Here is a 56,687-nt window from a genome sequence, read left to right as displayed (position 1 = left end):
AGAAGCTGTCGGCGTCGATGACAGGCTCGTCGTCTTTTTCATCCGACCGATCATCGGACAGCGAGAAGGTTTCCAGACCTTCGATCGCGGTCGGGATTTTCGGCGCAGCGTCCATTTCCAGCGACTGCTCGGTCGAAACCAGCTTGCGACGCTCGTCATCGCTCATCACGCCGCCTTCGGCCGCTTTCTTGGCAGCGGCCTTCTGCACGATCGCATCCAGTTCGGACTGTTTGCACAGGCCCAGCGCTACCGGGTCGATCGGCTGCATGTTCGAGATGTTCCAGTGCGTGCGCTCGCGGATCGACTGGATGGTCGGCTTGGTGGTGCCAACCAGCTTGGCGATTTGGCCGTCGCTGAGTTCGGGGTGGAACTTGACCAGCCACAGGATCGAATTCGGACGGTCCTGACGTTTAGACAGCGGGGTATAACGCGGGCCACGGCGCTTTTCTTCGCCGGATGCCGCCGGGTTGAACTTGAGCTTCAGCTTGTGCAGCGGGTTGTTCTGCGCGGCGTCGATCTCATCCTGGGTCAGCTGGTTGTTTGCGATCGGGTCAAAGCCCTTTACGCCTGCGGCCACATCGCCATCGGCGATGCCCTGCACTTCCAGTTCGTGCATTCCTACGAAATCCGCGATCTGCTTGAAGCTGATCGTGGTGTTGTCCACCAGCCATACGGCGGTTGCCTTGGCCATAAGCGGTTTTGCCATCAGCCCGTCTCCTATACATACATCTTTCCCGTCGCCGGAATTCGGCGGCCCCTTGGTCTTGGGGCAGGTTTCCGTTGTCGGGGAACTTGGCCCGTATATAGTCGCCACGCAGCAAGAAGGGAAGAGGCGAATGCGCTGGGTCGTATTGTGGGTCTTCAGCGCGATGACAGCGCTGGCCGAAGGTGAAAAAGCAGGTGAGTTCGACTATTACGTCCTGTCTCTCAGCTGGTCGCCCAACTGGTGCGCCCTCGAAGGGGACGCGCGCGGGTCACACCAATGTGACGACCGGCACGACCACGGATGGATCCTGCACGGGCTCTGGCCGCAATTTCATCAGGGCTGGCCATCCTTCTGTCGCTCGCCCGAGGCGCCGCCAACACGCCGCATGGCGCGGGAAATGGAAGATATTCAGGGTAGTGCGGGCCTTGCATGGCATCAGTGGAAGAAACACGGCACCTGTTCGGGGCTATCTGCGCCCGACTATTTCGCCCTGTCCCGGCGTGCCTATGATGCTGTCGAACGCCCGCAGGTCTTCCGCAAGCTGGACGCATCCGTCAAACTGCCGGCTTCGGTGGTCGAGGATGCGTTTTTGAAAGCCAATCCAGAGCTGGAGCGCGATATGATCACGGTCACCTGCAAACAGAGCTATATCGAAGAGGTCCGTCTATGCCTGTCGCGCGACCTTGATCCGGTGCCATGCGGCCGCGATGTGATCCGCGACTGCACCGCCAAGGACGCGCTGTTCGATCCGATTCGTTAAAGCTTTTTGTTCTGGCAGTCCCGCGCATAGTCCAGCGCCTTGGCGGTGCCTTTCAGATCAATCGCCATCACCACCTCGCCTGCGGTATTGTAAACCGTCATCGTCTTGTTCTGGGCAATCGCGGTGACGAAATTCCTGTCGGTAAAAAACACCGTCGCACCGGGCACTTTGCGTTCATTGAACCCGATAGCGGTGGCATCAAAGCTCTTGCCGTCCAGTTCGAACCGGATGGGATAGCTCTCACCTTGCTTAATGTCGCCCCAGGCTTTGTTGTACACGGCGAAATACCCGCGATTGCCCAACGCGTCGTAACCCAGCCTGACCACCGAGAGATCCTGATACACCGTCTGGATCAGACACCCGTTCCCAAGCGCGGGGTCCATCATGATGTTCCAGCCTTCGACGAAGCCCTTGTCCACAAGGTCCTGCGACAGGGCAGCGGTTGCGGTGAAGGCGGCGAAAGTAGTGGCGAGAAGGCGGATCAAGTTAAGCACTCCAAACTAAAAGATGCAGTTGGCTGTATCTAACTGTAACTCGGTTTCAGGCAAACAGTATTCTCTGAAACTTAGTCCAGATGCTTCAGCAGTTTCAAAGTACGACAGCTTTGCGCGGCAACTATGCTACAATGATTGCGTTCAAGAAGGTTAGAGACGCTATGATTGCCAACAAAGCGCAGGCGGATTACTGGAGTTCAGCTCCGGGACTTCAGTGGATCAAGTTCGAAGAAGAACTGGACGCTGTTTTTGAAGCGGTGGACCAAGAACTTATCCGGCGAGCGGGTGATATCCATGATGCGGATGTACTTGATGTTGGTTGCGGAACCGGCGCCACGAGCCGTGCTTTTGCGAAAAAGCTGACCTCAAATGGAACACTGACGGCGTTGGATATTTCCAAACCGCTGTTGGAGCACGCTCAAGTGAAAGCTGGTAAACTTCCTGTAAAATCAAGGTATCTTTTGATGGACGCGCAACAAGGTGCGATCCCAAGCGCGCCATTCGATCTTGTGATTTCGCGCTTTGGCGTCATGTTCTTTTCCGATCCGTACGCTGCCTTTGCCAATATACGAAAACACATGCGGGCACAGGGGCGTTTGATTGCAGCGGCTTGGGCTCCTATGGCAATAAACCCTTGGTTCGATGCTCCATGCAAAGCGGCAGTTTCACGTTTGGGGCCACCTGATCCTGCTGATTCCAATGCACCGGGACCTCTGGGTTTTCAGGATATCGGTTACGTTGTCGATGTGTTGAAAAAAGCAGGGTTCAGAAATGTGACAGGAGAGGTTTCGGCGATCACACTAAAACATCAAGGACCGCTCAAGAAAGTTGCTGACTTGGCTTCCAACATAGGACCAGCAGCGCGAATTCTAAAAAAATATTGTGGAACGGATGCGGATATCGCGGCAATACAAGAAGCCGTTATGGAAAAATTCAGAGTTTTCGAGAAGCCGGAGGGCGTGGGTATTCCCGCAAAGTTAAACTTTTTTGAAGCGGTTAACTCTGGATAAGCTTACAAAAGACAGCCAGGAGACAGACACGTACAGCTGGTGTATCACCCTACGTCAGGCTACAATTCCTTCCTCGCCCTGAGCGCGGCCGTGATCGTCCCGTCGTCCAGATAATCCAACTCTCCACCGATGGGCACGCCTTGGGCCAGCGAGGTCAGGCGCACCTGGCCTTCCAGCTGATCCGCGATGTAATGGGCGGTGGTCTGGCCGTCGACGGTGGCGTTCAGGGCAAGGATCACTTCGGTGATCCCTTCGGCCAGGACCCGATCCCTGAGGCGGGGAATGCGCAACTCATCCGGGCCGATGCCGTCCAGTGCGGACAGTGTGCCACCCAGCACGTGATAGCGGCCTTTGAAGACTCCTGACCGTTCCATCGCCCAGAGGTCGGCGACGTCCTCGACCACGCAGAGCTCTCCGGTCGCTCGGACCTCACTATTGCAGATGTCACAGATATCCGTGGTGCCCACATTGCCGCAATTCAGGCATTCGCGGGCGGTGACGGCCACTTGCTGCATGGCGTCTGACAGGGGCGTCAGCAGCAGAGCGCGTTTGCGGATCAGGTGCAGCACCGCGCGGCGGGCCGAGCGCGGGCCCAACCCCGGCAGTTTGGCCATCAGGTCGATCAGATTGTCGATTTCGCTGTTCGTGCCCATGGCCTGTCCTGCTTTGCGCCGGAGGGAGCCTCCGGCGGGAGTGTTTAGGAAAAGATGAAGCTCAGAACGGTAGCTTGATGTCTTTGGGCAGGCCCATGCTTTCGGTCAGCTTGCCCATCTCTTCCTGTGAACGTTCGGCGGCTTTGGCCTGAGCGTCCTTGATTGCGGCCAGGATCAGGTCTTCGACCACTTCCTTGTCGTCGCCGTTGAAGATCGACGGATCAATGTCCAGCCCCTTGAGTTCACCCTTGGCTGTGGCCGTTGCCTTGACCAGCCCTGCACCGGATTCGCCGACAACCATCATGTTGTTCAGCTCTTCCTGCATTTCGGTCATCTTGGTTTGCAGGTCTTGTGCGGATTTCATCATCTTGGCCATGTCGCCCAGTCCGCCAAGCCCGCCGAGTCCTTTCAGCATCAGTCGTCTCCTGTGTTTCTGTTTGGTTCTAAATACGGACCGCAGGCAGGTGGCACAAGAGGTCTCCCGCCTGTCCAGATCAGAGCGTCGCGGACCGATCATTTATGTGCCCGCATTCCCTCCCTCAGGTGCATCGTGGAAGGGGGTGAGTATGCCGGTTTCTTGAAACTTGGACCCGCGGGCTTAGGGCTAGTCCTCTTCGAACGGGTCCCATTCCTCTTCGACTTCGGGAAGGGCTTCGGTCTCAACCTTGGCGGCGCGCTGTTCAGGTGTTTCGATCCTAATGATCTTTGCCTTGGGGAATTGCGTCAGCACGGCCTGAACCAGCGGGTGTTCTTCGGCCTCGGCTTTCAGGGCCAGCTCGGCCCGGTCCCGCACTTCCGTGATGGTCGCGGCATCTCCGTCCGAGACAATGGAGACGGCCCACCGATTGCCGGTCCAGCGTTGCAGGGCAGAGCCCAAACGAGACGCCAGATCCGACGGTGCCTGAGGTGTCGGGGTGAATTCGATCCGGCCGGGCTGGTACGATACAAGGCGCACGCCGCTTTCCACCTCGACAAGCAGTTTCACATCGCGGTTCGTGCGGATCAGTTCCACCACATGCCCGAAGGTTGGATAGCGGGCCAGGGCCGTCTGTGCATCCTGCGCCAGTGCGGCAACCGGTGCGCCACCCGCGCCGCGCGGGGGCGATGTATAGGCAGGCGGCGGGGTCGCGTTGGATTGCGTTGCCACAGTGGCCTGCCGGGACAGTGACATGCCCCCGCCCGGCCCGCCGGGAGGCGAAGGTGGGGCGTCTTGCAGCCGTTTGATCAGCTCTTCGGGGCTGGGCAAATCGGCGACATGCGTCAGTCGGATAACAGCCATTTCGGCGGCCATCATCGCGTTGGGCGCGGCAGAGACTTCCTCCAGCGCCTTCAGCAGCATTTGCCACATGCGAGTCAGAACCCGCATCGGCAAGGCCTCGGCCATGTGCTGGCCCCGTGTGCGTTCGTCGGGGGAAACTGTCGGGTCTTCGGCCGCGTCAGGTGTGATCTTTACGACGGACACCCAATGCGTGATTTCGGCCAGATCGCGCAGCACGGCCAGAGGGTCTGCGCCTTCCGCATATTGACCGCTCAGTTCAGTGAGCGCCCCTGCCGCGTCACCGCGCAGGATCATGTCCATCAGGTCCAGAACCCGACCACGATCGGCCAGACCCAGCATCGCACGGACCTGATCCGCCGTCGTCTCACCGGCCCCGTGCGAGATAGCCTGATCCAGCAGTGAGGTCGCGTCGCGGGCCGATCCTTCTGCGGCGCGGGTGATCAGCGCCAGCGCATCGTCGGCGATCTGCGCGCTCTCCGCCCCGGCGATCTTGCGCAGCAGGCCGATCATGTCTTCGGGCTCGATCCGGCGCAGGTCAAAACGCTGACACCGCGACAGAACCGTGACCGGCACTTTGCGAATCTCGGTGGTCGCGAAGATGAATTTCACGTGTGCGGGCGGTTCCTCGAGCGTCTTGAGCAGCGCGTTGAATGCGCTGGTCGAGAGCATGTGAACCTCGTCGATGATGTAGATCTTGTAGCGCGCGCTGGCGGCGCGATAGCGGACACTGTCGATGATCTCGCGGATATCGTTGACGCCGGTACGGCTGGCCGCATCCATTTCCATCACATCGACATGGCGACCTTCCATGATTGCGACGCAATGCTCGCACTGACCGCAAGGCTCGGTTGTCGGCCCTCCGGTTCCATCCGGCCCGATGCAGTTCATGCCCTTGGCGATGATCCGCGCCGTGGTGGTTTTTCCCGTTCCGCGAATGCCGGTCATGATAAAGGCCTGCGCAATCCGGTCGGCCTCGAAGGCGTTTTTTAGGGTGCGCACCATAGCATCTTGACCCACCAGGTCGGCAAAGGTTTCCGGACGGTATTTGCGGGCGAGAACCTGATAGGCGGGGCTTGGCGTGTCTGTCATGTCTTCTCGCTCGGATTCGGTGTTTCGGCACAGCGTAGTGGCGGCGGCACTCCGCGTCCACTGCGGGGCGCGATGATTTTTTGTTTCAGAAACGGGCTGGTTTCCAACTAAACTGGTCCAGCGGATTTAATGACTCATTTCTTAAAGAGTACCTTGGGGGAGGACGCACTTCATGTCGCAGCTGGTCATTTTTGCTCTGCAGGTCGGAGGCGGAACGCTTGCCCTTACTTCAATGCCCGGGCGTGGCGGGGATTACGTCGGCGATCTGGATATGATTGCGGCGTGGAAACCGGGCCTTGTGATTTCAATGACGACGGATGTTGAAATGCTTCAGGATGGCGCGCAGCACTTTGGCAGCGACATCCAAAGCCGTGCCAGCCGGTGGGTTCACCTGCCGATCGAAGATTTTGGAGCACCGACGCAGGCGGTTCAGAAGGCCTGGCCAGAGGTCAGCGCCACGGCCCGACATGCGCTGTCGGGCGGTGGCCGGGTTCTTGTGCATTGCCGTGGGGGGTGCGGCAGATCCGGGATGATTGTTCTCCGACTGATGGTTGAATGCGGTGAACGCGCCAGCGACGCACTGGACCGCCTGCGGGCCGTGCGCCCCTGCGCCGTCGAAACCGATACGCAGCTGGCCTGGGCGTCCCGGATCACCCCGGCACAGGTGGAAGTGGGATCAAGCTGACAGCTGCTGGGGCGCGTAGCCGGTTTTCCGGGGCCGGATCATTGAAACCTCGATCATGGCGCAAGGCGGGTTCGCGACAGTGCCCGAGGGCAGCGTGCTGAATATAGGTCCGAAGATCAAATCGGCATAGGCATCCAGGTCCCGAATTGCCGTATCAGGGTGCGCCCCACAGAAAACGCGAACGCTGTCGGATCGCGCTCGGATCGTTGCCATGCACCCTTCCGCGCAATGTGACAGCGCGCTTCTGCCTTCAAACTCGAAATCCTCGCTGGTGGCCGAAACCGCCTGCGCCATGGCTTCGGAAGTCGAGCGGGCCAGTCGCGCCAAAGCCGGGCAGGTTTTGCCCGTCCGCTGGCACACTGTTGCGCTGTATTCGTGTGACTTTGTCTTCCAGATCATCCTGCGCCCTCCGCGCGTGGTGGGCTGGATATTGGGGCAGGTGGGACAGCATCTCGCTGTCAGGACCTGCACGGACACCCCGCCCGAGTTTCGGTTTCAGTTCCGATGGCAGGTCTCCTGACTTGCGGGTCATTGCTCTGCCGACCTTCCCAGCCCATGGGCCAGTGGTATTTCGGCATTGCTTACCGCTTACAGTTGCGGGGGCAGTCGCGGACTTGGTTGATATCTGTGTGACCAGACAAACCGCACCGTGTTCCCTTTTCATCCCGACCTCTTGTGGGGGCCGGAAACCATCACACAACCGCTAGCGCCTGATCGCGTTCCGAGTCAAGCCGATCTTTAGGCCGGACGTTTGGTCATGCTGGATGCGGATTATGTTCCGGCCTAGTGTCGTCGGCATCGAAGGCAGGCATACCGATTGTTTCAGCGAAAGCCGGGGATCATGTTGGATACGGAACAGACGGTGTTGATCGAAGATTTCCGCTTTCCGTCCGGGTCTGTGACCTTGTCGGCGCGGGTGCATCGGCCAGTGGGTGAGCCGGAAACCGTTGTCGTACTTAACAGTGCCACGGGTGTGCCGCGTGACTATTATCAACACTTCGCGCGATGGCTGGCCGCCGAGCGGGGGATAGCTTGCCTGACCTATGACTATCGGGACTACGGGCTTTCTTTGGTCGGCCACCTGAAAGATGCAACCGCGACAATGGCGGATTGGGCGTTGATCGATATGCCTGCGGCACGGGCCGAAATGCGCAGGCGGTTTCCAATGGCGCAGCAGTGGACCATCGGCCATTCGGTCGGTGCGATGCTGGGGCCGGTGCAACCGGATATCGACCAGATCGACCGAATGATCGGTGTGTGTTCGGGGCTGGTGACTTTGAAAGATCACCCATGGCCCTATCGGGGGTTGGCTGGGCTGTTCTGGTATGGCCATGCACCGCTGATGGTGCGGGCACTTGGCTATCTGCCTGGCAAAGCAATCGGGTTTGGGTCGGACCTGCCCGCCTCGGTTTACTGGCAATGGCGCAAATGGTGCACAGCCCCCCTGAACTATGTGCCCGAGGTAGGGCAGGAATTGCCTGATGCGCGTTGGAACGGCTCGGGAGTACCAGTGGATCTGTTCACGTTCGAAGATGACCAGATGGTTCCGCCCGAGGCGGTTTGGCGCCTTGCTGATCTGTATGGCCCCGAGGCCAGACGCCACCTTCTGAAGCCTGCTGAATTCGGACTGCCGGAAATAGGCCATATCGGAGCATTTGCCCGTCGCAATGCCGCGGTCTGGCCGCGCCTGATCGCCTGATCAGACGCGACGCAGGTTTTCCTAACACCTTGCAGTTATGGCCGTTTGCGAAGCTTCTTGTCCTGCATGACACCGCGCACCATCTTGCCGAACGCCTTGTCCCGCGCCCGCGATTGGGCAACGGTTTCCGAGTTTCGCTGATCTTCGCGCCGCAGCTTGCGCCAACGGTCCAGCCGGGTCGGGTCAAGTACGCCTTCGCCGATTGCGTTCTGCACGGCACAGCCGGGCTCGGTCTCGTGCTGACAATCCGAAAAGCGACAGCTTTGGCCAAGCTCCGTGATGTCCGAGAACACGTTGTCGATCCCGTCCTGAGCGTCCAGCAAACGCAATGCGCGCATTCCCGGCGTGTCGATCAGCCAGCCACCGTTACCCATCCTGTGCAACGCGCGCACCGTTGTCGTGTGTCTGCCCCGTGCGTCGTCTTCGCGAATTCCAGACGTGGCGAGGTTTTGATCCGTCATGGCGTTACTGAGCGTCGTTTTACCTACGCCCGACGACCCGACCAGCGCGCCGGTCTGGCCTTTGGGGCACCATGCCAGAACCTTTTCGACATCTGCCGGGTCCAGCGCATTGACCGCCAGCACCGACAGAAGAGGGTCCAGAGATTGCACTTGTCCCGAGAAACTGCCGGGGTCATCCGACTGGTCAGCTTTCGTTAGGACAGCGACCGGATAACATCCGGCCTGATGCGCCAGCGCCATATAACGTTCCAGCCGGGGCAGGTTGAAATCGGCGTTGCACGAGCTGACGATGAACAACACATCGACATTAGCGGCAATCAGTTGTGTTGCGGCACCTGTACCGGCAGCCCTGCGTTGCAGCAGGCTGCGCCGGTCCAGAAGGTGACGCACGCGGAATTCGGCGTCCGCAAGAACCCAATCCCCGACGGCATATGAACCGGTCGAATTATCCGGTGTCCGCAAAGGGATTTCACCATTCGGGCTCAGCCCGATCAGACGGTCCCGATGAACGGAGGCGACGCGAAAGGGCGTGTCGGAAGGAAAAGCCGCGTGTTGCGCGGCAAAGTGAGAGGACCATCCCAGGTCCGAAAGCGTATAAGACATTTATCTGCCTGTTTTCAGAAACAGCAATGCCAACGGATGGCAATCGCGCATCCGCAGGTCGTGTGTTCAGGCAGTCCGGTGATTCCGGTGAATCAGAACCAGTCTGCCCGAAGGGTTTTCACTACAATCATAAAGCCCTCCTGCGGCTGTGGTTCACGAAGTGAGAGGTTGGACATCGACCCAAGCGGGGCTCGTTGTGGCTGCTTCCTTCCGGACCTGACCAGGTTGGCGAGGCGCTCGCCCGCGCCAACCTCTCGAGTCCGGATATAGGGAAGGCATCGGGAAAAGACAACCCATCAGAGCGTCAGGCGAATGCGTTCAAATCCCAAGCCATCCGAGCCCAGCGACACGGGATCGAACCTGTGCAACTCATCCAGATATTTCAGGGCGCCTGGACCTGTGCGAAGAATTGTTGTCACGCCCCGTTGCGGCATCAACGAGAACGGGTAGTGCTGCGTGGCGATCGGATCGGGCGGAAGGTGCTGCGCCAGGTAATCCTGCACAAGGTCCTTGATGCTCAGCGGTGGCAGGCTGATCAGCTCAGACGTTGTCGCATGCGGGAAATGCCCGCCTCCGCTGGCGCGGTAATTGTTCAGCGCCATAACGAACATCTGCTCCGGTCGTACGGGACGGCCTGCATATGTCAGATCGCTGATCCGCTTTTGGTCGGGGCGGGTTATTTTCCCCTGCGCATCGTAACGAGGCGGCCGCGTGGGATCGATCTGATAAGACAGTCCAAACACGATGTCGAAATTGTATCCGGCCCGTTCAGGGTTGATCAGCTCGGGTTCGGAACCGGGCTTTAACTGGTTGAATACGCTGGCCGACATCTCCAACCAGTCCAACAGATGCGCACCGCTGATCCGGATTGCACGCAACTCGTTGGGAAACACATGCAGATCCGCGACATGGCGCAAACATATTTCTCCGGCGGGTACCTCGGTATAATGGCGCGGGCCTGAGCGTCCGCCGGATTTGGCAGGCGAAACAACCGACAAAATCGGCAGAGCCGCCAGGTCTGTTCCCTGCAAAAACGGGCGCAGTGCGGCGGCTTGCGCCGCAGCTACAAGGGTCAGCCCGCGATCCGGCGCACAGCAACTGAAATAGCTGTGCAATGTATCCGGGATATGTGCCACCGGTGCGGCAACGGATTGACGGGTCATACGATGTGCCACCTCACACAAACCCGCAATTTCACTGTCTTCCCCGACGGCTGTGCCGTTGCTGATAACCGGTCGCAGTTCGACGCGGTAATCCCGGATTTGCACTTTGCCGTCCGGCCCGGCGGTCACGGCCAAATCGATAACCCCCAGGTAAGAGCCCGCTGATCCCGGCATGACAACGGGTGTTCCGTGTACCAGCCCCGTCAGGTGATCGACCATCGGGGTATTGGCATGGCCCTCTCCTGGAAGTGTCAGGTGAGTGTGCCCGGCCACAATGGCATCGATGCCTTTGATCGCGGCCAAGGGTATCACGGCGTTTTCCATCCCCGCCACCGGTTCGGTGCCCCCAAGGCCGGAATGAGCAAGCGCCACGATGATATCACACCCCTCGTCGCGCAATGTCTGCGTCAGGGACTTTGCCGCAAGTAGGATGTCCTCGACGAGGATATCGTCATCCAGATTATGCGCCTCCCAACAGGCCGTTTGCGGCGGAAGAACCGAGAAGACGCCGATGCGAACGGGAATGTCTTCACCGTTCAAAGACACAGTGCGGTCCAGAACGGTGTGTCGCTGCCAGGGCTGTGGGCCGCGCGTGCGATACAGGTTGCTGCAAACGACCGGACAGGGGGCTTGCGTCAGGATGTTGCCCAATGACGCCAGCCCGAACCCGAAATCATGGTTGCCCAATCCGATTGCGTCATAATCCAGGGCTTGGAACGCTTTCATCATCGGATGGGCGGTGCCACTATTGGCTGCCCAATCGCCCATTGGGGTTCCCTGCAACGAATCCCCGTTGTCAAACATCAGCACCAGCGCGCGTTCGGCCTCTTGTCGGGCAGCGCGGATCAGGCTGGCAGTGCGCGTTAATCCAACCGTCTGGTCTGGCGTGTCGGTGTAATAGTCAAAACCGGTCAAGTTCATATGCAGGTCGGTTGTGGCCAGAATGCGAATTTTCCCACTGTCACCAATGGGCTGTACCTGCGTCGAGGAGGGGATCTTCACTTTGAGTATTCTGCTATTGAATGTGTGTATTGATTAAATCCATCAAAATTCACTCTAGATGATTTTTCCGAGGCCACCATGCGGCTTTTCAGCGGCAGGGTGGTGGATTTTCCGTCCCTGAATAGCCATTGCAACACAGGCCGAGACGTGGCAGCCCTGTGCGCAAGATCAAAAGGAAATCCAATGAAAAACGCAGAGCAGGTAACCTTCGGGGGTTCGGGCCTTGATCGGGCGGCGCAGTATCGCGGAGATGCGGACAAGCTGACCGAGGCGATGCACAACCCGGCCGCCCGCTGTATCTTGCTGTGGCGTGGAAAACTGCTGGTACAGGGTGAGGGGCTGGACCAGCTTGCCATGATCCCAATGACGCATCCGCTGATCAGCAATGGTCCCGGCGGCGTCATTGAATCCCCGGTGTTTTTGGGTCTGAGCGCTGACAGCGCCCCCGTCTTTGCCGTTGATATTTCCGCATGGACAGCCGAGGGGCTGGATCTGACCAGTCTGGGCGCCTTCGTGGACAAGTCCGAACAACAACACCCGGATTTACCGCAAGGCCACGTGTTTGCCGAACTGCGCCGGATCATGACACGGCTGTCGGCGCGCGACGCGGAACTGGCGGCAACGTCAAAGGCAATAATCGGCTGGCATGAAACGCATCGCTACTGTGCCCGATGTGGTGCCGCCAGCGAGGTGTCGCAGGGGGGATGGCAGCGCAGTTGCCTGTCCTGTGGCGGGCAACACTTTCCGCGCACCGATCCGGTTGTGATCATGTTGATCACGCATGGTGACAGCGTGCTGATGGGCCGGTCTCCGGGCTGGCCTGACGGGATGTTCTCCTTGCTGGCGGGATTTGTTGAGCCCGGCGAAACGCTTGAGGCAGCAGTGCGCCGCGAAGTGATGGAAGAGGCGGGCGTGCCGGTAGGTGCGGTTTCGTACCTGTCCAGCCAGCCCTGGCCGTTCCCGGCCTCATTGATGTTTGGATGTGCGGGTGAGGCGCTGTCACGCGACATCGTGATCGACCCGGTCGAGATAGAAGAGGCGATGTGGGTCAGCAAATCCGAAATGATGCAGGCCTTTGCCGGTGATCATCCTAGGCTATTGCCAGCGCGCAAAGGGGCTATCGCTCATTTTCTGCTTCAGAACTGGCTTGCAGATACTCTGGACTGAGGAAACATTGGCTCAGCAATAAAACAGCAAAGGTCATTATGCAGTTTTCAGCGCGAGAAGATATCGAGGCCCCCATCCAATCGGTGTTCGACATGGTGTCGGATTTTGAACGATTCGAGCGTATGGCAATGCGCCGTGGCATCGATGTGCGCCGTTTGGGCGGTGGCGCGGCGGTGACTGCCGGAACCGAATGGAATACGGAGTTCAAACTGCGCGGAAAGCCGCGTCAGATGTCGGTGGTGATGACGGATTTCGACAGGCCTTCGCAAATGCGATTTGACGCTGCCAGCAAGGGTATCACCGGGTTCACGACCGTGGATTTTCTGGCCCTGTCCCCGCGCCGGACGCGCCTGAGCGTTGAAATGTCACTCGCCGCCAAGTCCCTGCCGGCACGGTTGCTGTTGCAATCCATGAAACTGGGACAATCCAGATTTCGCAAGCAGTTCCAGGTGCGTCTCAGCGAATTCGCACGCGAGTTGGAGCAGAGGCACCTGCATGGCGGGTAAGACACAAGATCGCACAGCAGGTGCGAGGGGATCGGACCACCTGAGTTTCAAATCCGCATCCGCCAGCGATGCCGAAGGGATCGCTGGCGTCCTTCACGATCTGGTCTTGGCTGGCAAGCGGCGCAAAGCCCACGATGTCGATTTTGCCTTAAGGCACTATATTCGCCACCCGGATCAATTGCGGTGTACAATCGCCACGGACCCGAATGGTCACGTGCTTGGGTTCCAATCCCTGAAATATGCGGTCGAAAACAACCCCTACGGCGTGTCAGTGGGGTGGGGCGTGATTGGAACCCATATCCGACCATCAGCCGCCCGGCTTGGGATCGGGCGTGCACTTTTCGCGCACACTCTGGACGCGGCCCTTGCGCATGGTCTCCCTGCTATTGATGCAACAATTGGTGCAGGCAATACCGAAGGTCTGGCCTATTACGAAGCCATGGGTTTCCGGACGTACCGCACACAAGATGGGTCTGTGTCAAAGGTCTACCGGATTAACCGCTAGAGAGCGACCATTCCAGGCGTAGCGACGCGAAGAGTGAACGGGCCACCGGCATTGCCAAACAGCTTCGAAAAAACGGGCAACAACGAAACAAACCCAAAGGAATGCCGTCGCGAACCGTGATTATCCACGCGGATGTGCTGCCGGATAGACGCCCAGAACCTCGACATTTGTCGTGAAATGCTCAAGCTCGTCCATGGCCAGCTGCACGTTGCGGTCTTCGGGATGCCCGACAATATCCGCGTAAAACTGCGTCGCGGTGAAGGAGCCGTCGACCATATAGCTTTCGAGCTTGGTCATGTTGATCCCGTTGGTGGCAAACCCGCCCATCGCTTTGTAAAGCGCGGCAGGGATGTTGCGCACCTGAAACACAAAGCTGGTGATCATCCCGTGATCGCCCCGGCGGGACAAATCCGTTTCGCGCGACATGACAAGAAAGCGGGTCGTGTTGTCGTCATTATCCTCGATATGGCGGGCCAGAACGTTCAGGTTATAGATCTCACCGGCCAGCTCGCTGGCCAGCGCGGCTGAATGCGGATTGCCTTCCTCGGCCACTTCGCGGGCGGCGCGGGCGTTATCGGGGCTGACGCGGCCGCGAATGCCGTGTTCCTTCAGGAAACCCGCACATTGCGGCAGCAGTACCAGATGCGAATGCGCCTCGGTTATGTCTTCCAGTTTTGCACCCGGCACGGCAAGAAGGTTGATATGAACCCGGACAAAGGCCTCATCGATGATATGCAGCCCGCTGTGGGGTAGCAGCCGGTGAATATCGGCCACCCGACCATAGGTCGTGTTCTCGACCGGAAGCATTGCCAGATCCGCAGCACCCGAGCGGACCGATTCGATCACATCCTCGAAAGTGCGGCAGGGCAGCGCTTCCATATCTGGCCGAGCGTTGCGGCAGGCCTCATGACTGTAGGCGCCGGGTTCCCCCTGAAAAGCAATGCGATTGGTCATTTGGTCGATTCCATGCAACAAGTTCGTGATTTGGTCGTTTCGTCGCGGTGTCTATACCTTGCCTCTCGCAAGGGGAAGCCTTAGACAGCTGCCCAGACAGCTGAAATGGACTCGCGATCAATGTTCGACACGATGACAGTAACCAAGGCCGCCGCAGGCCTGTTCGGCACATTCCTGGTGCTGCTTCTGGCCAAGTGGGGGGCGGATGTCCTCTATTCTTCCGGTGGCCATGGCTCGGCTGAGGCCGCCTACATTATCGAAACCGAAAGCTCGGGTGAAAGCGCGAACGGCGAAGAAGTGGTCTTTGAAGACCTGCTGGCCGCCGCAGACGTCGAGAGCGGCGCAAAAGTGTTCCGCAAATGCACCGCGTGCCACAAGCTGGAAGACGGTGCAAACGGCACCGGCCCTTACCTGTACGGTGTGGTTAATCGCCCCGTCGCCTCCGCCAACGGCTTCACCGGGTACTCGGCCGGTATGCAGGCGCATGGCGGCAACTGGACACCCGAAGCACTGGATGCTTTCCTGACCAAGCCCGGCAACTATATCTCGGGCACATCGATGAGCTTTGCCGGCCTGAAAAAGCCGCAAGATCGCGCCGACGTGATTGCCTATCTGCAGACAATCGGCAACTGATTGCCTGAGGGATCAGACCCATTCAAAGCCGCTGCCGCAACGCAGCGGCTTTTTTGTCTGAAGAAACCTTCACAAAGTGCTCACGCATTCTAAACTTGAATCTGCACGTGCTGGCACTTTAGCTAGCGGTTACGACATTGACGGTGACAATGACCGAGAGGATGAGCCACATGATTTCCCTGATGCCTGCTGCACGTGATCTTGAGGTAAGGCCATGGGTTGGCATTTTGGGGCTCTGTGCCGCGCTGATTGCTCCGCATACAGCCCAGGCGCTGGATGAGGGGGTCACCCGCAGTCACGGGTATTCGTATTTCGGAAATCTGGATTACCCGGAAGACTATGCGCATCTGAATTATGTGAATCCCGATGCCCCCAAAGGTGGGGAACTTTCGTTGGCAGCGTCGGGAACGTTCGATTCCCTCAACCCCTATTCACGCAAAGGGCGCGCCGGTGCGCTGACCACATTGCAATATGATCGCCTGTTTGAAAGTGCCGAAGACAGTGTCGGGCAGTATTACGGCGTAGTTGCGGAAAGTCTGGAATATGACGAAGGGCGCAATTTCGTCATTTTCCATCTGCGCCCCGAAGCAACTTTTTGGGATGGCACGCCGGTCACGGCGGAAGATGTTGTCTACAGCCACCGTTTGTTCATCGAACAGGGCCTGCCGTCTTATGCGCAGGCCGTTGGCCGTATGGTGACAGGAGCCGAGGAGTTGGATGACCATACCGTAAAATTTACCTTCAATCCCGAAGTCACGCGCCGCAGCCTGATCGAAACCGTCGGCTCAACTCCTGTTTTCTCAAAAGCATGGTTCGAGGCGGATGAGACACGGCGACTGGATGAACCGCGGCTGGAAGTGGCGGTAGGCTCTGGCCCCTACAAGCTCGACAGCTACGACATCAATCGCCGCATCGTTTACAAACGCCGGGACGATTATTGGGGCAAGGACCTGCCTTTCAATGTCGGGCGCAACAACTTTGATACAATCCGGGTTGAGTATTTCGCCGATCAAACGGCAGCGTTCGAGGGTTTCAAGGCGGGTGAATACACATTCCGGATCGAAAGTGATCCCAAGCTTTGGGCGACCGGGTATGATTTCCCAAAGCTGGATGAAGGCACAGTTATTCGGGATGAGATCGCGGATGGCAGCCCGCCGACACCTTCGGGCTTTGTCTTCAACCTTGGAAAGCCGCAATTTGCCGACAAGAATGTCCGCAAGGCCCTGGCCCTGGCCTTCAATTTCGAATGGACGAACGAGTCATTGTTGTTCGGCCTGAACACGCCGCGGAATTCTTTCACGCAAGGAACCCCGATCGAGGCGCAAGGCCTGCCCGAAGGGGCGGAGCTGGCATTCCTGCAGGCGTTGGGCGACGTTGTTCCAGAAGATGTCCTGACGGAACCCGCTGTTGTGGCGCACGAATCAAACCCTGCACGCCTGAATGACCGAAAGAACCTGCGCAAAGCTGCCAGGATATTGGATGAGGCAGGCTGGTCCGTCGGCGAAGGCAATATTCGTCGCAATGCCGAAGGGCAGACTTTGAAGGTGAATATTCCATATCCTTCAAATCTGCCGACCTCGACTGCAACGATGATCGAAACCTATGTCCAGAACCTGCAATCCATCGGGGTTGATGCCTCGACCGAGAAAGTGGATCCGGCGCAATACACGTTGCGCAGCCGCGAGCGGGATTATGACATGGTCTATTCCACGCGCTACGGATCGTTCTTGTCTACCGGGGGCGGTCTGAGCCAGATGTACGGATCGGAAGAAGCGGCCTTTAGCCTGTTCAATCCGGCAGGTCTGGCCAGCCCCTTGGTCGACGCGATCATCGAGGCGTCCTTTGAGACTGACAATCAAGCCGATCAGGACACGGCGTTGATGGCTTTGGATCGCGCCTTGCGGTACGAGTTTTTCGTAATCCCTGTGGGGTACATCGCAGAATTCTGGACAGCATATTACGATATGTACGAATACCCGGAAAACCTGCCGCCCTATTCGCTGGGTTATCTGGATCTGTGGTGGATCAATCCGGAAAAACAGGCTGCGTTGAAAGCGAAAGGCGCGCTGCGATAACATGGGCGCCTATATACTAAGACGCTTATTGCTGATCATTCCGACCCTTCTGGGTATTATGATCGTCAACTTCACGCTGGTCCAGTTCGTACCTGGCGGGCCGGTTGAACAGATCATCGCGCAAATCGAAGGTCAGGGTGACGTATTCGCCGGGTTCGCCGGTGGGGGCGACGCCGGAGCGGGTTCCGAACCGGCGGGCGGTGTCTTCGACGACAAATATGTCGGCGCACGCGGCCTTCCGCCCGAGTTTATTGCTGAGCTGGAAAAAGAATTCGGCTTCGACAAGCCCCCGCTTGAACGGTTCCTGATCATGATGGGCAACTATCTGACATTTGATTTCGGCGAGAGTTATTTCCGCTCGATCAGTGTGATCGATCTGGTGCTTGAAAAGATGCCGGTCTCGATCTCGCTGGGGCTGTGGTCGACCCTGATTGCCTATCTGGTCTCGATCCCGCTGGGTATTCGAAAGGCGGTCAAGGATGGATCGCAATTCGATACCTGGACAAGCGGGGCGATTATTGTGGCCTATGCCATTCCGGGCTTTCTGTTTGCGATCCTGCTGCTGGTGCTTTTTGCTGGCGGGTCATACTGGCAAATCTTCCCGCTGCGCGGCCTGACGTCGGACAATTGGGATAGCCTGAGTTTCTTTGGCAAGATGACGGATTATTTCTGGCACATAGCACTGCCGACGATTGCGCTGACAATCTCGGCCTTTGCGACATTGACCCTGCTGACCAAGAACTCGTTTCTGGATGAGATCAAGAAACAGTATGTCATGACCGCCCGTGCCAAGGGTCTGAGTGAGCGTAAAGTGCTCTATGGCCACGTCTTTCGCAACGCGATGCTGATCGTGATTGCAGGGTTCCCGGCCGTGTTCATCGGGGTGTTTTTCGGCGGGTCGATTATTATCGAGACGATCTTCTCGCTGGATGGTCTGGGCCGATTGGGGTTCGAGGCCGCCGTGGCCCGCGATTACCCGGTGATCTTCGGCACGCTGTTCATCTTCGGTCTGATGGGGCTGGTCGTTGGCATCATCAGCGACCTGATGTATGTGCTGGTCGACCCGCGCATCGATTTCGAAAAGCGGGAGGGGTAAATGGCTTTGTCCCCGCTAAACCAGCGCCGCTGGAGCAACTTCCGCCGCAACAGACGGGCCTTCTGGTCGCTGATCATCTTCGCGGTATTGTTCGGCCTGTCGTTGTTTGCCGAGTTCATCGCCAACGACAAACCCATCCTTGTAAAGTATCGGGGAGAGTACTTTACGCCGGTTTTCAACTTCTATGCCGAAACCGAATTTGGCGGTGATTTCCAGACCGAAGCGATCTATCGCGACCCCGAGGTTCAGTGCCTGATCGACAGCGGTGGATTGGAAGACTGTTTCGATGATCCCGAAGGCATCATCGAACAGATCGACGCCGGTACATTCCAGGCCGAGGGTTTTGAACGCGGCTGGTCGCTCTGGCCGTTGATCCCCTATTCCTTCAATACCTCGGTGGACCGGCCCGGCGCGGCGCCCCTGCCGCCCAACGGCCAGAACCTGCTGGGTACCGATGATACCAAGCGCGACGTGCTGGCCCGCGTGATTTACGGCTTTCGCCTTTCGATCCTGTTCACGCTGCTTGTGACGGGCGCGGCAAGCCTTATCGGGATTTTCGCGGGCGCCATACAAGGGTTCTTTGGTGGGTGGCTGGACCTGATCTTTCAGCGGATCATCGAGATCTGGTCCGCAACCCCGTCGCTTTATGTCATCATCATCATGTTTGCGGTGCTGGGGCGAAGTTTCTGGTTGCTGGTCGCGCTGATGATCCTGTTCAGCTGGACCGGGCTGGTTGGCGTGGTGCGCGCCGAGTTCCTGCGGGCGCGGAACCTTGAATATGTGCGCGCCGCGCGGGCGCTGGGCGTGGGCAACATGACGATCATGTTCCGCCATATGCTGCCCAATGCGATGGTGGCCACGCTGACCTTCATGCCGTTCATCGTCACCGGAACCATCGGCGGGCTGGCTTCGCTGGATTATCTGGGCTTTGGCCTGCCATCCTCGGCCCCCTCGCTGGGAGAGCTGACCTTGCAGGCCAAGCAGAACCTGCAGGCCCCGTGGCTGGCCTTCACCGCCTTCTTCACCTTTGCCATCATGCTGTCGCTGCTGGTCTTCATATTCGAAGGCGTGCGCGATGCGTTTGATCCCAGAAAGACCTTCTCATGAGCTTGCTGGATGTGAAAAACCTCAAGGTCTCGTTCCGTCAGGATGGGCAGATCAACGCGGCGGTCAAAGGCGTGTCCTTCACCGTGGACCGCGGTGAAACCGTCGCGCTGGTGGGTGAATCCGGATCAGGAAAATCCGTGACGGCGTTATCGACCGTTTCCCTGCTGGGCGACAGCGCGTTGGTCGAAGGCTCGGTCACCTATGACGGGCAAGAGATGATTGGCGCCTCGGAACAGCGTCTGATGGATGTGCGGGGCAACGACATCAGCTTTATCTTTCAAGAGCCGATGACGTCGCTGAACCCTTTGCACACGATCCAGAAACAGATGGCTGAATCGCTGGCCCTGCATCAGGGTGTGGCTGGTGATGTGGCACGGGACAGGATTGTCGAATTGCTGACCAAGGTCGGTATCCGCGATCCTCAAGACCGGCTGGACAGCTATCCGCATCAGTTGTCAGGCGGTCAGCGGCAGCGGGTGATGATCGCCATGGCCCTTGCCAACAAACCGGACATCCTGATCGCGGATGAGCCGACAACGGCACTGGATGTGACCATTCAGGCGCAGATCCTCGAGCTGCTGGCTGAATTGCAGAAATCGGAAAACATGGGGATGCTGTTTATCACCCATGATCTGGGCATTGTGCGCCGCATCGCCGATCGGGTCTGTGTGATGAAAGACGGCGAGATTGTCGAAACCGGCGTGACGGCCGAGATATTCGAAAACCCGCAGCACCCCTATACCCGCAAACTTCTGGCAGCAGAGCCGTCGGGTCAGCCTGAACCCGTTGCCACAGATGCGGAAGAGGTCGCACGCACCGACCACCTCAAGGTCTGGTTCCCGATCCAGCGCGGGTTTCTGAAGCGTACGGTTGGATATGTGAAAGCGGTGAACGACGCGACCCTCAGCGTGCGCGCGGGTGAGACGTTGGGGATTGTTGGCGAAAGCGGGTCGGGCAAGACCACACTGGCACTGGCCATGATGCGGCTGATCGCGTCCGAGGGTGGCATTACCTTTCGCGATCAGGATGTGCGCAAATGGTCCACGCGGGAACTGCGCCGGTTGCGCAAGGACATGCAGATCGTGTTTCAGGACCCGTTTGGCAGCCTCAGCCCGCGGATGACCTGCCAGCAGATCATTGCGGAAGGTCTGGCCATTCACAAAGTCGACGCGGACCGCGCGCCACGCGAACTTGTCGCCGAGGTGATGACCGAAGTGGGGCTTGATCCGGCGACGATGGATCGATACCCGCACGAGTTCTCCGGCGGTCAGCGTCAGCGCATCGCCATTGCCCGCGCGATGGTTCTGCGGCCCAAACTGCTGGTCTTGGACGAGCCGACCAGCGCGCTGGATATGACCGTTCAGGTTCAGATCGTCGATCTGCTGCGCAATCTGCAACAGAAATACGGGCTGGCCTATCTGTTCATCAGCCATGACCTGAAAGTGGTCCGGGCCATGTCGCATAACGTGATTGTCATGCGAAACGGCGATGTGGTCGAAATGGGCGCGGCCGAGGATTTGTTCGAAAATGCCCAGACCGACTATACCCGCGAATTGATCGCAGCGGCGGGCTGAGAACAGCCCGCCCGGTGTCGCGCGTCAGGCGCTGGCTTTTTCCCGTGCAGATGACTGGGGCACAGGCCCGCGCAGTTCCTCGTAGTGATCAAAGCTCAGCTTGACCCAACCGGTCCCGCGCGTGGCGCTGGCAAGGGTGCGGTGCAGCTCGTCCTCGGCAACGGCGGGCAACTGGGCGTTGAATATCTCCCAGCCCGTCGCATTCGGGTTGCCCTCAAATCCCAGAACTTGCCCCTGAAGGGTGCTGATCGTTGGTACGAGATCGCCCACAAAAGCCGAGGGCAGGTGTATCTCGGCGCTCAGGATCGGTTGCAGGACGACAGGTTTGGCCTGTGGCAATGCCTCGCGCACCGCGTTCTTGCCTGCGGTCCGGAAGGCATAATCCGAACTGTCCACATTGTGGTGTTTGCCATCGCTCAGGGTCACTTTGACATCAACTACGGGAAAGCCTTCGGGGCCTTGTTCCAATGCGTCCTTGGCTCCGTGTTCCACAGACGGGATGTAGTTCTTGGGAACGGCACCGCCCTTGACCACCTCATCGAACTGGAACCCCGATCCGCGCGGCAAAGGCGCGACCGAAATCACCACATCTGCGAATTGCCCCGCGCCGCCGGACTGTTTGCGATGGCGATGGCGATGCTCAACCGTTGCGCGGATGGTTTCGCGATAGGCGGTTTCCACCTGTTCCGCCTCGATCTCGATCCCGAAATCCTCGGCCAGCTTGGCGGTCACGCGGCGCATATGCTGCGGACCTTGCGAGCCGAGGATCGAATGGCCGCTCATCTCATCCTGTTGCAGGTGCAGGCCCGGATCGATTTCGGCCAGACGGCTCAGGGCGTTTGACAGGCGCACATCGTCCCGCTCATGCGCGGGCGAGACGACCTGACGATGCGCGACCGGATGAGACGACGCCCATTCCGGCAGTTCCGTCGCGGAGGAACTGTCATAAATGTATCCGGGGTTGAGGTGATCGGACTTGACCGCCAGTCCGATCTGCCCGGCCTCCAGCGTGGCGATCTGGGTTTTGGCGTCCAGTGTTGTCAGGTTGCCGACGGTTTCACCGCCCAAAGCCTCATGCGCTTTCACCCCGTCCCCAAGGCCGCGTAGAACGATGATCTTTCCGATATGCTTTTTGACATCCGCAAATCCCGCGATGGCACGGGCGCTTTCGGCGGCCTCGTCCCGTCCGGCGGCGATATCAAACTCGGGGGCCTCATGACGCAGCGCTTTCATCAGGCGAGTCAGCCCGTTGCCGTGGCTTGCGGCGCCCAGACAGGCGGGGATCAACTGATGATTCTGCAGAACTTGCGCGGCCAGCTCATAAACCTCATCGCTTGGGGGCTGTTTGTCTTCGATCAGCTGTTCCAGCAGGTGGTCATCGAAATCGGAAAGTGTTTCAAGCAACTCGGTCCGGGCTTCCTGCTCGCGATCCTCGACAGATTTGGGCAGCTCTATCAGGGCCGACGGCTGACCCTCCTGATACTTCCACGCCCGCTCCGAGATCAGATCGACCGCGCCGATGATCGTGTCCCCCTCGCGGATCGGGACCTGACGCAGGGCGATATGGTGCGTGCAATAGGTTTGCAGCGCAGCGATGATGTCGCGGATGCGGCCATTGGGGTTGTCCATGCGGTTGATGAACAGAAAACAGGGAATGCCCGCCTCTTCCACCAGCCGAAGATAAGGCGCGCACAGCACGGCGGCATTTGGATCGGGCGGTACCACGATAACGGCTGCATCCGAGATTGCCATGGCAGGCCCGACATACGCGAGGGAATCGCCACCCCCATCCACGTCGACCGCGCACCAGGGCTCGTCCAGGTAAGAAAAACCGTGCAAGTGCACGGTTCCGGAAACATCGAATGTGGTCGGGCGCCCGTCGAGGCGGCTGATGGCCTCGACCAGGGTAGATTTGCCCGACTGGCTGGGCCCGAGGACGGTGAATACGCGCATGAGTGTTGTCCCTCTTTCAGGTTGCAGAATGGCTGCTCGAAAAGGGCCGTCCGACGCAGTCGCGTCAGCTAGGACTGTCTGTAATTTGCCCGCCTCAGGCCGCAGGGCGAAACATCACCCCACAGCTTGAGTGTGGAAAAAACCGCAGGCGTGCGTCAAGCCCCCGATGTGTTTTGTGCTTTACGGGCTGATTGTTGCCCGCAAAAAGAGAGGTCAGATCGCCGAACTGTGCCCGGCTTTGCTGAGGTCGTATGCGTCAAAGCTGCGGGCAACCATCCGGGTCAGCGCGCGCGCCTCGGGGGGAATGAACAGCCCTTCCTCGCTGATTTGCAGCAGCCCGTCGAATGAGGCGTTGGCGGCACGATACATCTCGTTCAGCGCTGCGGCCGAGATATCGTGATCGCGCAGGATTTCAGACGAATCGATCCGGAAATCGCACATCAATGCTTCGATCAGACGGGCGCGCAGAATGTCCTGACCTTTGAACAGGTGCCCGCGGGATGTCGAGAACTGCCCGTTGCGAATGGCCTTGGTATGAGCAGACGTAGCCGGGGCATTCTGCGCATAGCCTTGTGGAAAGCGCGAGATCGAGCTGGCCCCGACACCGATCAGAACATCGGCCTGATCGTCGGTATAACCCTGGAAGTTCCGCTTCAGACGACCCGCGCGCAGGGCATGGGTCAGCCCGTCATCCTGCGTGGCAAAATGGTCAATGCCGATCTCGGCGTAGTTGTCCCACAGGAACAGGCGGCGGGCGGTGTCGAACAGTTCCAGCCGTTGTTCGGGCGTTGGCAGTGCGTCCGACGGGATCAGTTGCTGCCGTTTGGCCATCCACGGCACATGGGCATACCCATAAAGCGCCACGCGATCCGGGCTGAGCGACAAAAGCTTCTGCACGCTTTCCGTCATCCGGGCTTTGGTCTGATGCGGCAGCCCGTAAAGGATGTCCGCGTTCAGGCTGGCAATGCCACGTGCGCGGATCATGTCGATAGCGTCACGCGTGGTATCGTAGCTTTGAATGCGGCCAATGGTTTTCTGGATTTCATCGTCGAAATCCTGCACCCCGATCGAGGCACGGTTCATGCCTGCCTCTGCCAGCGCATCCAGACGTGCCTCGTCAATCTCGTTCGGATCGATTTCAACCGAGAATTCGGCATCCGGCCCCATGGGGACGATCCCCAGAATGTGCTGTGCCAGATCGCGCATCAGCTGGGCATTCAGCAACGTTGGCGTACCGCCGCCCCAGTGCAGGCGCGACAGAACCACACCCGCGGGCAGGCGCGCCGCCAGCAGGTCCAGCTCGGCTTTCAGAACATCCACATAGGCAATCACCGGATTGTCGGTTTGTGTGCCTTGCGTTCTGCAGGCGCAAAACCAGCACAGCCTGCGGCAGAACGGGACGTGGATATAAAGGGATATGGCGCTGCCGGGTTTGATTCCCGAAATCCAGTCGCCAAACATGTCTGCCCCCACGTCATTGTTGAAATGGGGCGCTGTGGGATAGCTTGTGTAACGCGGTACTTTCGCGTCAAAAAGTCCAAGCTTTGCCAATTGTGGTTTCACTATCATGACGATACCCTTAGGGGGCAGGCGACTTAGGTGCTTTGACGGAGATCAAGTGGAAACGCAGATGACAATAAAAGCACAGTTCGATCACTCCAATTGCACAGACTGCCCGATACGACATCGCGCGGTCTGTGCCCGCTGTGACGCGGACGAGCTGGAAGCGCTTGACGGCATTAAATATTACCGCAGTTTCGAAGCGGGTCAGACCATCATCTGGTCGGGCGACCAGATGAACTTCGTCGGCTCGGTCGTATCGGGAATCGCATCGCTGACGCAAACCATGGAAGACGGGCGCACCCAGATGGTCGGTCTGCTTCTGCCCAGCGATTTCGTCGGTCGCCCGGGGCGCGACGTTGCGCCTTACGATGTGCAGGCGACAACGGATGTCGTGATGTGCTGTTTCCGCAAGAAACCATTCGAAGAGCTGATGGACGAAACGCCTCACATCGCGCATCGCCTGCTGCAGATGACATTGGACGAGCTTGACGCCGCCCGCGAATGGATGCTGGTTCTGGGTCGCAAGACAGCGCGCGAAAAGATTGCCAGCCTGATTTCGATCATTGCCCGGCGGGATGCGTCGATTGGTCAAAAGGGCCTGTCGGGACCGATCGTGTTCGATCTGCCCCTGACCCGAGAAGCCATGGCGGATTATCTGGGACTTACGCTTGAGACGGTCAGCCGCCAGGTTTCAGCTCTGAAAAAGGACGGTTTGATATTACTGGAAGGCAAACGTCACGTGACCATCCCCGATCTTGGGCGACTCATGGAAGAAGCAGGCGACGATTCCGATGGCGGGTTTCTGGTCTGACCAGTCTTTCGTTCCGCAGAATTCGCTTACCGCGACCATCCGGTCGGTTCACGTACTAACATAGGAGTGTGGCATGGGGTTCAGCAGTCTGTTGGCAATGCTGTTCATTGGCGCAATCGCCGGATGGCTTTCGGGAAAGATCATGGAAGGCCGTGGGTTCGGCCTGATCGGCAACATCATCGTCGGCATCGTAGGCGCGTTCCTGTCGGGCATGATCTTTCCGGCGCTTGGTTTTTCCGTTGGAGGGGGCCTGCTGTCGTCGATCCTTTTCGCGACAATTGGGGCTGTGATCCTGTTGTTCCTGATCGGCCTCATCCGCCGGGGGTAAAAAAAGCCGCCTGTCGAGGCGGCTTTTTAACTTGATTGGATCAGTGCGCCAGGAACACCGGAACCGAGGATTGTTCCAGCATGTTCCGGGTCGCCCCTCCCAGAATGGCTTCGCGAAAGCGGGAATGGCCATAAGCGCCCATCACGATCATGTCCGATTCGGTATCCGTCGCGTGGCGATTAAGGATATCCGAGACTCGGGTCATGGTCTTGCTGAGCACGTCGATCTCGCATTTGACACCATGACGGGCCAGCATCTGGGACAGCATCCCACCCGGGTCTGACCGGTCCGGCCCATGCTGTGGCGGGTCGATAACCACAATACGGACGATCTCGGCCTGTTTGAGGAAGGGCAGGGCCCGCCGGATGGCGCACATGGCCTCGACGCTTTCGTTCCAGGCAATCATGATGTTGCCCGGCGCTTTCAATGGCGCGCCGCTGTCGGGAACCACAAGAACCGGGCAATGTCCTTCGAACATGGCCGCTTCGATAATGGGTTCGGCCTCGGCCCCGCGACCTTCACCATACGGATGCGGCAGGATCACAAGGTCGGAAAACCGGGCCCGGTGCGCGACGTGGCGCCCGATATCGGCAATTTGCGCAACGCCGTGTTCGGCGGACCAACGCACGCCGGATTTGCCGAGATAGTCATTAGCAAAGGCCAGCAAATCCTGTGCCTCGGCATTGGCCCGGTTCAGCGTTTCCTGAACGATCAACGCATTGGCACCTGCATAATAATAACCTGTCTGACTGCGATCGACACCCAGACACAGGACTTCGGCATGGGCATCCTGAGACTCGGCCAGGGCCACAATCTGCGCCAGAGCAGCCTGTGCAGTCTGCGTTTCGGTCATGACTGTGAGAAGAGATTTGTACGCCATTTTGACCTCATGTTTCGGGCAATTGGTCTCATGTGACCTGTTAGCCCTTTTCTACTACCATGCGTGTCATAGAAAACGCTGGACTGTCTTGATACAGATCAAAGCAATGAGGGTGGCCGTGCTTCAGAACGGCAGCCAGTCAAATGGGTTTCGCGCGTCATAAGAATCAAAAGCGCGCGGAGCATGGCAAAGGGACGCAATATGTCGAATTACATCAAGCTGATCGTGCTTGGTCTGATCGCGCTGTTTGCAGCGATCGGAACCAATTATGCACGCGATTTGGCGTATCAGGTACATGCGCTGCTGGTGATGCTCATCGCCGGTGGCCTGTTCATCTGGACGCTTCGAAACACTGACGAGCCAGATATTCAGATCGACCGCTCGGGCGAATACATGGATGGCGTGATCCGCTATGGCGTGATCGCAACTGCCTTCTGGGGCGTGATCGGGTTCCTCGCCGGGACCTTTATCGCGTTTCAGCTGGCGTTTCCGGTACTGAACTTCGAATGGGCGCAGGGTTATCTGAACTTTGGTCGTTTGCGTCCGTTGCACACCTCGGCAGTCATTTTTGCCTTTGGCGGTAACGCATTGATCGCAACCTCGTTCTACGTGGTTCAGCGTACCAGCGCGGCGCGGCTTTGGGGCGGAAACCTCGCGTGGTTCGTGTTCTGGGGCTATCAGCTGTTCATTGTGCTGGCCGCAACCGGTTATGTGCTGGGCGGAACGCAGTCCAAGGAATATGCCGAACCAGAATGGTATGTCGATCTGTGGCTGACCATTGTTTGGGTCGCCTATCTGGCTGTCTACCTGGGTACGATCATCAAGCGGAAAGAACCCCACATCTATGTGGCCAACTGGTTCTATCTGGCCTTTATCGTCACCGTCGCCATGCTGCATCTGGTCAACAACATGACCATCCCGGTCAGCATCTGGGGTTCGAAATCGGTCATCGTCTGGTCGGGTGTGCAGGATGCCATGATCCAGTGGTGGTATGGCCACAACGCTGTGGGCTTCTTCCTGACCGCGGGTTTCCTGGGCATGATGTACTATTTCATCCCGAAACAGGCCGAACGCCCGGTGTTTTCCTACAAGCTGTCGATCATCCACTTCTGGGCGCTGATTTTCTTGTATATCTGGGCCGGTCCACACCACCTGCACTATACCGCGCTGCCTGACTGGGCGTCGACGCTGGGCATGGTGTTCTCGGTGATCCTGTGGATGCCGTCCTGGGGTGGTATGATCAACGGTCTGATGACCCTGTCGGGGGCCTGGGACAAGCTGCGCACCGATCCGATCATCCGCATGATGGTCATCTCGGTCGGCTTCTACGGCATGTCCACCTTTGAAGGTCCGATGATGTCGATCCGTGCTGTGAACAGCCTCAGCCACTACACCGACTGGACCATTGGTCACGTGCATTCGGGCGCGCTGGGCTGGAACGGCATGATTACCTTTGGCGCGCTGTACTTCCTGGTGCCTGTCCTGTGGAAGCGCGAGCGTCTGTACTCGCTGCAAATGGTCAGCTGGCACTTCTGGCTCGCCACGATCGGCATCGTGCTTTATGCCGCGTCGATGTGGGTCACCGGTATCATGGAAGGCCTGATGTGGCGTGAAGTGGATGCAAACGGCTTCCTGGTGAACTCGTTCGCTGACACCGTGGCCGCCAAGTTCCCGATGTATGTGGTGCGTGCTCTGGGTGGCGTGATGTTCGTCGCTGGCGCCGTGATCATGTGCTACAACCTGTGGATGACTGTGCGGAAAGCGCCGGCCAAAGAGGCCAGCCTGACCGTCGCGGTCCCGGCTGAATAGAGGGAGGGCCGGAGCAATGGCAATTCTCGACAAACATAAGATCCTCGAGACCAACGCGACCCTCCTGCTGATCTTCAGCTTTCTGGTCGTGACCATCGGTGGCCTGGTGCAGATCACCCCGCTGTTCTATCTTGAGAACACCATCGAGAAGGTGGAGGGCATGCGCCCTTACACCCCTCTCGAAATGGCAGGGCGTGAGATCTACATCCGCGAAGGCTGCTATGTCTGTCACAGCCAGATGATCCGCCCGATGCGGGACGAGGTCGAGCGCTATGGCCACTACTCGCTGGCGGCTGAATCGATGTATGACCACCCGTTCCAGTGGGGATCAAAGCGTACCGGGCCTGATCTGGCACGTGTGGGTGGCCGCTATTCGGATCAGTGGCAGATGGACCACCTGCGCGACCCGCAGTCTGTGGTGCCTGAATCGGTGATGCCGAAATACGGCTTCCTCGAACATCGCAAGATCGACGGCAAGTATATCGGTGACATCATGGCGACCAATGCGGTTGTCGGCACCCCCTATACCGACGAGATGCTGGAAAACGCGGTTGCCGATTTCAGCGCGCAGGCCGATCCTGACAGTGACTACGACGGTCTGCTCGAGCGGTACGGTGACAAGGTCAACGTGCGCAACTTCGATGGTCAGCCTGAACTGACCGAAGCCGATGCGCTGATCGCCTATCTGCAAATGCTGGGTACGCTGGTCGATTTCTCGACCTTTACCCCGGATGCAAGCCGTTAACAGGAGGGTGTGATGGAAGAATACACACTTCTTCGACAGTTCGCGGATAGCTGGATGCTGCTTGTGTTGTTTGTCTTCTTCGTTGGCATCGTGATCTGGGTTTTCCGCCCCGGTGCCAGCAAGGAATACAAGGACACCGCCAACATCCCCTTCCGGCACCAAGACAAACCCGCCACACCCAAGGAGGCGCGGCAATGAGCAAGACACCTGATAAACAGCCGGGCGATCCTAATACAACCGGGCACAGCTGGGACGGGATCGAGGAATTCGACAACCCCATGCCGCGCTGGTGGCTATGGACTTTTTACGCCACCATCTTCTGGGGCGTGATCTATACGATCATGTTTCCGGCCTGGCCCCTGGTCCATGGCGCGACAGCCGGTGTGCTGGGATGGTCAACCCGAGAAAACGTACAGCAGGACATGGTGGCCTTCGAAGAGGCAAACGCGCCCTGGAACGCCAAGCTGGTGGAAACTTCGCTGGAAGACATCTCTAAGGATGCAGAGCTTCAGCAATATGCCGTGAACTCGGGCGGTGCGGTGTTCCGGACCTGGTGTGCACAATGCCATGGTTCGGGTGCGCAGGGTGCACCGGGTTTCCCGAACCTGCTGGATGATGCCTGGCTGTGGGGCGGAACGCTGGACGACATCGTCTACACCGTCAGCTACGGTGTCCGGAACGAAGAAAGCGACGATGCGCGCTATTCCGAGATGCCGGCATTTGGCGAAATCCTCGAACACGACGAAATCACGCAGGTGGTCCAGTACGTCATGTCGCTGAGCAATGCCCAGACCGACGATGCGGCAGCGCAGGCAGGCAAAGTTGTCTTCGAAGACAACTGCGCGGCCTGTCACGGCGAGGATGGCACAGGTGATATCTTCCAGGGTGCGCCGAACCTGACTGACGCGATCTGGCTTTACGGTGGCAGCGAAGAAACGCTGACGGAAACCGTAACTTACAGCCGCTTTGGCGTCATGCCGAACTGGGATACCCGCCTGACCGAGGCGCAGATTCGCGCCGTATCTGCCTATGTCCACCAGTTGGGCGGCGGTCAGTAAGATCTAAAGAACACCTTCGGGCGGTTCGCCGCCCGATGGCTGGGGCACCGGCTGTTCCATCTGTTCGCGCGTTTCCTGAACAGCCGGTGCTTTTTTCCCACAATAAGGCCACTTAAACCTGTGGTCCAGATTCAGGTTTACTGTTCCTTGCGTCAAAAGCTGTTCGGATCCACCTCGCGCGGGTTTTTCATCCACCAATGACCTTCCGGCAGCCAACGGCGTTTGCGGTGACCCGGTTTTGGCACATCGCGAATATGCGGCGCATTGATCCGGGTTGCGGTCATGAAAGATCTGGCAAAAACAGTCAGCATGGTTGGTCTCCTCTACACGGGTATCTCTGCAATAAAGATTGACCTTTGAGATGCTGAATGCGACTCAAATACCATTCCATGGTGTAAGTCAGGATTACATATGAATTGGTTGTCGCTTCCCCCGTTGGCCGCGCTGAGGGCGTTTGCGGCATTTTCTGAAAAGCGCAATGTGGTCGAAGCTGGTGCTGCGCTAAACGTAAGCCATGCGGCGATTAGTCAGCAGTTGCGCGTACTTGAGAAACATCTGGGTGCTGCCTTGCTGGATCGAACCGGCAAGGCCCTGACCCTGACCGCCGATGGCGAACACCTGGCCCGAGCCCTGCAACTGGGGTTTGGCGCGATCGAGGCGGCAGTAGGGGATTTGGCGCGGTCTGGTCAGGATCGCCCGGTCCACGTGTCGCTGACATCTTCTTTTGCGGCCTCTTGGCTGATGCCGCGCCTGCCGGCCTTTCGCGAAACCCACCCCGAGGTGAACCTGATCCTTGATCCCTCCGCGGAAATTGTCGAACTGCGACCGGGTGGGATCGATATTGCCATTCGGTACGGCCCCGGCGGTTGGACCGGTGTGCAATCTGAAATGCTGTTGCAGTCGCCCGTGGTCATAGTCGCCGCCCCGAAACTGCTGGGGGAAAAGACATCATGGACTCCGACCGAGCTGGCCCAGCTGCCCTGGCTTGAGGAAATCGGCACCACCGAGGCGACGACCTGGCTGGCCGAACACGGTGCCGGTCCTGAACGCGGCGCCGGGCGCACCGAGTTGCCGGGAAACCTGGTACTGGACGGGCTGAGGGCCGGGCAGGGGGTCACTGTCACAGTGCGACATTTCGTCGAGCCGGACATCAAGGCCGGTCGTATTGTCGAGCTTTATGCAGAGCCGGATACGCGCGGTTACCATATTGTGACGCCAAATTCGGCACTTAGACCCGCAGTCAGGACATTTGTGACGTGGTTGAGGCGTCAGGCTCGGGAAATGTGATAAAAGGTGTCTGTACGATGCGCGTTTTGACCCATGTCAAAGTTGCTATGCACGTGATCTGGAAGAACACACACTCAGAAGAGCCAGTACCGGAGCCAGCCTGTGAGCGATTCCAACCCCACCCCCAGCCTATACGCCGCACGAGAACCGATCTTTCCAAGACGCGTTTCTGGGCCATTTCGAAACCTGAAATGGATCATCCTCATCGTGACACTGGGCATTTACTACGTTACGCCCTGGATCAGATGGGATCGTGGCCCCAGCCTGCCGGATCAGGCCGTGCTGCTGGATCTGGCAAACCGGCGCTTCTATTTCTTCTGGATCGAAATCTGGCCGCACGAGTTCTATTTCGTGGCGGGCCTGCTGATCATGGCGGGGCTGGGTCTGTTTCTGTTTACTTCTGCGCTGGGGCGGGTCTGGTGCGGGTATGCCTGCCCGCAAACGGTCTGGACTGACCTTTTCATTCTGGTCGAGCGCTGGATCGAAGGCGACAGGAACGCCCGTCTGCGCCTGCATCGTCAGGAAAAGCTGGATTTCCGCAAGGCACGGCTCCGGGTGACGAAATGGGTAACCTGGTTCCTGATCGGTCTGGCCACCGGTGGTGCCTGGGTGTTCTATTTTGCGGATGCGCCGACGCTGCTCCGCGATCTTGTGACGGGTAACGCGCATCCCGTCGCTTACACGACGATGCTGGTTCTGACCGGCACGACCTTCTTTTTTGGCGGGTTCGCCCGCGAACAGATTTGTATCTACGCGTGTCCTTGGCCGCGCATTCAGGCCGCGATGATGGATGAAGACACGCTGGTCGTGGGATATCGCGAATGGCGCGGCGAGCCGCGCGGCAAAGGCAAGCGAACAGCCGATTCCGAGTTGGGGGATTGCATCGACTGCATGGCCTGCGTGAATGTCTGTCCTGTTGGGATCGATATCCGGGATGGTCAGCAGCTTGAATGTATCACCTGTGCCCTGTGTATCGACGCGTGTGATGACATGATGGCCAAGATCGGCAAACCGCGCGGGCTGATCGACTATATGGCGCTCAGCGACGAGCCACGCGAACGCTCAGGCCAACCGCCCAAGAATGTCTGGAAACACATCTTCCGGCCCCGCACGATCCTGTACACCTCGTTGTGGTCACTGGTGGGGGTTGCGCTGCTGTTCGCCCTGTTCATTCGCTCTGACATCGATCTGACCGTAGCGCCCGTGCGCAACCCGACCTTTGTCACCCTGTCAGACGGCACCATTCGGAACACCTATGATGTCAGACTGCGCAACAAGCACGGCGAGGACCGCCTGTTCAAATTGTCTCTGGCGGGCGATCCGTCGATGCGACTGGAAATTGAGGGAACCAAGATCGATACTGTGAATGTCACGGCGGATACGGCACAATTGACCCGTGTATATATCGTGGCATCCCGTGACAGCGGTCCGGCGGCAGCAGAAGCGACACCAGTGCGGATCTGGGTCGAAGACCTCAGCAGCGGCGAACGCGCTTACAAAGACACCACGTTCAACGGACGGGGGAACTGATCATGGCCGAACGTAAATTCACCGGAAAGCACGCTCTGGCGGTGTTTGTCGGTGCCTTTGGCGTGATCATCGCGGTGAACCTTGTGCTGGCTTATAATGCGGTGAAAACGTTTCCCGGGCTGGAGGTCAAGAATTCCTACGTTGCCAGCCAGGAGTTCAACGATCGCCTGAAAGAGCAGCAGGCATTGGGCTGGACGGTTCGGGCAGAAACCAAAGGTGGCCTTCTGATCCTGCATATTACGGACGCGACTGGCGCGCCGGTTCAGGTCAGCGAATTGCAGGCGGTGGTTGGTCGTGCGACCCATGTGCGGGACGATTTCGCGCCGGATTTCACCTTTGACGGCGCGGCCTATGCCACGCCTGCCACGCTGGGCAAGGGCAACTGGAATATCCGGTTGGTCGCGCGTGACGGCAGTGGCGCCGAGTTTTCGCAGCGGGTTCCGCTGTACGTGAAAGGGTAGCCGATGACGGCGCAGCTTTCATCCGGTACGGCGGCTTGTCCGGGGTGTCTGGCAGCACCAGCAGAACCCGCGCGCCCGATTCCGGAAGATGTGCAGATTGCCCTGTCGCTGCCGGGCATCCACTGCTCGGCCTGTATCGCGACGGTCGAACGTGAACTGAACGCCCATCCCGGTGTTGAAGACGCGCGGGTCAACCTGACTTTGAAACGGGCGATGATCAAAGCCGCGCCGGAAACCCGCGCGGCCGATCTGATCCCGGTGCTTGAACGGGCAGGTTTCGAAGCGCACGAGCTTGACCCCGGCGCTTTGTCGGCAACACAGGCGGACAAGGCGGGGCGTGACCTGCTGATGCGACTGGCCGTCGCCGGGTTCGCATCCATGAACGTGATGCTGTTGTCGGTGTCGGTCTGGTCCGGCGCAACAGACGCGACGCGCGACATGTTCCACTGGATTTCCGCTGCAATCGCGCTGCCTGCCATTGCCTTCTCGGCGCAACCGTTCTTTGCCAACGCCTGGAGCGCCCTGCGGGTGCGGCGGCTGAACATGGATGTGCCGATCACGCTGGCGATCCTGCTGGCGCTGGTCACCTCCCTGTGGGAGACCGCACTGAGCGGAGAGCACGCTTATTTCGATGCCGCACTGACCCTGACATTCTTCCTGCTGGCGGGCCGGTATCTGGACTACCGCACCCGCGCTGCAGCCCGATCCGCCGCAGAAGAGCTCACCGCTTTGGAAGTGCCGCGCGCGATCCGCATCGTGGACGGGGTGGAGGCCGAAGTTGCGGTGGCCGATCTGAAGGTCGGTGATCTGATCCTTGTGCGCCCCGGTGGCCGAATGCCGGTGGACGGTCAGATCGTGTCTGGTCAGTCCGAACTGGACCGTTCGCTGTTGACGGGGGAAACCCTGCCGGTGTTTGCCGAAGCCGGCCAGTTGGTCAGCGCGGGCGAGGTCAACCTGACAGGTCCGCTGACCCTGCGCGCCACAGCAGTGGGTCAGGATACGTCGCTGCACCGGATGGCGGATCTGGTGGCCATCGCTGAATCGGGGCGGTCCCGCTATACCTCGCTGGCCGACAAGGCCGCCAAGCTTTATGCGCCCGGTGTCCACATCCTTTCGGCGCTCAGCTTTGTGGGGTGGTACATCTATTCGGGCGATTTGCGCACCGCTCTGAACATTGCCGCAGCGGTTCTGATCATCACCTGTCCCTGCGCCTTGGGTCTGGCTGTTCCGGCAGTGACCACCGCTGCCTCGGGCCGGTTGTTCCGCAAGGGTATGCTGATCAAGCACGCAACCGCGCTCGAACGGTTGTCCGAGACCGACACCGTGGTTTTCGACAAGACGGGCACACTGACCTCGGGTGCGCCGGAACTGGTCAATCTTGGCGACCACGCCCGCGCACAGGTCGAGGTTGCTCTGGCCCTGGCCGAGGCCTCTGCGCATCCCTTGTCCGTGTCATTGGCAAAGGCCGCGCGACAGGCCGGGATCAAACCTGCAAATGTTCGGGACATAACCGAAGTGCCGGGATACGGCACCCAAGGGGAATACCGCGGTCAACGCGTTCGTTTGGGCCGGGCCGCATGGCTCGGCGCACAGCAGGGCGCGGAAACGTCCGCCTGGCTTGCAATTGGCGACGATGCGCCCTTGGCGTTCCGCTTCTCGGACGCGTTGCGCCCGGGCGCGGACGAGGCGGTGGAAGCGTTGCGCGCGTCGGGCAAGCATGTGCTGTTGATCTCAGGAGATTCGAAAGGTGCCGTGCGCGCATTGGCCGAGAAGCTGGGAATAACGGATTGGGTCGCCGAGGCTTTGCCGCAGGACAAGGCACAGCGCATTCAGGACCTCAGGGACCAGGGCCGCAAAGTTCTGATGGTGGGGGACGGCCTGAACGATACGGCTGCTTTGGCGGCGGCACATGTGTCGATCTCTCCGGCCTCGGCGCTGGATGCGGCGCGGGTTGCCTCGGACATCGTGCTTCTGGGCAATGACCTTCTGCCCATTGCGGATGCCTGCGATACGGCCATCAAGGCCACCCGTCGCATCCGCGAGAACTTCCAGATCGCAACCGTTTACAACGTGATTGCCGTTCCGCTGGCCGTGATCGGACTGGCGACACCGCTGATCGCGGCCTTGGCGATGTCGACCTCGTCGATTACCGTATCGCTGAACGCATTGCGGCTGAGGTAACCCTGATGGAAGTGCTTGCCTATCTGATCCCGATTTCCCTGTTTCTGGGGGGCGTTGGTCTGGTCGCCTTTATCTATACCGTTCGTTCCAATCAGTACGAAGACCCCGATGGCGACGCGCGCCGCATCCTGAATGACGAGTGGGACGACAAACCCAAACCCTGACCAATCGCCCGATAAGCGCTGAGTTCATCCAAGCGCCCTTGAAATTGCCGCAATGCCCGGCTATGTCCGGCCCATCCGCAAGCAGAGAGAACACGCCAAATGGCCACCACCAACCCGATCCAGTTCATTCAGCAAGTCCGTGCCGAAGTTTCCAAGGTCGTCTGGCCGACCCGGCGCGAAGTGCTGTTGACCACAGTCATGGTCTTCATCATGGCGGCGCTGACAGCTGTGTTTTTTGCTTTGGTCGATCTGGGTATCCGGGGCGGCCTTCAGCTGATTCTGGGCGCTTTCGGCTAAGCCGGTTCAGGCGGCGGCAAATACGACTGCCCCTTGCACCTCGCGCGATGTCAGAGTAGGTGACGCATATTCGGAATGGGCGTGTGGCGATTCGGGTCACGCGCCGCTTTTTATTCCGGATGACGTGACAGGATTTAAATGACGGGTGTGTCCGCAAGGTGTGATGCCCCGAAGACAAACAAGGACGACAGGTTCATGGCGAAACGGTGGTACTCGGTCAGCGTTCTTTCGAATTTCGAAAAGAAGATCGCAGAGCAGATCCGCACGTCGGTGGCTGAACAGGGCCTTGAGAACGATATCGACGAAGTTCTGGTGCCCACCGAAGAGGTGATCGAAGTGCGCCGGGGCAAGAAGGTCACCACCGAACGCCGCTTTATGCCGGGTTACGTGCTGGTGCATATGGAAATGTCGGATCAGGGCTATCACCTTATCAACTCGATCAACCGCGTCACCGGTTTTCTGGGTCCGCAGGGCCGCCCGATGCCGATGCGCGACGCCGAGGTGAACCAGATCCTCAACCGCGTACAGGAAGGCGAAGAAGCGCCCAAGCTGATGATCACCTTCGAGATCGGCGAGAAGGTCAAGGTCAACGACGGCCCGTTCGAGGATTTCGACGGCATGGTCGAAGGCGTGGACGACGAGGCGCAGAAGCTGAAAGTATCGGTCTCGATCTTTGGCCGCGAAACCCCGGTCGAGCTGGACTTCACGCAGGTCACCAAGCAAAGCTAAGCGCGCTTCCAGAGAAATTCGAAACGCCGCGATGTGAAAGCATAGCGGCGTTTTCAGTTTCAGCCCTGCACGGGCCTATACAGTTTTCAAATGGGCTTACTGCGACTGAACCATGGCTGCGCGCAAAAGCTGCGGGCGGTCGGTCTGGGACGGCAGGAAGACCGCCTGCGACCCGGCATCCAGCGCCGAAAGGCTTGCATCATACCATTGCATCGCAAGATCGCGGCGCGCCTGAACACCAAAGCCTTCGCGCAGATGGTGACCGACCAGTTCTCCGTATGCGGGTTCACCCATGGCAACCAGCATCAGCGCAGACCCAACTGCGGTATCCATGTTGTCCTGACGATATCCCATCGCAAGGCAGACCTTGCTGGTTGCGGCAAGATCAGCAGGGCTAAGACCCGAATCCAAGGCAAGCTTGCGCACCTGGGTTTCAGCCTCTGATTTCGAGTTGATAGACAGCGCATCAACTTGCGGTGCCAACATGTCGCCAAAGGCGGCGCACTGGTCTGCGACCTGATCGGGTGTAAGACCCTGAATGCCCTGCATCAGCTCTTCGCCCTGTGCCATCGCATAGCTGCGGGCAAGGCAGAATTGTTCGCTAAGTGCAAAGTCAGGATCGGACATGTTAGACAGGGTCGTATAGCCGCCATTGGTCGACGTTTGCAGCATGACCCCGCTGCACCGATTGGCCAGCGACGGGCCTCCGGTTCCGCCGGAAAACAGGCTCGGCAGGCTGGCTGTCGTGGTTTCAGTGGCGCTTGTTGCGGGTTCGGCCTGTTGAGGCGTGATAACCGGGATGGCCGGTGCCTGGGTCTGAGGTGCCGCCGCCAAGGCAGAGCCGGTTTGCACCTGTTGGCGATAGGCCATCAAGAGCGGTTGACCCGAAAGCTGGGTTGCCGCCTGCCCACCGCTTGTCGCCCAGTAATAGGCCTGCATCAGAAAGTCATACTGATAGGGCTGGAAGTCATAGCCATTTACAGGATAGCCCATGGACACCTGGTAGCGTTCGATCGCCGACCGGGTTCCATGCCCGACCTGCCCATCGACACGCCCGGCGTTATAGCCGAAATAGTTGAGCGCGGTCTGCGTTTGCGCCCCTTGCGAGGTCGATGGAATGCCCGACCGGTAGGTCTGGCTCGAAGACCGGGACTTTTTCTTTTGCTGGTCTTTGCCGATCGCGTATCCGACGACCCCGCCAACGACAGCACCGCCGATGAAGTCGCCCGCATCGGCCCGCGCGGTCTGGGGGAGGGACACCGCAAAAGACAGCGCGGCGATTAGCATAGTGAATAAACGAATAATCATGACGAACCTCCGAACAAATTTGTTCTGACCAAGTATAGCACAGCCGCAGCATGGCGCGGTTATTTATGCGGCGCAAGGAACGAAGCCTCGGCAGTCTTTCAATCGGGTGCCGGGTTAGCTCCGGTTTTTTCAAGCAAATAAAACCCTTAATATGGCGCGATACCTTGTGTTTCAGGCCGACTGGTTTTTCCTGGCTTTGACCGGAATGATCAGCACTTTCCCGCCCTGGCGCGTCAACGCCGGTGTTCATCGACTTGAAACTCGATTCGGTGATCCCGAATTGAAAGGCAGGCCACTTGCCAACCGCCATGATCCCCTGTAAACGCCGCCCATCGTCTTCGGGCGAGATTCTCTCGTGGGAGGTAGCCGGGGTCGCGATCCCGGGCCGGACCACGCAACAAAATCCGGGTGAGACGCGTTTCACCCTAGTTGAAAGGAAAACCAAATGGCCAAGAAGCTTGCTGGTACAATGAAACTGCAGGTTCCTGCAGGTCAGGCGAACCCGTCGCCGCCAGTTGGTCCAGCGCTGGGTCAGCGCGGCATCAACATCATGGAATTCTGCAAGGCGTTCAACGCCAAGACCGCAGATATGGAGCCCGGCGCGCCGTGCCCGACCGTGATCACCTACTATCAGGACAAGTCCTTCACCATGGACATCAAGACGCCGCCCGCGTCTTACTACCTGAAAAAAGCTGCTGGTCTTAAGCCGGTCGGTAAGCGTAACCGCCCCCGCGGCGCGGAAAACCCAGGTCGCGAGACCGTGGCAACCGTGACCTCCAAGCAGGTTCGTGAAATCGCTGAAGCCAAAATGAAAGATCTGAACGCCAACGACGTCGAAGGCGCAATGCAGATCATCCTGGGCTCGGCCCGCTCCATGGGCATCGAGGTGAAGTAAGATGGCAAAACTCGGTAAACGTACCCGCACTGCGCGCGAAGCCGTCGCTGGCAAGGAAAACCTGTCGGTGGACGAAGCTGTTGCCCTGGTCAAAGCCAATGCAACTTCGAAATTCGACGAGACCATCGAAATCGCGATGAACCTGGGCGTTGACACCCGTCACGCAGACCAGATGGTGCGCGGCGTTGTCGGACTGCCGAACGGCACAGGCAAAGACATGCGCGTTGCTGTCTTCGCACGTGGCGCGAAGGCTGACGAAGCGAAAGAAGCAGGCGCGGATATCGTTGGTGCAGAAGACCTGATGGAAACCATTCAGGGCGGCACCATCGAATTCGATCGCTGCATTGCAACCCCGGACATGATGCCGATCGTCGGTCGTCTGGGTAAGGTTCTGGGCCCCCGTAACCTGATGCCGAACCCCAAGGTTGGCACTGTGACCATGGACGTGAAAGCAGCCGTGGAAGCAGCCAAAGGCGGTGAAGTTCAGTTCAAGGCGGAAAAAGGCGGCGTTGTACACGCAGGTGTTGGTAAAGCGTCGTTTGACGAAGCCAAGCTGGTCGAAAACATTCGCGCCTTCGTCTCGGCTGTTGCCCGGGCAAAGCCGTCGGGCGCCAAAGGCACCTACATGAAGAAAATCGCGCTGAGCTCGACCATGGGCCCCGGCGTGACCGTTGATGTGGCAGAAGCTTCGGGCGAATAAGCCGGACCTACGCCAAAGCAATGTTGCGGGCGGTCCCTTCGGACCGCCCGTTTTTTTTAGCTGAACTGCAACCCTGTGTGATTGGCTGTATTGCCGGTCAGGGTGAAGAAGCTCCGGTCTTCAATGGGCACCCATTTTCCTGTGCCCTTGTCCAGAGGCTCGGACGCGATGACCTTGCCGCCGTGGTCCAGCCCTTCCCCGAAATACAGGGACGGGCTGCGCTGGTCGCTGGAATACCGAAACGCATACAGGCTCTGTCCATCTGAAAAGGCGACGGCCATGCGATCCGGTTGCGTCCGATGACCGTCAAGCGCATCGATCTGACGCAGAGTTGCGACAACAGCGTCCTGCGGCGCATCATCCAGCCCGTTTGCCAGCAGGAGCAGAAACAGAAGCTCTGAATCCGTCGACCCGCGCCGCGCTGCGTAAAGTTCGTCCGGCAGTGAGGATTCAAGCCGTCTTCGCAAACGCCCGAACTCGCCAATCTGGCCATTATGCATGAAGGACCATTTGCCAAACGTGAAAGGGTGGCAGTTTGCGCGCGACACTTCGCCGAACGTCGACGCGCGGACATGGGCCAGAAACAGCGAGGATTTTATCATCCTGCAAAGATCGACAAGGTTACCATCCGACCACGCGGGCAGGACATCCCTGTACAGGCCAGGGCGATCCTGGTCTGCGTACCAGGCCATACCAAAGCCATCGCCATTGACGGCAAGTTTAGCTTCGGCCGCGTGTTGGCTTTGCTCCAGCAAGGAATGCTGGGGCCGGATGACGATGTTTTCAAGCGGGATACTTGGTCCGCAATAGGCGGCAATTCTACACATTTGTTCTGATTCTTTTTGTTTCTGAGAAAAATTGTCGGGTTATAGTCTTGAGCTTGGAACAATGTCACGAACTATTTTGCCGTCAGCCCTGAAATTCGACCAAATCAATTGCTCGTCACCGCACATAATCTTGTGGTTCTGGTCATCCCTTGTTGCGTCTGATTAATCCCAATTTACCTCTTGGAAACCCCGGCCATCTGTCCTAAGTAGACCTGCGGAATAAAGCGTGCGATTCGTCGTGCGCTTTATTTTGTTTCGTCCAAGACGGTGGGTGGTGCCATATGGCCCCTTAATTCCCTGCCTGAGACGGGTAAGACCAAAGAATTCTGAGGGTCCCACCCTCGGGCGAGTTTTGGCCAATCCCGTAACAACGGACCTGAACGCCGGGGCGCAAGCCGCGGCAAATATGAGCCGGGGTGAGATCTCACCCCTAACTTGGAGAGAACTGTGGATAGAGCCCAGAAAGAGAAAGTGGTCGAGGAACTCGGCCAAATCTTCGAAAGCTCTGGCGTCGTAGTGGTTGCCCACTACGCCGGTCTGACAGTTGCCGAGATGCAGGACCTTCGCGCACGTGCACGTGACGCGGGTGGCTCCGTGCGTGTTGCCAAGAACAGGCTCGCCAAAATCGCCCTCGAGGGTAAGCCGTGTGCAAGCATGGCCGACCTGCTGACAGGGATGACCGTTCTGACCTATTCCGAGGACCCCGTGGCAGCAGCCAAGGTGGCCGAGGACTTCGCCAAGGATAACAAGAAATTTGAAATCCTCGGCGGTGCAATGGGCGAGAACGCTCTGGACCGCAAAGGCGTTGAAGCCGTTTCGAAAATGCCGTCTCGCGAGGAGCTTATTGCTTCGATCGTTGGCTGCATTGGCGCACCTGCTTCGAACATCGCCGGCGCGATTGGCGCACCTGCAAGCAATATCGCAAGCATCCTTTCCACCATCGAAGAGAAGGCGGAAGCTGCGTAAGCGGTTGGCACTGAATGATCTGCGTAGGGTACCTACCCTGACGTTGGAACACACATTGTAAACGGAAAGAGCTGATAAAATGGCTGATCTGAAAGCACTCGCAGAAAGCATCGTGGGTCTGACCCTGCTGGAAGCACAAGAACTGAAAACCATCCTCAAAGACGAATACGGCATCGAGCCCGCAGCTGGCGGCGCCGTAATGGTCGCAGCGGCTGGTGGCGACGCCGGTGGCGCAGCTGAGGAAGAAAAAACCGAATTCGACGTCGTTCTGAAGAACGCCGGCGCTTCGAAAATCAACGTGATCAAAGAAGTTCGCGGCATCACCGGTCTGGGCCTGAAAGAAGCCAAGGAACTGGTCGAAGCCGGCGGCAAGATCAAAGAAGGCGTGTCGAAAGACGAAGCCGAAGACGTCAAAGCCAAGCTGGAAGCAGCTGGCGCCGAAGTCGAGCTGGCCTAAGCCTGGTCTCAGGCGCATCGCTGATGCGCCGAAAATTTTGGCTGGATCCGGAGAAATCCGGGTCCAGCCGAACCTGTCTTAGAAAGGGCCTCACGGAATGGGGCGTTTTCTAAGACACGGTTTTCGGATCGGGAGGCCGCCTTCGGGACGGTGGCCACGAATTGATCCGGACGTGTTGTCTCGATTGTGCAAGATGCCGGGGCCCGACGGTGTCTTTGCCCGCTGAGAACATCGAAAGGTGACATCTGACATGGCTCAAACGTTCCTTGGCCAGAAACGTCTTCGTAAATATTACGGCAAAATCCGCGAAGTACTGGAGATGCCGAACCTCATTGAGGTACAGAAATCTTCTTATGATCTTTTCCTGCGCTCCGGCGATGCAGAACAGCCCACAGACGGCGAAGGCATCAAAGGCGTGTTCCAATCGGTTTTCCCGATCAAGGATTTCAACGAAACCTCTGTTTTGGAGTTCGTGAAATACGATCTGGAGAAACCCAAATACGACGTCGAAGAGTGCATGCAGCGCGACATGACCTACAGCGCACCGCTGAAGGTTACCCTGCGCCTGATCGTGTTTGATGTTGATGAGGACACTGGCGCGAAATCGGTAAAGGACATCAAGGAACAGGATGTCTTCATGGGCGACATGCCCCTGATGACCCCGAACGGCACCTTTGTCGTCAACGGCACCGAGCGCGTGATCGTCTCCCAGATGCACCGCTCGCCCGGTGTGTTCTTTGACCACGACAAGGGTAAAACCCATTCCTCGGGCAAGCTGCTGTTTGCCTGCCGCATCATCCCGTATCGCGGCAGCTGGCTGGACTTCGAGTTCGACGCCAAGGATATCGTGTTCGCCCGTATCGACCGCCGCCGCAAACTGCCTGTGACAACCCTGCTATATGCGCTGGGTCTGGATCAGGAAGCGATCATGGACGCGTATTACAAAACTGTGTCCTACAAGCTGGACAAGAAGAAGGGCTGGGTCACGCCGTTCTTCCCCGAGCGTGTTCGCGGCACCCGTCCGACCTATGACCTGATCGACGCGAAATCAGGTGAGGTGATTGCCGAGGCAGGCAAGAAAGTCACCCCGCGCGCGGTCAAAAAGCTGATCGACGAGGGCACCGTCACAGAACTGCTGGTTCCGTTCGATCACATCGTTGGCAAGTTTGTCGCCAAGGATATCATCAACGAAGAAAACGGCGCGATCTATGTCGAAGCCGGTGACGAACTGACGCTGGAATATGACAAGGATGGCGACCTGATCGGCGGTACCGCGAAGGAACTGATCGACGCGGGCATCACCGATATTCCGGTTCTCGACATCGATAACGTCAATGTCGGACCCTACATGCGCAACACCATGGCGCAGGACAAGAACATGAACCGCGAAAGCGCGCTCATGGATATCTACCGCGTCATGCGTCCGGGTGAACCGCCCACCGTCGAGGCGGCGTCGGCCCTGTTCGACACCCTGTTCTTCGACAGCGAGCGGTATGACCTGTCCGCCGTTGGCCGCGTGAAGATGAACATGCGCCTGGCTCTGGACGCGCCGGATACCCTGCGTACCCTGCGCCGCGAAGACATCGTGGCCTGCGTCAAGGCTCTGGTCGAACTGCGCGACGGCAAAGGCGACGTGGACGATATCGACCACCTCGGCAACCGTCGTGTGCGTTCGGTCGGTGAACTGATGGAAAACCAGTACCGCGTCGGTCTGCTGCGCATGGAGCGCGCGATCAAAGAGCGTATGTCGTCGGTCGAGATCGACACCGTCATGCCGCAGGACCTGATCAACGCGAAACCGGCTGCTGCTGCTGTGCGTGAATTCTTCGGCTCGTCGCAGCTGTCGCAGTTCATGGACCAGACCAACCCGCTGTCGGAAGTCACCCACAAACGCCGTCTTTCGGCGCTTGGCCCCGGTGGTCTGACGCGTGAGCGTGCGGGCTTTGAAGTGCGCGACGTACACCCGACCCACTATGGCCGGATGTGCCCGATTGAAACGCCGGAAGGCCCGAACATCGGTCTGATCAACTCGCTGGCCACCTTCGCCCGCGTGAACAAGTATGGCTTCATCGAAACACCTTACCGCGTCGTCAAGGACGCCGAGGTGACCGATGAGGTTCACTACATGTCCGCGACCGAGGAAATGCGTCACACCGTGGCGCAGGCGAACGCGACGCTGGATAAGAACGGCAAGTTCATCAACGATCTGGTTTCGACCCGTCAGGCAGGCGACTACACCCTTGCCCCGCGCGAGAATGTGGACCTGATCGACGTGTCGCCGAAACAGCTGGTTTCGGTCGCGGCATCGCTGATTCCGTTCCTTGAAAATGACGACGCCAACCGCGCTCTGATGGGCTCGAACATGCAACGTCAGGCGGTTCCGCTGCTGCGGGCCGAGGCACCGCTGGTCGGTACCGGGATCGAGGAGAAGGTCGCGATCGACTCGGGTGCTGCGATTCAGGCGAAACGCGCCGGTATCATCGACCAGGTCGATGCCCAGCGTATCGTTATCCGCGCCACCGAGGATCTGGAACTGGGTGACGCTGGCGTTGACATCTATCGTCTGCGTAAGTTCCAGCGTTCGAACCAGAACACCTGCATCAACCAGCGTCCGCTGATCAAGGTGGGTGACACCGTCCAGAAGGGCGAGGTCATTGCCGACGGTCCGTCGACCGATATGGGTGAACTGGCCCTTGGTAAGAACGTGGTCGTCGCGTTCATGCCGTGGAACGGTTACAACTACGAAGACTCGATCCTGATCTCGGAACGTATCGCGCGTGATGACGTCTTTACCTCGGTCCATATCGAGGAATTCGAAGTCGCCGCCCGAGACACCAAGCTGGGCCCGGAAGAGATCACCCGCGACATCCCCAACGTCGGTGAAGAAGCGCTGCGCAACCTCGACGAGGCGGGCATCGTTTACATCGGCGCGGATGTTGAGCCGGGCGATATTCTGGTCGGCAAGATCACTCCGAAGGGCGAAAGCCCGATGACCCCGGAAGAAAAGCTGCTGCGCGCCATCTTTGGTGAAAAAGCATCTGACGTGCGCGACACCTCGCTGCGCGTGAAGCCGGGCGACTACGGTACGGTCGTCGAGGTTCGCGTCTTCAACCGTCACGGCGTCGAGAAAGACGAGCGTGCGCTGCAGATCGAGCGTGAGGAAGTCGAACGTCTGGCCCGTGACCGGGACGACGAGCTGGCGATCCTTGACCGCAACATCTATGCGCGTCTGCAAGGTCTGATCCTGGGTAAAACCGCTGTCAAAGGCCCGAAAGGTGTCAAGGCAGGGTCGGTGATCACCGAGGATCTGCTGGACACCCTGACCCGTGGTCAATGGTGGCAGCTGGCGCTGGAAGACGAGCAGGACGCACAGATCGTCGAGGCCCTGAACGAGCAGTACGAAGTGCAGAAGCGCGCTCTGGATGCCCGTTTCGAAGACAAGGTCGAGAAGGTCCGCCGTGGCGACGACCTGCCGCCGGGTGTGATGAAGATGGTCAAAGTCTTCATCGCCGTGAAGCGTAAGCTGCAGCCGGGCGACAAGATGGCCGGTCGTCACGGGAACAAAGGTGTGATCTCCAAGGTTGTTCCAATGGAAGACATGCCGTTCCTGGCCGATGGGACCCCGGTCGACTTCTGTCTGAACCCGCTGGGTGTGCCTTCGCGTATGAACGTCGGTCAGATCCTTGAAACCCACATGGGTTGGGCCGCGCGCGGTCTGGGTCTGAACATCGATGAGGCACTGGGTGAATACCGCCGTTCCGGCGACCTGACCCCGGTGCGCGAGGCGATGAAGCTGGCCTATGGCGAAGATGTCTACGAAGAAGGCATCACTGGCATGGACGAGGAAACGCTGATTGAGGCAGCGGGCAACGTGACCCGCGGTGTTCCGATCGCAACCCCGGTCTTTGACGGTGCCAAAGAGGCTGACGTCAACGACGCACTGGTGCGTGCGGGCTTCTCGGAAAGCGGTCAGTCGGTTCTGTTCGACGGTCGTACCGGTGAGCAATTTGCGCGTCGGGTGACCGTGGGCATCAAGTACCTGCTGAAACTGCACCACCTGGTGGACGACAAGATCCACGCGCGTTCGACCGGGCCCTACAGCCTGGTTACCCAGCAGCCGCTGGGCGGTAAGGCGCAGTTCGGTGGTCAGCGCTTTGGTGAGATGGAAGTCTGGGCTCTGGAAGCTTACGGCGCCGCCTACACCCTGCAGGAGATGCTCACCGTGAAATCGGATGACGTCGCCGGCCGGACCAAGGTCTATGAGTCGATCGTCAAGGGCGAGGACAACTTTGAAGCGGGCGTACCGGAATCGTTCAACGTTCTGGTGAAAGAAGTCCGCGGCCTCGGCCTGAATATGGAACTCCTGGATGCGGAGGTCGATGAGTGACGAAGGGATGCCGGGCTGAAGCCCGGCCTACCATCTGATCCGGCGTAGGCCGGGCTTCAGCCCGGCTTTGCGTGACCCCCGCACCCTCTAACTCTGAGGTAAAGAGATGAACCAGGAAATCACCAACAACCCGTTCAACCCGCTGACGCCCCCGAAGGTCTTTGACGAAATCAAAGTCTCGCTGGCGTCGCCCGAGCGGATCCTGTCTTGGTCCTATGGCGAGATCAAGAAACCCGAAACCATCAACTACCGGACGTTCAAGCCCGAACGTGACGGTCTGTTCTGCGCGCGTATCTTTGGCCCGATCAAAGATTACGAATGTCTGTGCGGCAAATATAAGCGGATGAAGTATCGCGGCGTTGTCTGCGAGAAATGCGGTGTGGAAGTCACCCTGCAGAAAGTCCGCCGTGAGCGTATGGGCCACATCGAACTGGCAGCACCCGTTGCGCATATCTGGTTCCTGAAATCGCTGCCGTCCCGCATCGGTCTGATGCTGGACATGACGCTGCGCGATCTGGAACGCGTTCTGTACTTTGAAAACTACGTCGTCATCGAGCCCGGTCTGACCGACCTGACCTACGGCCAGATGCTGACCGAAGAAGAGTACATGGACGCGCAGGATGCCTATGGCATGGACGCGTTCACCGCCAATATCGGTGCCGAAGCCATCCGCGAGATGCTTGCCCAGATCGATCTGGAAGCCGAAGCCGAGCAGTTGCGCGCTGATCTGGCCGAAGCAACCGGTGAACTGAAGCCCAAGAAGATCATCAAGCGTCTGAAGGTTGTTGAATCCTTCCTCGAGTCGGGCAACCGGCCTGAATGGATGGTGATGACCGTGATCCCGGTCATTCCGCCGGAACTGCGTCCGCTGGTTCCGCTGGATGGTGGCCGTTTCGCGACTTCGGATCTGAACGATCTGTATCGCCGCGTCATCAACCGGAACAACCGCCTGAAGCGCCTGATCGAACTGCGCGCACCTGACATCATCGTCCGCAACGAAAAGCGGATGCTGCAGGAATCCGTGGATGCTCTGTTTGACAACGGCCGTCGTGGCCGCGTGATCACCGGCGCCAACAAGCGTCCGCTGAAATCGTTGTCGGACATGCTGAAAGGCAAGCAGGGTCGCTTCCGTCAGAACCTTCTGGGTAAGCGCGTCGACTTCTCGGGCCGTTCGGTCATTGTGACCGGTCCGGAACTCAAGCTGCACCAGTGTGGTCTGCCCAAGAAGATGGCGCTGGAGCTGTTCAAGCCGTTCATCTACTCGCGCCTTGAAGCCAAGGGTCTGTCTTCGACCGTGAAGCAGGCGAAGAAACTGGTCGAGAAAGAGCGTCCCGAAGTGTGGGACATCCTCGACGAGGTGATCCGCGAACACCCTGTCATGCTGAACCGGGCGCCGACACTGCACCGTCTTGGCATTCAGGCGTTCGAGCCGGTTCTGATCGAAGGTAAGGCCATCCAGCTGCACCCGCTGGTCTGCTCGGCCTTCAACGCCGACTTCGACGGCGACCAGATGGCCGTTCACGTCCCGCTGAGCCTTGAGGCACAGCTGGAAGCCCGCGTTCTGATGATGTCGACGAACAACGTTCTGTCGCCTGCAAACGGCGCGCCGATCATCGTTCCGTCGCAGGACATGATCCTGGGCCTGTACTATGTGTCGTTGGAACGTGCCGGCATGCCGGGCGAAGGCAAGGTCTTTGGTTCGATCGACGAAGTTCAGCACGCGCTGGACGCGGGTGAGGTGCATCTGCACACCAAAATCACCGCGCGGATCACGCAGATCGACGAAGAAGGCAACGAAGTTCAGAAGCGCTATGAAACCACTCCGGGCCGTTTGCGTCTGGGTGCCCTGCTGCCGATGAACAACAAGGCGCCGTTCGATCTGGTCAACCGCCTGCTGCGGAAGAAAGAAGTGCAGCAGGTGATCGACACCGTGTACCGCTACTGCGGTCAGAAAGAGTCGGTTATCTTCTGTGACCAGATCATGTCGATGGGCTTCAAAGAAGCGTTCAGGGCGGGCATCTCGTTCGGCAAGGACGACATGGTCATTCCAGACGACAAGTGGGGCATCGTTGATGACACCCGCGATCAGGTGAAAGACTTCGAACAGCAGTACATGGACGGCCTGATCACTCAGGGTGAAAAGTACAACAAGGTTGTCGATGCCTGGTCGAAGTGTAACGACCGTGTGACCGAGGCGATGATGAGCACCATCTCGAACGTCGCCAAGGCCGAAGACGGGTCTGACATGGAACCGAACTCGGTCTACATGATGGCCCACTCCGGTGCGCGGGGCTCGGTCACTCAGATGAAACAGTTGGGCGGTATGCGCGGCCTGATGGCCAAGCCGAACGGTGACATCATCGAGACGCCGATCATCTCGAACTTCAAGGAAGGTCTGACCGTTCTTGAATACTTCAACTCGACCCACGGTGCCCGTAAGGGTCTGTCGGATACCGCTCTGAAGACGGCGAACTCGGGTTACCTGACCCGTCGTCTGGTGGACGTGGCGCAGGACTGCATCGTTCGCGAGATCGACTGCGGCACCGAACGCGCAATCACGGCCGAAGCTGCGGTGAACGATGGTGAGGTTGTCGCCTCGCTGGCCGAGCGTATTCTGGGCCGTGTGGCGGCTGACGATATCCTGCGTCCGGGTACGGATGAGGTGCTTGTTGCGGCTGGTCAGCTGATCGACGAACGTATGGCAGACACCATCGACGAAGCGGGCGTTCAGTCGACCCGCATCCGCTCACCTCTGACCTGCGAGTCCGAGGAAGGCGTCTGTGCCACCTGCTACGGTCGTGACCTTGCTCGCGGTACCATGGTGAACACGGGTGAGGCTGTCGGCATCATCGCCGCCCAGTCCATCGGTGAACCCGGTACACAGCTGACGATGCGGACCTTCCACATCGGTGGTGTTGCGCAAGGTGGTCAGCAGTCGTTCCAGGAAGCCAGCCAGGCTGGTGTCGTATCCTTCGAGAACCCGCAGATCCTGGTCAATGCCGCAGGCGAAAGCCTTGTCATGGGCCGGAACATGAAGCTGGTGATCAAGGACGATCACGGCGAAGAGCGCGCCAGCCACAAGCTGGGCTATGGCTCCAAGCTGCTCGTCAAGGAAGGCACCAAGGTGGCCCGCGGCGACAAGCTGTTCGAATGGGATCCCTACACCTTGCCGATCATCGCCGAGAAAGCCGGTACCACCAAATACGTCGATCTGGTTTCGGGCCTTGCCGTCCGTGACGAGACCGACGAAGCAACCGGCATGACCCAGAAGATCGTGATCGACTGGCGCGCCGCCCCCCGTGGCAGCGACCTCAAGCCCGAGATCATTCTGGTCGGTGACGATGGCGAACCGGTCCGCAACGATGCGGGCAACCCGGTTCACTATCCGATGTCGGTGGATGCAATCCTGTCGGTCGAAGATGGCCAGAAGATCGAAGCCGGTGACGTTGTTGCGCGTATTCCGCGTGAAGGTGCCAAGACCAAAGACATCACCGGTGGTCTGCCGCGTGTGGCCGAACTGTTCGAAGCCCGCCGTCCGAAAGATCACGCGATCATCGCAGAAGCCGATGGTTACGTGCGCTTTGGCCGCGACTACAAGAACAAGCGCCGCATCAGCATCGAACCGGCTGACGAGTCGCTGGAACCCATCGAGTACATGGTACCCAAGGGCAAGCACATCCCTGTTGTCGAAGGCGACTTCGTACAGAAGGGCGACTACATCATGGACGGTAACCCGGCCCCGCATGACATCCTGTCCATCATGGGTGTCGAGGCGCTGGCGAACTACATGATCGACGAAGTGCAGGATGTGTATCGTCTGCAAGGCGTGAAGATCAACGACAAGCACATCGAAGTCATCGTGCGCCAGATGCTGCAGAAGTGGGAGATCCTGGATTCAGGCGACACCACCCTGCTGAAAGGCGAACATGTCGATAAGCAGGAGTTCGACGCAGCCAACGAAAAGACCATCGCCCGCGGTGGTCGTCCGGCACAGGGCGAGCCGATCCTTCTGGGGATCACCAAGGCTTCGTTGCAGACGCGTTCGTTCATCTCGGCGGCGTCGTTCCAGGAAACCACCCGCGTACTGACCGAAGCGTCCGTGCAGGGCAAAAAGGACAAGCTGGTCGGCCTGAAAGAGAACGTCATCGTTGGTCGCCTGATCCCCGCTGGTACCGGTGGGGCCACGCAGGCCGTCCGCCACATCGCCCAGTCGCGCGACAATGTGGTGATCGAAGCCCGCCGGGAAGAGGCCGAAGCGGCCGCTGCCCTGGCTGCGCCGATCATGGATGATGATCTGGTCGGGGATGAGCTGGACGTTCTGGTGGAAACACCCGAAAGCCGCGAGTAATCGCCCGATTGACAAGTTAAGGAAGGCCCCGCGATTTCGCGGGGCCTTTCGTTTTTGCAGGGTTGAAACGCGCGCGACGCTTTGGGCGGTTCCGGACCACTGGCATATCGCGCTTGTCGTATGAGACCCGCAATAACAGCAGGGTTTTTCTGATTTAGCCTAAACTGTGCTACCATCCGCCTTGAATTCACACAGGTGACGGGGGTGAATGATGAGAACTGTCACAAAGTTGTCGCGCGTATTTTCGGTTTTTGGTCTGGGCCTGATGGCCGCCTGCACGGATTATGCCTATGTGGGGATGCCACCGGGCCAGCCATCGCGTGAGATCGTGATCCCGAACGGCACGACGCGCCTGATCCCGATCTCCGCCTCGATCGTCGGGTTGGCTTATGATGAGCCGCGACGGCGGATCTTCCTGCGCAATCTTCCCGGCACCCAACTACAGGAGTTGGACCGAAATGGCCGTGTCCTGCGTACCTTTGCGGCACAGCGGGTTCCGGCCGGATGCGGTGGCATCACACCTGACGAGTTTCCCATCAAGGAATGCGGGTTGGCCATTCGGGGAAGCGACGGGCATTTGTTCCTCGACCATCCGAACGGGGTGATGATCGCGGAACTGACCCGCGACGGGCAATTTGTGCGCAACATAACCCTCAGCCAGCCACAGGGGCCGATTGGCGGGCTGGCCTTTGATGAAACGACCGGCACGCTTTATGTGCTGTTCATCCGCAATCGCCTGATCGCCGAGGTGGATTTGAACGGCACGGTGCTTAGGACAATCCGGGCGACCAATCCATCGGTCGGCGCAGCGGTGCAGATCGAACGCTTTGGCCTTGGCATCAATTCCAAACGCCGCGAGCTTTATGTTGCGCTTCAGAACGGCAACCAGCTTGGCGTTCTGGACATGTCCGGCGGGTTGATCGCAACGCACACGCTCAGCGCCGGAGTGGCTGTGGAAGGTATCGGAGGCGGTCGGGTCTCTGGTCTCTGATAGGGGCTCAGAAGGCGTTTTCGGCCCGCTCCCAACGCGTCGGAGCGTAATTCTTGCGCTGATCTGATTTGATGCGTTGACAGGCGGCTGTCCGATTGGGCCAATGGCCCGATCACTCTGCGCAGGGCCAAATCTGACATGAACCCAAACACCAAAGGTGCCTTGCTGATGATGGGCAGCATGGCGGCCTTCACCCTGAACGACACTTTGGTCAAGGTCGCGCTTCGGGATCTGCCATTGTTCCAACTGGTGGCCATGCGGGGCGTCCTGGCCGTTTTCCTTGTCTACGGTCTTGCCCGTTATCTGGGGGCGCTGCACCTCAATTTCTCAAACCACGACCGGTTGCTGGTTGCGCTGCGCAGTCTGGCCGAACTGTCGGCCACCTTCTTTTTTCTGACAGCGCTCAAGAACATGCCGCTTGCCAATGTGACGGCCATTCTGCAGGCGCTGCCCCTGACCGTGACGCTGGGCGCGGCGCTGGTCTTCTCCGAACAGGTCGGCTGGCGGCGCATATTGGCGATTGCCATTGGTTTTGGTGGCATGGTTTTGATCGTCAGACCCGGTCCTGACGGCTTCAGCCTGTATTCCATCTACGCGCTGATCGCAGTGGCTTCGATCACGGTTCGCGATCTGGTGACGCGACGCATGTCGCCCCAGGTTCCGTCAATGGTGGTGACGCTGGCGACGTCTCTTTCCATCACCGTGGCCGCAGCGATTGCTTCGGTGTTCGAAGGATGGGTTCCGGTTTCCGGCGCGGCGGGTTCTCTGGTTGCGGCGGCGGCCGTGTTCGTCCTGATGGGCTATCTGTTCAGCGTCATGGTCATGCGTCAGGGCGATGTCGGGTTCATCGCGCCGTTTCGTTATTCCAGCCTGATCTGGGCCCTGGGGTTGGGTTGGGCCGTATTCGATGAATGGCCTGACGGTTTGACCATGCTGGGTGCAACTTTGATCGTGGCCGCCGGACTGTTCACGCTGTTCCGGGAACGCGCGCGTCGGGAAGCGGCGTGAACCAGCGTGACAAGGCTCTGAACACTGGTTATCCGAAGGCGAGATCCGGCCTCCGGTTGCGGGCTTGGTTCGGTATTGGCGCTTCTGGTGCAGGGCGGTTTTATGAACCCGGTTGAGCCCGCGCACCCACATCGGCATGGCCCGGATCAGCCTATTGCCGGGCAACCGGTATCGTGCTGTTGACACTCGGGCCGACTCCCCCTATTACGCGCGTCATCTCGGTGCCGGGGGCCGCCCCATAGCCGATTCCAGTAATGAGCTGGTCAAGGCCCGGACAATTTTGCAGTTCGCGCCCTCTGAGAAACAACCGCGACGTTCACCTCGGAATGGGAACGCTCGTGGGTTTTGCGCTTGTGGACGCATAAGCGCAGCGAAGTTAGCCGCACGCCAGCTGCGTGCATGTCATGTGTTGCAAAACGGGGAAGAAACCGGAATGCCAACTATTCAACAGCTGATCCGCAAACCGCGGCAGCCCAAAGTAAAACGCTCGAAGTCCATGCACCTGGAGCAGTGCCCGCAGAAACGCGGCGTCTGCACACGTGTTTACACCACCACACCGAAGAAACCGAACTCGGCTATGCGTAAGGTTGCCAAGGTGCGCCTGACCAACGGGTTCGAGGTCATCTCGTACATCCCCGGTGAAAGCCACAACCTTCAGGAACACTCGGTTGTTCTGATCCGTGGCGGCCGTGTGAAAGACCTTCCCGGTGTGCGTTACCACATCCTGCGCGGTGTTCTGGATACTCAGGGCGTCAAAGACCGTAAGCAACGCCGTTCGAAATACGGCGCGAAGCGTCCCAAGTAAGAAGGAGAGGCTGATATGTCACGTCGTCACGCCGCCGAAAAACGCGAAGTCCTGCCTGACGCCAAGTTTGGCGATAAGGTTCTGACCAAATTCATGAACAACCTGATGATCGACGGCAAGAAGTCGGTCGCCGAGCGCATCGTCTACAACGCCTTCGACCGCGTTGAGAACAAGATCAAGCGCGCGCCCGTCGAAGTGTTCCACGAAGCACTCGACAACATCAAACCGTCGGTCGAGGTTCGCTCGCGCCGGGTCGGTGGTGCAACCTATCAGGTTCCGGTCGAAGTCCGCCCCGAGCGCCGCGAAGCACTGGCCATCCGCTGGCTGATCACCGCTGCGCGCGGCCGCAATGAAAACACCATGGAAGAACGCCTCGCCGGTGAACTGCTGGACGCTGTACAGTCCCGCGGTACCGCCGTGAAGAAGCGCGAAGACACCCACAAGATGGCCGAGGCGAACAAAGCCTTCAGCCATTACCGTTGGTAATCCCAGAGGCTTATCCAAATGGCACGCGAATATCCGCTCGAACTATACCGTAACTTCGGTATCATGGCGCACATCGACGCAGGTAAGACCACCTGCTCGGAGCGTATCCTGTATTACACTGGTAAATCCCACAACATCGGTGAGGTGCACGATGGTGCAGCCACCATGGACTGGATGGAGCAGGAGCAGGAACGCGGCATCACCATCACTTCGGCTGCGACCACCACCTTCTGGGAACGCACCGAAGACGGTCAGACCGCCGATACCCCCAAGCACCGCCTGAACATCATCGACACCCCCGGCCACGTTGACTTCACCATCGAAGTCGAACGCTCGCTGGCGGTTCTCGACGGTGCCGTCTGCGTTCTCGACGCAAACGCCGGTGTTGAACCCCAGACCGAAACCGTGTGGCGTCAGGCTGACCGCTACAAGGTTCCGCGTATGGTTTTCGTCAACAAGATGGACAAGATCGGCGCAGACTTCTTCAACTGCGTTCGCATGATCGAAGACCGCACCGGCGCACGCGCTGTTCCGGTTGGTATTCCGATCGGTGCCGAAACCGAGCTGGAAGGCCTGGTTGATCTGGTCACCATGGAAGAGTGGCTGTGGCAGGGCGAAGACCTTGGTGCAAGCTGGGTCAAAGCTCCGATCCGCGACAGCCTGAAAGACATGGCTGACGAATGGCGCGGCAAGATGATCGAAGCGGCCGTCGAAGAAGACGACGACGCGATGATGGCCTATCTGGAAGGCGAAGAGCCCGACGTTCCGACCCTGCGCAAACTGCTGCGCAAAGGCACGCTGGCGCTGCATTTCGTACCCGTTCTGGGAGGCTCGGCGTTCAAGAACAAAGGCGTTCAGCCGTTGCTCAATGCTGTGATCGACTATCTGCCCAGCCCGCTGGACGTTGTTGATTACATGGGCTTCAAACCCGGCGACGAGGAAGAAGTTCGTAACATCGCACGTCGTGCCGATGACGGCATGGCCTTCTCGGGTCTGGCGTTCAAAATCATGAACGACCCCTTCGTCGGTTCGCTGACCTTCACCCGGATCTACTCGGGCACCATGAACAAGGGTGACTCGATCCTGAACTCGACCAAAGGCAAGAAAGAGCGCATCGGTCGTATGATGATGATGCACTCCAACAACCGGGAAGAGATCGAAGAAGCGTTTGCAGGCGACATCATCGCGCTGGCGGGTCTGAAAGACACCACCACCGGTGACACTCTGTGCGATGCGAAGGATCCGGTGGTTCTGGAAACCATGACCTTCCCCGATCCGGTGATCGAGATCGCGGTCGAGCCCAAAACCAAGGGCGACCAGGAAAAGATGTCTCAGGGTCTGGCCCGTCTGGCCGCCGAAGACCCGTCCTTCCGCGTGGAAACCGACCTGGAATCGGGTCAGACCATCATGAAGGGCATGGGCGAACTTCACCTGGACATCCTGGTGGACCGTCTCAAGCGCGAGTTCAAGGTCGAAGCCAACATCGGTGCGCCTCAGGTGGCTTATCGTGAAACCATCTCGATGCCGGTCGAACACACCTACACCCACAAGAAACAGTCGGGTGGTTCGGGTCAGTTCGCCGAAGTCAAGCTGGAGATCCAGCCCACCGAGGCGGGCGAAGGTTACTCGTTCGAAAGTCGCATCGTTGGTGGTGCCGTTCCGAAGGAATACATCCCCGGTGTTGAAAAAGGCATCAACTCGGTCATGGACAGCGGCCCTCTGGCTGGCTTCCCTGTGATCGACTTCAAGGTTGCCCTGCTGGACGGTAAGTTCCACGACGTTGACTCGAGCGTTCTGGCGTTCGAAATCGCGGCCCGTATGTGTATGCGTGAAGGCATGCGCAAAGCTGGCGCGAAGCTGCTGGAACCGATCATGAAGGTCGAAGTGATCACCCCGGAAGAATATACCGGCGGTATCATCGGCGACCTGACCTCGCGTCGGGGCCAGGTGTCTGGTCAGGAACCGCGCGGCAACGCGATCGCGATAGATGCGTTTGTTCCGCTGGCGAACATGTTCGGCTACATCAACACCCTGCGTTCGATGTCGTCGGGCCGCGCCCAGTTCACCATGCAGTTCGACCACTACGATCCGGTTCCGCAGAACATCTCGGACGAGATCCAGGCGAAATACGCATAAGCGACGATTTGAGGGAGCGCCGTTCCGGGGCTCCCTTCATTACAGAAAAAGGAGGCCATCATGGCAAAGGAAAAGTTTGAGCGTAATAAGCCGCACGTCAACATCGGCACGATTGGGCATGTTGACCACGGCAAGACGACGCTGACCGCAGCAATCACCAAGTATTTTGGTGACTTCAAGGCGTATGACCAGATTGACGGCGCGCCGGAAGAGAAAGCCCGCGGCATCACCATCTCGACCGCGCACGTGGAATACGAGACCGACGCGCGCCACTATGCGCATGTCGACTGCCCCGGCCACGCTGACTACGTCAAGAACATGATCACCGGTGCCGCTCAGATGGACGGCGCGATCCT

General features: G+C 58.8%; 53 protein-coding genes, 1 other RNA gene and 1 riboswitch (1 of these 55 running past the window's edge). Of the genes, 38 read left to right on the top strand and 16 right to left on the bottom strand.

Features of this window, described 5'->3' with window-relative positions; genetic code table 11:
* On the bottom strand, positions 1-706 hold the 5' portion of the coding sequence (locus AC2FLO_RS14505; protein WP_267363611.1) for a DUF1013 domain-containing protein. 56 nt of this gene lie to the left of the window's left edge; only the first 706 of its 762 coding nucleotides appear in the window; the start codon lies at positions 704-706; its stop codon lies off the left edge, out of view.
* 130 nt (positions 707-836) lie between these two features.
* Here AC2FLO_RS14505 and AC2FLO_RS14500 point away from each other — a divergent pair, with 130 nt between their 5' ends.
* Positions 837-1,466: a ribonuclease T2 family protein gene (locus tag AC2FLO_RS14500; protein WP_496754575.1), complete on the top strand. Its 630-nt coding sequence runs from the start codon at positions 837-839 to the stop codon at positions 1,464-1,466.
* On the opposite strand, the gene AC2FLO_RS14495 is transcribed toward AC2FLO_RS14500, so the two are convergent.
* The gene (locus AC2FLO_RS14495) at positions 1,463-1,960 is read right to left on the bottom strand and encodes a hypothetical protein (RefSeq protein ID WP_496754574.1); all 498 of its coding nucleotides are present in this window, start codon (positions 1,958-1,960) and stop codon (positions 1,463-1,465) included. The two genes, AC2FLO_RS14500 and AC2FLO_RS14495, sit on opposite strands and share 4 nt — an antisense overlap.
* Before the next feature lie 161 nt (positions 1,961-2,121).
* On the opposite strand from AC2FLO_RS14495, the gene AC2FLO_RS14490 reads away from it, so the two are divergent.
* On the top strand, positions 2,122-2,970 hold the full coding sequence (locus tag AC2FLO_RS14490; protein WP_496811710.1) for a class I SAM-dependent methyltransferase: 849 nt from the start codon (positions 2,122-2,124) through the stop codon (positions 2,968-2,970).
* 59 nt (positions 2,971-3,029) lie between these two features.
* Here the strand turns inward: AC2FLO_RS14490 and recR are convergent, their stop codons facing one another.
* The 3 genes from recR to AC2FLO_RS14475 all read right to left on the bottom strand — a co-directional run bounded on the left by recR (position 3,030) and on the right by AC2FLO_RS14475 (position 5,991).
* Positions 3,030-3,623: a recombination mediator RecR gene (gene recR / locus AC2FLO_RS14485; RefSeq protein ID WP_496754570.1), complete on the bottom strand. Its 594-nt coding sequence runs from the start codon at positions 3,621-3,623 to the stop codon at positions 3,030-3,032.
* Between the two features lie 61 nt (positions 3,624-3,684).
* Positions 3,685-4,038: a YbaB/EbfC family nucleoid-associated protein gene (locus AC2FLO_RS14480; protein WP_209507712.1), complete on the bottom strand. Its 354-nt coding sequence runs from the start codon at positions 4,036-4,038 to the stop codon at positions 3,685-3,687.
* 189 nt (positions 4,039-4,227) lie between these two features.
* On the bottom strand, positions 4,228-5,991 hold the full coding sequence (locus AC2FLO_RS14475) for a DNA polymerase III subunit gamma/tau (RefSeq protein WP_496754568.1): 1,764 nt from the start codon (positions 5,989-5,991) through the stop codon (positions 4,228-4,230).
* A 172-nt stretch (positions 5,992-6,163) separates the two neighbouring features.
* Between AC2FLO_RS14475 and AC2FLO_RS14470 the strand changes: the two genes are divergently transcribed.
* Positions 6,164-6,676, top strand: a complete 513-nt coding sequence (locus AC2FLO_RS14470; protein WP_496754566.1) for a protein-tyrosine phosphatase family protein — start codon at positions 6,164-6,166, stop codon at positions 6,674-6,676.
* On the opposite strand, the gene AC2FLO_RS14465 is transcribed toward AC2FLO_RS14470, so the two are convergent.
* Positions 6,668-6,889, bottom strand: a complete 222-nt coding sequence (locus AC2FLO_RS14465) for a hypothetical protein (RefSeq protein ID WP_496754564.1) — start codon at positions 6,887-6,889, stop codon at positions 6,668-6,670. The two genes, AC2FLO_RS14470 and AC2FLO_RS14465, sit on opposite strands and share 9 nt — an antisense overlap.
* On the opposite strand from AC2FLO_RS14465, the gene AC2FLO_RS14460 reads away from it, so the two are divergent.
* Both AC2FLO_RS14460 and AC2FLO_RS14455 read left to right on the top strand, forming a co-directional pair.
* Positions 6,888-7,196 (top strand): hypothetical protein, encoded by a 309-nt coding sequence (locus AC2FLO_RS14460; protein ID WP_496754563.1) that lies wholly within the window; start codon positions 6,888-6,890, stop codon positions 7,194-7,196. The genes AC2FLO_RS14465 and AC2FLO_RS14460 overlap by 2 nt on opposite strands.
* Positions 7,166-7,384: riboswitch (cobalamin riboswitch) on the bottom strand. Its footprint overlaps the gene before it by 31 nt.
* A 133-nt stretch (positions 7,385-7,517) precedes the next feature.
* On the top strand, positions 7,518-8,375 hold the full coding sequence (locus tag AC2FLO_RS14455; protein WP_496754561.1) for an alpha/beta hydrolase family protein: 858 nt from the start codon (positions 7,518-7,520) through the stop codon (positions 8,373-8,375).
* 35 nt (positions 8,376-8,410) lie between these two features.
* Here the strand turns inward: AC2FLO_RS14455 and rsgA are convergent, their stop codons facing one another.
* From rsgA to AC2FLO_RS14440, 3 genes are all read right to left on the bottom strand, one after another.
* Positions 8,411-9,439 carry a ribosome small subunit-dependent GTPase A gene (gene rsgA / locus AC2FLO_RS14450; RefSeq protein ID WP_496754559.1) on the bottom strand — a complete coding sequence of 343 codons (1,029 nt, stop codon included), beginning with the start codon at positions 9,437-9,439 and terminating at the stop codon, positions 8,411-8,413.
* A 158-nt stretch (positions 9,440-9,597) separates the two neighbouring features.
* Positions 9,598-9,696, bottom strand: an RNA gene (ffs, locus tag AC2FLO_RS14445) — signal recognition particle sRNA small type.
* Positions 9,697-9,735: 39 nt separating this feature from the next.
* A complete protein-coding gene (locus tag AC2FLO_RS14440; protein ID WP_496754557.1) occupies positions 9,736-11,604 on the bottom strand; it encodes a bifunctional 2',3'-cyclic-nucleotide 2'-phosphodiesterase/3'-nucleotidase in 1,869 nt (622 codons plus the stop codon).
* A 183-nt stretch (positions 11,605-11,787) separates the two neighbouring features.
* Here AC2FLO_RS14440 and nudC point away from each other — a divergent pair, with 183 nt between their 5' ends.
* The 3 genes from nudC to AC2FLO_RS14425 are packed head-to-tail and all read left to right on the top strand — an operon-like array spanning position 11,788 to position 13,782.
* The gene (gene nudC, locus AC2FLO_RS14435) at positions 11,788-12,771 is read left to right on the top strand and encodes an NAD(+) diphosphatase (protein ID WP_480588751.1); all 984 of its coding nucleotides are present in this window, start codon (positions 11,788-11,790) and stop codon (positions 12,769-12,771) included.
* Positions 12,772-12,809: 38 nt separating this feature from the next.
* Entirely contained in the window at positions 12,810-13,277 is a 468-nt protein-coding gene (locus tag AC2FLO_RS14430) for an SRPBCC family protein (RefSeq protein ID WP_267363541.1), read from the top strand.
* Positions 13,267-13,782 carry a GNAT family N-acetyltransferase gene (locus AC2FLO_RS14425; RefSeq protein WP_480588752.1) on the top strand — a complete coding sequence of 172 codons (516 nt, stop codon included), beginning with the start codon at positions 13,267-13,269 and terminating at the stop codon, positions 13,780-13,782. Before AC2FLO_RS14430 ends, AC2FLO_RS14425 begins: the two co-directional genes overlap by 11 nt.
* 120 nt (positions 13,783-13,902) lie before the next feature.
* On the opposite strand, the gene AC2FLO_RS14420 is transcribed toward AC2FLO_RS14425, so the two are convergent.
* Entirely contained in the window at positions 13,903-14,736 is an 834-nt protein-coding gene (locus AC2FLO_RS14420) for a prephenate dehydratase (RefSeq protein WP_267363539.1), read from the bottom strand.
* Between the two features lie 120 nt (positions 14,737-14,856).
* On the opposite strand from AC2FLO_RS14420, the gene AC2FLO_RS14415 reads away from it, so the two are divergent.
* The 5 genes from AC2FLO_RS14415 (at position 14,857) to AC2FLO_RS14395 (ending at position 21,221) form a co-directional block, all read left to right on the top strand.
* Positions 14,857-15,369, top strand: coding sequence for a c-type cytochrome (locus AC2FLO_RS14415; RefSeq protein WP_267363544.1), 513 nt, complete (start codon positions 14,857-14,859; stop codon positions 15,367-15,369).
* Positions 15,370-15,539: 170 nt separating this feature from the next.
* The gene (locus AC2FLO_RS14410; RefSeq protein WP_496811709.1) at positions 15,540-17,444 is read left to right on the top strand and encodes an extracellular solute-binding protein; all 1,905 of its coding nucleotides are present in this window, start codon (positions 15,540-15,542) and stop codon (positions 17,442-17,444) included.
* A gap of 1 nt (position 17,445) precedes the next feature.
* Positions 17,446-18,540 (top strand): microcin C ABC transporter permease YejB, encoded by a 1,095-nt coding sequence (locus AC2FLO_RS14405; RefSeq protein WP_496754554.1) that lies wholly within the window; start codon positions 17,446-17,448, stop codon positions 18,538-18,540.
* On the top strand, positions 18,541-19,647 hold the full coding sequence (locus AC2FLO_RS14400) for an ABC transporter permease (RefSeq protein ID WP_267363535.1): 1,107 nt from the start codon (positions 18,541-18,543) through the stop codon (positions 19,645-19,647).
* Positions 19,644-21,221 carry an ABC transporter ATP-binding protein gene (locus AC2FLO_RS14395; protein WP_496754552.1) on the top strand — a complete coding sequence of 526 codons (1,578 nt, stop codon included), beginning with the start codon at positions 19,644-19,646 and terminating at the stop codon, positions 21,219-21,221. Before AC2FLO_RS14400 ends, AC2FLO_RS14395 begins: the two co-directional genes overlap by 4 nt.
* Before the next feature lie 24 nt (positions 21,222-21,245).
* Here AC2FLO_RS14395 and AC2FLO_RS14390 read toward each other — a convergent pair whose 3' ends face one another.
* Together AC2FLO_RS14390 and hemN are read right to left on the bottom strand one after the other, a co-directional pair.
* On the bottom strand, positions 21,246-23,174 hold the full coding sequence (locus tag AC2FLO_RS14390) for an elongation factor G (RefSeq protein WP_267363533.1): 1,929 nt from the start codon (positions 23,172-23,174) through the stop codon (positions 21,246-21,248).
* A 213-nt stretch (positions 23,175-23,387) separates the two neighbouring features.
* Positions 23,388-24,743, bottom strand: a complete 1,356-nt coding sequence (gene hemN, locus AC2FLO_RS14385; protein ID WP_480588755.1) for an oxygen-independent coproporphyrinogen III oxidase — start codon at positions 24,741-24,743, stop codon at positions 23,388-23,390.
* Positions 24,744-24,804: 61 nt separating this feature from the next.
* On the opposite strand from hemN, the gene fnrL reads away from it, so the two are divergent.
* Together fnrL and AC2FLO_RS14375 are read left to right on the top strand one after the other, a co-directional pair.
* The gene (fnrL, locus tag AC2FLO_RS14380) at positions 24,805-25,548 is read left to right on the top strand and encodes a transcriptional regulator FnrL (RefSeq protein ID WP_480588756.1); all 744 of its coding nucleotides are present in this window, start codon (positions 24,805-24,807) and stop codon (positions 25,546-25,548) included.
* A 73-nt stretch (positions 25,549-25,621) separates the two neighbouring features.
* A complete protein-coding gene (locus tag AC2FLO_RS14375) occupies positions 25,622-25,876 on the top strand; it encodes a GlsB/YeaQ/YmgE family stress response membrane protein (protein WP_209507747.1) in 255 nt (84 codons plus the stop codon).
* A 40-nt stretch (positions 25,877-25,916) separates the two neighbouring features.
* Here AC2FLO_RS14375 and AC2FLO_RS14370 read toward each other — a convergent pair whose 3' ends face one another.
* Entirely contained in the window at positions 25,917-26,756 is an 840-nt protein-coding gene (locus tag AC2FLO_RS14370) for a universal stress protein (RefSeq protein ID WP_480588757.1), read from the bottom strand.
* A 201-nt stretch (positions 26,757-26,957) separates the two neighbouring features.
* Here AC2FLO_RS14370 and ccoN point away from each other — a divergent pair, with 201 nt between their 5' ends.
* The 4 genes from ccoN to ccoP are packed head-to-tail and all read left to right on the top strand — an operon-like array spanning position 26,958 to position 30,368.
* The gene (ccoN, locus tag AC2FLO_RS14365; RefSeq protein ID WP_480508578.1) at positions 26,958-28,565 is read left to right on the top strand and encodes a cytochrome-c oxidase, cbb3-type subunit I; all 1,608 of its coding nucleotides are present in this window, start codon (positions 26,958-26,960) and stop codon (positions 28,563-28,565) included.
* 16 nt (positions 28,566-28,581) lie between these two features.
* Positions 28,582-29,310 (top strand): cytochrome-c oxidase, cbb3-type subunit II, encoded by a 729-nt coding sequence (gene ccoO / locus AC2FLO_RS14360; protein WP_480474079.1) that lies wholly within the window; start codon positions 28,582-28,584, stop codon positions 29,308-29,310.
* A 12-nt stretch (positions 29,311-29,322) separates the two neighbouring features.
* Positions 29,323-29,508 carry a cbb3-type cytochrome c oxidase subunit 3 gene (locus AC2FLO_RS14355; protein WP_267363526.1) on the top strand — a complete coding sequence of 62 codons (186 nt, stop codon included), beginning with the start codon at positions 29,323-29,325 and terminating at the stop codon, positions 29,506-29,508.
* Complete coding sequence (gene ccoP / locus AC2FLO_RS14350; protein ID WP_480484689.1) at positions 29,505-30,368, top strand: cytochrome-c oxidase, cbb3-type subunit III; 864 nt, start codon at positions 29,505-29,507, stop codon at positions 30,366-30,368. The genes AC2FLO_RS14355 and ccoP overlap by 4 nt, the downstream gene beginning before the upstream one ends.
* 152 nt (positions 30,369-30,520) lie before the next feature.
* Here the strand turns inward: ccoP and AC2FLO_RS14345 are convergent, their stop codons facing one another.
* Entirely contained in the window at positions 30,521-30,679 is a 159-nt protein-coding gene (locus AC2FLO_RS14345) for a hypothetical protein (RefSeq protein WP_496754550.1), read from the bottom strand.
* Between the two features lie 100 nt (positions 30,680-30,779).
* Between AC2FLO_RS14345 and AC2FLO_RS14340 the strand changes: the two genes are divergently transcribed.
* The 7 genes from AC2FLO_RS14340 (at position 30,780) to nusG (ending at position 37,017) form a co-directional block, all read left to right on the top strand.
* Positions 30,780-31,655, top strand: coding sequence for a LysR family transcriptional regulator (locus AC2FLO_RS14340; RefSeq protein WP_496754548.1), 876 nt, complete (start codon positions 30,780-30,782; stop codon positions 31,653-31,655).
* A 102-nt stretch (positions 31,656-31,757) separates the two neighbouring features.
* Positions 31,758-33,185 carry a cytochrome c oxidase accessory protein CcoG gene (gene ccoG, locus AC2FLO_RS14335; RefSeq protein ID WP_480588759.1) on the top strand — a complete coding sequence of 476 codons (1,428 nt, stop codon included), beginning with the start codon at positions 31,758-31,760 and terminating at the stop codon, positions 33,183-33,185.
* Between the two features lie 2 nt (positions 33,186-33,187).
* Positions 33,188-33,646, top strand: a complete 459-nt coding sequence (locus tag AC2FLO_RS14330) for a FixH family protein (RefSeq protein WP_209507766.1) — start codon at positions 33,188-33,190, stop codon at positions 33,644-33,646.
* 3 nt (positions 33,647-33,649) lie between these two features.
* Positions 33,650-35,827, top strand: a complete 2,178-nt coding sequence (locus tag AC2FLO_RS14325) for a heavy metal translocating P-type ATPase (RefSeq protein ID WP_496754546.1) — start codon at positions 33,650-33,652, stop codon at positions 35,825-35,827.
* Between the two features lie 5 nt (positions 35,828-35,832).
* Positions 35,833-35,991 (top strand): cbb3-type cytochrome oxidase assembly protein CcoS, encoded by a 159-nt coding sequence (gene ccoS / locus AC2FLO_RS14320; RefSeq protein WP_480547333.1) that lies wholly within the window; start codon positions 35,833-35,835, stop codon positions 35,989-35,991.
* Between the two features lie 99 nt (positions 35,992-36,090).
* Positions 36,091-36,288: a preprotein translocase subunit SecE gene (secE, locus tag AC2FLO_RS14315; protein ID WP_170427365.1), complete on the top strand. Its 198-nt coding sequence runs from the start codon at positions 36,091-36,093 to the stop codon at positions 36,286-36,288.
* A gap of 195 nt (positions 36,289-36,483) precedes the next feature.
* Positions 36,484-37,017: a transcription termination/antitermination protein NusG gene (gene nusG / locus AC2FLO_RS14310; protein WP_209507773.1), complete on the top strand. Its 534-nt coding sequence runs from the start codon at positions 36,484-36,486 to the stop codon at positions 37,015-37,017.
* Positions 37,018-37,113: 96 nt separating this feature from the next.
* Here the strand turns inward: nusG and AC2FLO_RS14305 are convergent, their stop codons facing one another.
* Entirely contained in the window at positions 37,114-38,325 is a 1,212-nt protein-coding gene (locus AC2FLO_RS14305; RefSeq protein ID WP_480588762.1) for a peptidoglycan-binding domain-containing protein, read from the bottom strand.
* Positions 38,326-38,770: 445 nt separating this feature from the next.
* Between AC2FLO_RS14305 and rplK the strand changes: the two genes are divergently transcribed.
* Together rplK and rplA are read left to right on the top strand one after the other, a co-directional pair.
* Complete coding sequence (rplK, locus tag AC2FLO_RS14300; protein ID WP_010440985.1) at positions 38,771-39,220, top strand: 50S ribosomal protein L11; 450 nt, start codon at positions 38,771-38,773, stop codon at positions 39,218-39,220.
* A gap of 1 nt (position 39,221) precedes the next feature.
* Positions 39,222-39,920: a 50S ribosomal protein L1 gene (gene rplA / locus AC2FLO_RS14295; RefSeq protein WP_496754542.1), complete on the top strand. Its 699-nt coding sequence runs from the start codon at positions 39,222-39,224 to the stop codon at positions 39,918-39,920.
* Positions 39,921-39,976: 56 nt separating this feature from the next.
* On the opposite strand, the gene AC2FLO_RS14290 is transcribed toward rplA, so the two are convergent.
* The gene (locus tag AC2FLO_RS14290) at positions 39,977-40,747 is read right to left on the bottom strand and encodes a class II glutamine amidotransferase (protein WP_496754540.1); all 771 of its coding nucleotides are present in this window, start codon (positions 40,745-40,747) and stop codon (positions 39,977-39,979) included.
* A 447-nt stretch (positions 40,748-41,194) separates the two neighbouring features.
* Between AC2FLO_RS14290 and rplJ the strand changes: the two genes are divergently transcribed.
* The 10 genes from rplJ to AC2FLO_RS14240 all read left to right on the top strand — a co-directional run.
* Positions 41,195-41,713 (top strand): 50S ribosomal protein L10, encoded by a 519-nt coding sequence (gene rplJ, locus AC2FLO_RS14285; protein ID WP_209507785.1) that lies wholly within the window; start codon positions 41,195-41,197, stop codon positions 41,711-41,713.
* A 79-nt stretch (positions 41,714-41,792) separates the two neighbouring features.
* A complete protein-coding gene (gene rplL, locus AC2FLO_RS14280) occupies positions 41,793-42,170 on the top strand; it encodes a 50S ribosomal protein L7/L12 (protein ID WP_209507787.1) in 378 nt (125 codons plus the stop codon).
* 250 nt (positions 42,171-42,420) lie between these two features.
* Positions 42,421-46,557 (top strand): DNA-directed RNA polymerase subunit beta, encoded by a 4,137-nt coding sequence (rpoB, locus tag AC2FLO_RS14275; RefSeq protein ID WP_496811708.1) that lies wholly within the window; start codon positions 42,421-42,423, stop codon positions 46,555-46,557.
* Between the two features lie 106 nt (positions 46,558-46,663).
* Entirely contained in the window at positions 46,664-50,905 is a 4,242-nt protein-coding gene (rpoC, locus tag AC2FLO_RS14270; RefSeq protein WP_496754538.1) for a DNA-directed RNA polymerase subunit beta', read from the top strand.
* A 211-nt stretch (positions 50,906-51,116) separates the two neighbouring features.
* A complete protein-coding gene (locus AC2FLO_RS14265) occupies positions 51,117-51,896 on the top strand; it encodes a hypothetical protein (protein ID WP_496754536.1) in 780 nt (259 codons plus the stop codon).
* 138 nt (positions 51,897-52,034) lie between these two features.
* A complete protein-coding gene (locus AC2FLO_RS14260) occupies positions 52,035-52,904 on the top strand; it encodes a DMT family transporter (RefSeq protein ID WP_480484704.1) in 870 nt (289 codons plus the stop codon).
* A gap of 433 nt (positions 52,905-53,337) precedes the next feature.
* A complete protein-coding gene (rpsL, locus tag AC2FLO_RS14255) occupies positions 53,338-53,709 on the top strand; it encodes a 30S ribosomal protein S12 (RefSeq protein WP_005621086.1) in 372 nt (123 codons plus the stop codon).
* 15 nt (positions 53,710-53,724) lie between these two features.
* Entirely contained in the window at positions 53,725-54,195 is a 471-nt protein-coding gene (rpsG, locus tag AC2FLO_RS14250) for a 30S ribosomal protein S7 (RefSeq protein WP_039529242.1), read from the top strand.
* Positions 54,196-54,213: 18 nt separating this feature from the next.
* Positions 54,214-56,331 carry an elongation factor G gene (gene fusA / locus AC2FLO_RS14245; RefSeq protein WP_209507797.1) on the top strand — a complete coding sequence of 706 codons (2,118 nt, stop codon included), beginning with the start codon at positions 54,214-54,216 and terminating at the stop codon, positions 56,329-56,331.
* A gap of 60 nt (positions 56,332-56,391) precedes the next feature.
* Positions 56,392-56,687, top strand: a 296-nt coding sequence (locus tag AC2FLO_RS14240; protein WP_496754534.1) for a GTP-binding protein, incomplete at its 3' end; no start/stop codon positions are given.

Source organism: Ruegeria sp. TASC047, from assembly GCF_059612445.1.
Note: the sequence above shows the minus strand (reverse complement) of the source record. Positions and strands in the feature narration are given on the sequence as shown.

Excerpts from the sequence above, each read along its gene's own strand:
- AC2FLO_RS14500 (WP_496754575.1), top strand. The coding sequence starts at position 837 with ATGCGCTGGGTCGTATTGTGGGTCTTCAGCGCGATGACAGCGCTGGCC.
- AC2FLO_RS14490 (WP_496811710.1), top strand. The coding sequence starts at position 2,122 with ATGATTGCCAACAAAGCGCAGGCGGATTACTGGAGTTCAGCTCCGGGA.
- recR (WP_496754570.1), bottom strand. The coding sequence starts at position 3,623 with ATGGGCACGAACAGCGAAATCGACAATCTGATCGACCTGATGGCCAAA.
- AC2FLO_RS14480 (WP_209507712.1), bottom strand. The coding sequence starts at position 4,038 with ATGCTGAAAGGACTCGGCGGGCTTGGCGGACTGGGCGACATGGCCAAG.
- AC2FLO_RS14475 (WP_496754568.1), bottom strand. The coding sequence starts at position 5,991 with ATGACAGACACGCCAAGCCCCGCCTATCAGGTTCTCGCCCGCAAATAC.
- AC2FLO_RS14470 (WP_496754566.1), top strand. The coding sequence starts at position 6,164 with ATGTCGCAGCTGGTCATTTTTGCTCTGCAGGTCGGAGGCGGAACGCTT.
- AC2FLO_RS14460 (WP_496754563.1), top strand. The coding sequence starts at position 6,888 with ATGCACCCTTCCGCGCAATGTGACAGCGCGCTTCTGCCTTCAAACTCG.
- AC2FLO_RS14465 (WP_496754564.1), bottom strand. The coding sequence starts at position 6,889 with ATGGCAACGATCCGAGCGCGATCCGACAGCGTTCGCGTTTTCTGTGGG.
- AC2FLO_RS14455 (WP_496754561.1), top strand. The coding sequence starts at position 7,518 with ATGTTGGATACGGAACAGACGGTGTTGATCGAAGATTTCCGCTTTCCG.
- rsgA (WP_496754559.1), bottom strand. The coding sequence starts at position 9,439 with ATGTCTTATACGCTTTCGGACCTGGGATGGTCCTCTCACTTTGCCGCG.
- nudC (WP_480588751.1), top strand. The coding sequence starts at position 11,788 with ATGAAAAACGCAGAGCAGGTAACCTTCGGGGGTTCGGGCCTTGATCGG.
- AC2FLO_RS14430 (WP_267363541.1), top strand. The coding sequence starts at position 12,810 with ATGCAGTTTTCAGCGCGAGAAGATATCGAGGCCCCCATCCAATCGGTG.
- AC2FLO_RS14425 (WP_480588752.1), top strand. The coding sequence starts at position 13,267 with ATGGCGGGTAAGACACAAGATCGCACAGCAGGTGCGAGGGGATCGGAC.
- AC2FLO_RS14420 (WP_267363539.1), bottom strand. The coding sequence starts at position 14,736 with ATGACCAATCGCATTGCTTTTCAGGGGGAACCCGGCGCCTACAGTCAT.
- AC2FLO_RS14415 (WP_267363544.1), top strand. The coding sequence starts at position 14,857 with ATGTTCGACACGATGACAGTAACCAAGGCCGCCGCAGGCCTGTTCGGC.
- AC2FLO_RS14410 (WP_496811709.1), top strand. The coding sequence starts at position 15,540 with ATGATTTCCCTGATGCCTGCTGCACGTGATCTTGAGGTAAGGCCATGG.
- AC2FLO_RS14405 (WP_496754554.1), top strand. The coding sequence starts at position 17,446 with ATGGGCGCCTATATACTAAGACGCTTATTGCTGATCATTCCGACCCTT.
- AC2FLO_RS14400 (WP_267363535.1), top strand. The coding sequence starts at position 18,541 with ATGGCTTTGTCCCCGCTAAACCAGCGCCGCTGGAGCAACTTCCGCCGC.
- AC2FLO_RS14395 (WP_496754552.1), top strand. The coding sequence starts at position 19,644 with ATGAGCTTGCTGGATGTGAAAAACCTCAAGGTCTCGTTCCGTCAGGAT.
- AC2FLO_RS14390 (WP_267363533.1), bottom strand. The coding sequence starts at position 23,174 with ATGCGCGTATTCACCGTCCTCGGGCCCAGCCAGTCGGGCAAATCTACC.
- hemN (WP_480588755.1), bottom strand. The coding sequence starts at position 24,743 with ATGATAGTGAAACCACAATTGGCAAAGCTTGGACTTTTTGACGCGAAA.
- fnrL (WP_480588756.1), top strand. The coding sequence starts at position 24,805 with ATGACAATAAAAGCACAGTTCGATCACTCCAATTGCACAGACTGCCCG.
- AC2FLO_RS14375 (WP_209507747.1), top strand. The coding sequence starts at position 25,622 with ATGGGGTTCAGCAGTCTGTTGGCAATGCTGTTCATTGGCGCAATCGCC.
- AC2FLO_RS14370 (WP_480588757.1), bottom strand. The coding sequence starts at position 26,756 with ATGGCGTACAAATCTCTTCTCACAGTCATGACCGAAACGCAGACTGCA.
- ccoN (WP_480508578.1), top strand. The coding sequence starts at position 26,958 with ATGTCGAATTACATCAAGCTGATCGTGCTTGGTCTGATCGCGCTGTTT.
- ccoO (WP_480474079.1), top strand. The coding sequence starts at position 28,582 with ATGGCAATTCTCGACAAACATAAGATCCTCGAGACCAACGCGACCCTC.
- AC2FLO_RS14355 (WP_267363526.1), top strand. The coding sequence starts at position 29,323 with ATGGAAGAATACACACTTCTTCGACAGTTCGCGGATAGCTGGATGCTG.
- ccoP (WP_480484689.1), top strand. The coding sequence starts at position 29,505 with ATGAGCAAGACACCTGATAAACAGCCGGGCGATCCTAATACAACCGGG.
- AC2FLO_RS14345 (WP_496754550.1), bottom strand. The coding sequence starts at position 30,679 with ATGCTGACTGTTTTTGCCAGATCTTTCATGACCGCAACCCGGATCAAT.
- AC2FLO_RS14340 (WP_496754548.1), top strand. The coding sequence starts at position 30,780 with ATGAATTGGTTGTCGCTTCCCCCGTTGGCCGCGCTGAGGGCGTTTGCG.
- AC2FLO_RS14330 (WP_209507766.1), top strand. The coding sequence starts at position 33,188 with ATGGCCGAACGTAAATTCACCGGAAAGCACGCTCTGGCGGTGTTTGTC.
- AC2FLO_RS14325 (WP_496754546.1), top strand. The coding sequence starts at position 33,650 with ATGACGGCGCAGCTTTCATCCGGTACGGCGGCTTGTCCGGGGTGTCTG.
- ccoS (WP_480547333.1), top strand. The coding sequence starts at position 35,833 with ATGGAAGTGCTTGCCTATCTGATCCCGATTTCCCTGTTTCTGGGGGGC.
- secE (WP_170427365.1), top strand. The coding sequence starts at position 36,091 with ATGGCCACCACCAACCCGATCCAGTTCATTCAGCAAGTCCGTGCCGAA.
- nusG (WP_209507773.1), top strand. The coding sequence starts at position 36,484 with ATGGCGAAACGGTGGTACTCGGTCAGCGTTCTTTCGAATTTCGAAAAG.
- AC2FLO_RS14305 (WP_480588762.1), bottom strand. The coding sequence starts at position 38,325 with ATGATTATTCGTTTATTCACTATGCTAATCGCCGCGCTGTCTTTTGCG.
- rplK (WP_010440985.1), top strand. The coding sequence starts at position 38,771 with ATGGCCAAGAAGCTTGCTGGTACAATGAAACTGCAGGTTCCTGCAGGT.
- rplA (WP_496754542.1), top strand. The coding sequence starts at position 39,222 with ATGGCAAAACTCGGTAAACGTACCCGCACTGCGCGCGAAGCCGTCGCT.
- AC2FLO_RS14290 (WP_496754540.1), bottom strand. The coding sequence starts at position 40,747 with ATGTGTAGAATTGCCGCCTATTGCGGACCAAGTATCCCGCTTGAAAAC.
- rplL (WP_209507787.1), top strand. The coding sequence starts at position 41,793 with ATGGCTGATCTGAAAGCACTCGCAGAAAGCATCGTGGGTCTGACCCTG.
- rpoB (WP_496811708.1), top strand. The coding sequence starts at position 42,421 with ATGGCTCAAACGTTCCTTGGCCAGAAACGTCTTCGTAAATATTACGGC.
- rpoC (WP_496754538.1), top strand. The coding sequence starts at position 46,664 with ATGAACCAGGAAATCACCAACAACCCGTTCAACCCGCTGACGCCCCCG.
- AC2FLO_RS14265 (WP_496754536.1), top strand. The coding sequence starts at position 51,117 with ATGAGAACTGTCACAAAGTTGTCGCGCGTATTTTCGGTTTTTGGTCTG.
- AC2FLO_RS14260 (WP_480484704.1), top strand. The coding sequence starts at position 52,035 with ATGAACCCAAACACCAAAGGTGCCTTGCTGATGATGGGCAGCATGGCG.
- rpsL (WP_005621086.1), top strand. The coding sequence starts at position 53,338 with ATGCCAACTATTCAACAGCTGATCCGCAAACCGCGGCAGCCCAAAGTA.
- rpsG (WP_039529242.1), top strand. The coding sequence starts at position 53,725 with ATGTCACGTCGTCACGCCGCCGAAAAACGCGAAGTCCTGCCTGACGCC.
- fusA (WP_209507797.1), top strand. The coding sequence starts at position 54,214 with ATGGCACGCGAATATCCGCTCGAACTATACCGTAACTTCGGTATCATG.